The following is a 57,671-nucleotide window of genomic DNA, read 5'->3' as shown; positions in this document are numbered from 1 at the left end:
ACCCGCAGCGCGAGGGGGCCCTTGCCGGGCTTGGGCAGTCCGTCGGGGAGGCGGTCCTTCCAGTGCAGCCAGCCGGCCCGGGCGAGGTGGGTGACGAGATGGAGGCCGGCGTCCGTCTCCAGGTCGAGGAACTTGCCGTACCGGCGCACCGCGGTGACCTCGTGCCCCTCGACCGCGGTGACGGGAGGGTCGTACGTCTTCAGGACGCTGATGGCGACCGGCAGGACGCGCACGATCTCATGACCGACGACGTGCTCCGTCAGGAAGTCCTTCAGCGCTTCGACCTCGGGAAGTTCCGGCATGGGTCCAGGGTGCCACGGGAGGTCAGTCGCGCTCGCGCACGACGAACTCGCACCACACGCACTTGCCGCCGCCGCGCGCCTCCACGCCCCACACGTCGGCGAGCAGGTCCACCAGGAGCAGCCCGCGTCCGGAGACGCCGTTCTCACCGGCCTCGCGGCGGCGCGGCAGGGCGCTGGAGGAGTCCTCGACCTCGACGCGCAGCCGCCGGCCGCCGCCGGTGAGGACCCGCAGGGTGACGATCGCGGCGCCCTCGGTGTGCATGAGGGCGTTGGTGATCAGTTCGTCGGCGATGAGTTCGATCTCGTCGGCGCGGTCGCGGGCGCCCCAGGCGCGCACGGCGGCCCGGATCATGTGCCGGGCCGCGGTGAGGGCCTCGGGGTCGCCGGGCGCGACATGCTGCTGGAGCCGTCCGCCGGTCTGCGGGGTGTCGAGTCCGCGCCGGCGCAGCAGGAGGAGCGCCACGTCGTCGTCCCCGCCGCGCTCCTCGGCGACGTCGATGAGCTGGTCGGCGAGTTTGCGGACGTCGTCGGGGCCGGCGGTGATGAGGGCGGCGAGGCCCCGCATGCCGTCGTCGAGGTCGGCGCCGGGCTGTTCGACGAGGCCGTCGGTGCACAGCAGCAGCGTGTGGCCGGGGTCGAGTTCGATGGTGCCGACCGGGTACTCGAGGCTGCCGAACTCGGCGGACAGCCCGAGCGGCAGCCCGCCGGGCACGTGGACGCGACGGCAGCTGCCGTCGGCGGCGCGCAGCAGGGGGTCGATGTGCCCGGCGCGGACCAGCTGGACGACGCCGGTGGACAGGTCGGCCTCGGCGTACAGGCAGGTGGCGAAGCGGTCGGTGTCGAGTTCGTGGAGGAAGACGGAGGCGCGGGCCATGACGGTGGCCGGGGTGTGGCCCTCGGCGGCGTAGGCCTTGAGGACGATGCGGAGCTGGCCCATGACGGCGGCGGCGTGCGTGTCGTGGCCCTGGACGTCGCCGATGACGGCGCCGACCCGGCCGCCGGGCAGTGGGATCAGGTCGTACCAGTCGCCGCCGATGTCCCGGCCGAGGGTGCCGCCGATGGTGGCGGCGCGGTAGCGGACGGCGACGTCGGCGCCGGGCACGCTGGGGATGGTGCGGGGCAGCATGGCCTGCTGGAGGCCCTGGGCGATGTCCTTCTCCTGCTCGTAGAACATCGCGCGCTGCAGGCTCTGGGCGATGCTGCTGCCGAGGGCGACGAGGATGTTGCGCTCCTCCTGGGTGAACCCCTCGCGGTTGCTGTAGAGCAGCCCCATGGCGCCGATCGGGCGGGCCTGGACGATCAGCGGGAGGTAGGCCGCCGAGGTGATCCTGAGGTCGGTGATGTGCGGCCACAGCACGGGGTAGCCGGCCGCGAACTCGTCCGCCGACTCGATGAAGCGGGGGGTGAGGGTGCTCACGACCTCGCTCATCGGGTACGGCTCGTCGATCCGGGTGACCAGGGTGCCGGGGACGAAGCTGCCCTCGGGGCCCTCGGCGACCAGCCGGATCCGCCCGGCCTCGACCAGGCCCATGACGAGGCTGGTGGCGCCGAGGTGGGTGAGGCCCTGGGTGTCCTTGAGGACGTCGATGACGTCCTGCACGGTCCGGGCGTGGGCGAGGGCGGCCGTGGTGAGCTGGACGACGTTGGTCTGCTCGCGGCGGGCGTCGTCGAGGGCGGCCGCCTCGTCGCGGGCGGCGAGGTCGCTCAGCTCGTCGGTGGCGTCGCGGACGATGCCGACGATCCGGCGGGGGCGGCCGGTGCCGTCGCGGCGGATGTAGCCCTGGGTGTGGGACCAGCGCAGGGTGCCGTCGCGCAGCCGCATCCGGAAGTAGGCGCCGTAGTTCTCGCTGCCGTCCTTGATGGCCTGGGAGACCAGCTCGTCCAGCCGGATGCCCTCGTTCGGCGGCACCCGGACCGCGAGGGAGGCGGGGTCGCCGTCGTATTCGTCGGGCCGCAGATCGAAGATCTCGTGGGCCCGGGCGTCCATGTGGAACAGCCCCGAGTCCAGGTCCCAGTCGAAGCTGCCCATGCGGTTGAGCGCCAGGATCGGATCCGGGTGGGCGGGCCAGTCGTCCGGGAGTGACAGGGCGCTCGCTCCCCGATCAACCATGGGGCCACCTTGCCAGGATTCGTCCGATTCTTCGACCGGGGACCGTACGGTGTCTCAGTCGAGGGCGACGCCGTCGACCAGCTCGGTGGTGTCGGACTCGTCGGGTCCGTCCGGGACCAGACCGCCGCCGTCGGGCAGGTCCGGGATCTCGGGGACGGTCTCGGGCCCGAGGTCCTCGGAGAGGTCCTGCCCCTCGGTCGCCGGGAGGACGACCCCGGTGTCCGGCGGGGTGCCGTTCTCCTCCGCGCCACTGCGGCCGGCCACGAGGAGCACCGCCGACAGGGCGCAGGCGGTGAGGGTCGCAACGGGTACTCGCACCTCTGCCTCCCGAAGGATCCGGATCATTCGTCCCCCATTGTCTGCTTCACTCACGTGGGTGACGCAAACGGAGGGACGGATCACGCCCCGTCACGATGGTCGGAACGAACGCGAAGGAGCGCACCGCCGTGGACTGGTTCACCGCCCCCGACTACTGGCTGAGCCGGCTGCTGTTCCAGCGGGCGCTGGCCGCTGTGTACCTGGTCGCGTTCCTGACGGCGGCCCTGCAGTTCCGTGCGCTGCTGGGCGAGCGCGGGATGCTGCCGGTCCCCCGTTACGTCGAGCGGGTGCCGTTCCGGGCGGCGCCCAGTCTGTTCCAGTGGCGTTACTCCGACCGGCTGTTCGCGGGCTGCGCCTGGGCGGGGTGCGCGGTGTCGGGGGCGCTGCTGGCGGGGCTCGACGGGCTGCTCCCGCTCTGGGCGGGGATGCTGCTGTGGCTGGTGCCGTGGGCGCTGTATCTGTCGATCGTGAACGTCGGCCAGACCTGGTACTCCTTCGGCTGGGAGTCGCTGCTGCTGGAGACCGGTTTCCTCGCGGTGTTCCTCGGCAACGACGAGGTGGACCCGCCGGTCGTGGTGCTCTTCCTGGTGCGCTGGCTGCTGTTCCGGGTGGAGTTCGGGGCGGGGCTGATCAAGATGCGGGGCGACGCCTGCTGGCGGAAGCTGACCTGCCTCTACCACCACCATGAGACCCAGCCGATGCCCGGCCCGCTGAGCTGGTTCTTCCACCGTCTGCCCCGGCCGCTGCACAAGGTGGAGGCCGCAGCCAACCACGTCACCCAACTCGTGGTGCCGTTCCTGCTGTTCACGCCCCAGCCGGTGGCCACGGCCGCCGCCGCCCTGATGATCCTGACCCAGCTGTGGCTGATCCTGTCGGGCAACTTCTCCTGGCTGAACTGGATCACGGTGGTCCTGGCCGTACCCGCGCTGGCCCTGCCCTCGGACCACCGGCGGCTGGCCGGCCCGCCGCTCTGGTACGAGGTGGTGGTCCTCGCCGCGGCGGCGCTGATCGTCGTCCTGAGCTACCACCCGGTGGTCAACATGCTCTCCCGCCGCCAGGTGATGAACCGCTCCTTCGACCCGCTGCACCTGGTCAACACCTACGGCGCGTTCGGCAGCGTCAGCCGGATCCGCTACGAGGTGGTGGTCGAGGGCACACGGGACGACGTACCGCGTGCGGACTCCGAGTGGCGGGAGTACGAGTTCAAGGGCAAGCCCGGCGATCCCCGGTACTGGCCGCGCCAGTTCGCCCCCTACCATCTGCGGCTGGACTGGCTGATGTGGTTCGCGGCGCTCTCCCCGGCGTACGCCGGACCGTGGTTCGGCGCGCTGGTGGAACGGCTGCTGGCGGAGGACCGCGACACGCTGAGACTGCTGCGCCGCTCGCCCTTCCCTCCCGGCGAGCCGCCGCGGTACGTCCGCGCCCGTCTCTTCCGCTACCGGTACACCACCTGGCGGGAGTTGCGGGAGACGGGCGCATGCTGGGACCGGACGTATGTGCGGGAGTATCTGCCGCCGACCCGGCTGGCGGCGGCTCAGAGGTCGTAGACGCGCCGGGCGGTCCTCTCGAGGAGCTGTCCGCGTTCGGCGGGGCTCACCAGCTCGGTCGTGACGGCGACGACCTCCTCGTACGGGGCCGCGAGTGTGCAGACCGGCCAGTCGGAGCCGAACATCAGCCGGTCCGGGCCGAAGGCGTCGAGGACGGTGTCGGCGTACGGGCGCAGGTCGTCCGCGGTCCGGTGGGCGGGGTCGGCCTCGGTGAGCAGGCCGGAGAGCTTGCAGACGGTGTTGGGCAGGGCGGCGAGGGCGCGGACGTCGGAGGCCCAGGGTTCCAGGGCGCCGGAGGCGACGGGGGGTTTGCCGAGGTGGTCGAGGACGAAGGTGAGCTGTGGCAGGGCGGCGGCGGCCCGCACACAGGCGGGCAGCTGGTGCGGAAGGACGACCAGGTCGTAGACCAGGCTCGCCGCTGCCACGGCGGCCAGGCCCCGCTGGACGTCCGGGCGCAGCAGCCAGCCGGGGTCGGGTTCGCCCTGGACCTGGTGCCGGATGCCCTTGAGATACCGGCCGCCGGGCAGGGCGCGCAGCCGGGCGAGTTCGCCGACGACGTCCGGGCGGGTGAGGTCGGTCCAGCCGACGACGCCCGCGATCAGCTCGTGCGCGGCGGCGAGGGCGAGGAACTCGGGGGTCTCCTCGGCCACGGTGACGGTCTGGACGAGGACCGTGCGGTCGACGCCGGCCGCGCGGGCCCCGGGTTCCAGGTCCGCGAGCGTGTAGTCGCGGCGCAGCGGGCTGCCCGCCTCGATCCAGTCCTGGTCCCGTACGGACAGGTCCCACACGTGGTGATGGGCGTCCACGGTCACGGCAGCTCCCATACGACGGGCAGGCCGGCGTCGGCGCCCTGGCCGGAGTAGTCGTGGACCACGTCGAGGAGGTCGGCCATCCGGGCCTGCCAGGCCACGTTGACCGGCAGCTGCTCCAGCTCGGCGAGGAGACGGGCGTAGTCCTCGCACTCCAGGAGGTGGAAGAGGTCGGTGCCGCTGCGCCAGATGGTCCAGGAAGAGGCGCCGGCGGCGCGGATGGCGTCGGTCAGCTCCTTCGGCACCTCGCGGTGGGCGGCCTCGTAGGCGTCGATCCGGTCGGCGCGGACCGTGGTGTGCAGGGCGACCCTCATGACGGCTCCCTCATGTCGGCTCCTCCGGCGGCAGCAGTCCGGTGTCCCTCAGCTCCTGCCAGAAGGCGGCGGGCACCGGGGTGGCGAACTGTTCGGCGCAGTCGTCGGCCTCCGCCGCCGAGCGGGCGCCGACGAGGACGCTGGCGACCGCCGGGTGGGCGGCGCAGTGGGCGAGGGCCGCGGCGCGCAGGGTGATGCCGTGCCGGTCGGCCACGGCCTTCATCCGCAGCGCCTTGTCGAGCAACTCGGGCGGCGCCGGGGCGTAGTTGTACGTGGCCGCGGGGCCGGGGTCGGCGAGCAGCCCGGAGTTGAAGGCGCCGCCGACGACGACGGACACGCCCCGTTCGACGGCCGCGGGCAGCAGCTCGGCGGCGGCGCGCTGGTCGAGCAGGGTGTGCCGGCCCGCGCAGAGCACCACGTCGACGTCCGTCTCGCGGACGAACCGGGTGAGCATCTCGGCCTGGTTCATACCGGCGCCGATGGCCCCCACCACGCCCTCGGAGCGCAGCTTCTCCAGCGCGGGGTAACCCTCGCGGAAGGCCTGTTCGGCGTGGTCGTCGGGGTCGTGCAGATAGACGACGTCGACGCGGTCGAGGCCGAGGCGTTCGAGGGAGGCGTCCAGGGAGCGCCGTACGCCGTCGGCGCTGAAGTCCCAGACGCGGCGGTGGGTGGCGGGCACGGCGAAACCGTGGGCGAGGTCGTCGCCGCCGTCCGGGGAGGGCTCCAGCAGGCGGCCCACCTTGGTCGAGACCGTGTACGCGGAGCGCGGGTGCTCGCGCAGGGCCGCGCCGAGGCGGCGTTCGGACAGGCCCAGTCCGTAGTGCGGTGCGGTGTCGAAGTAGCGCACACCGTGGCGCCAGGCCGCGGCGACGGTGTCGTACGCCTGTTCCTCGGTGACCTCGGTGAAGAGGCCCGCGAGGGGTGCGGCGCCGAGTGCCAGGCCGGTGACCTGGACGGGGCTGCGGCCGAGGGCGTTCATCGGGTCGCCGCCGGGCGCAGTCGCAGGCCCTGCATGCCGCCGTCCACGGCGAGGGAGGTGCCGGTGGTGGCGCCGGAGAGGGGGCTCGCGAGGTAGGCGATGGCCCCGGCGACCTCGGCGGCGCTGACCAGGCGGCCGGTGGGCTGGCGGGCCTCCAGGGCGGCGCGTTCGGCGGCCGGGTCGTCGGCCGCGTCCAGCAGCCGGCCGATCCACGGGGTGTCGGCGGTGCCGGGGTTGACGCAGTTGACCCGGATGCCCTCGCGGAGGTGGTCGGCGGCCATGGCGAGGGTGAGCGAGAGGACGGCCCCCTTGGTGGCGCTGTAGAGCGCCCGTTGGGGCAGCCCGGCGGTGGCGGCGATGGAGCAGGTGTTGACGATCGCGGCGTGTTCCGACTGCCGGAGGTGGGGCAGGGCGGCGCGGGCCACCCGGACCATGCCGATCACGTTGACGTCGAGGACGCGGTGCCATTCGGCGTCGTCGTTGTCCTCGACGGTGCCCTGGGCGCCGATCCCCGCGTTGTTGACCAGGACGTCCAGGCCGCCGAGCTCGGCGACGGCCGCCGCGACCGCCGCGCGCACGGAGGTGTCGTCGGTGACGTCGGCGCGGTGGGCGAGGAGGGGCTTGTCGACGCCGGAGGGGTCCAGGTCGAGGACGGCGACCCGGGCGCCGCGCTCGGCCAGCAGCTCGGCGGTGGCCCGGCCGATGCCGGACGCGCCGCCGGTCACCAGGGCGCTCAGCCCTTCGAAGTCGCTCACGCCACGCTCTCCTTCCGTCCTGCGGGACCCTCGTCGGCGGGGTCCCGGCCCGCGAGGTCGGCGGCCCAGAAGGTGCCGCCCGGATAGATGTACCGCGCCATGGACTCGGGCCGCATGGCCGCCGAGAAGCCGGGTGCGGTGGGTGCCGTGTAGTGACCGTCGCGGATCACCACCGGGTCGAGGAAGTGGTCGTGCAGATGGTCGACGTACTCGATGACGCGGTCCTCGGTGGTGCCGGTGAGGGCGACGTAGTCGAACATCGACAGGTGCTGGACGAGTTCGCACAGGCCGACGCCGCCCGCGTGCGGGCAGACGGGGACGCCGAACTTGGCGGCGAGCAGCAGGATCGCGAGGTTCTCGTTGACGCCGCCGACGCGGGCGGCGTCGAGCTGGAGGACGTCGAGGGCGCCCGTCTGGAGGAGCTGTTTGAAGACGACGCGGTTCTGGACGTGCTCACCGGTGGCCACCTTGACCGGGGCGACGGCCCGGCGGACGGCGGCGTGGCCGAGGATGTCGTCGGGGCTGGTGGGTTCCTCGATCCAGTAGGGGTCGAACTCGGCGAGGGCGCGGGTCCAGCGGATCGCCTCGTCGACGTCCCAGCGCTGGTTGGCGTCGATCGCGAGCCGGATGCCGGGGCCGACGGCGGCGCGGGCGGCACGGCAGCGCCGTACGTCGTCGGCGAGGTCGGCTCCGACCTTCAGCTTGATCTGCCGGAAGCCGTCGGCGACGGCCCGGACGGCGAGCCGGGTCAGCTTCTCGTCGTCGTAGCCGAGCCAGCCGGCGGAGGTGGTGTAGGCGGGGTAGCCGCGTTCCAGCAGGTGCGCGGTGCGCCCGGCGGCGCCTTCCCTGCCGCGCACCAGCAGGGCGAGGGCCTCGTCGGGGGTGAGGGCGTCGGTGAGGTAGCGGAAGTCGATCTGGCTCACGAGCCAGGCGGGGTCGGCCTCGGCGAGGAGCCGCCACAGCGGCTTGTCGGCGCGTTTGGCGGCGAGGTCCCAGGCGGCGTTGACGACCGCGCCGATCGCCATGTGCATCACGCCCTTCTCGGGGCCGAGCCAGCGCAGCTGGCTGTCGCCGATCAGGTCGCGGCTGAGGGTGCCGGGGTCGGCGCAGAGCTCGTCGACGGACCGGCCGACCACGTGTCCGCGCAGGGCCTCGATGGCGGCGACCTGCACCTCGTTGCCCCGGCCGATGGTGAAGGTGAAGCCGTGCCCCTCGTGGCCGTCGGCGGCGTCGGTGCGCAGCACGACATAGGCGGCCGAGTAGTCGGGGTCCGGGTTCATCGCGTCGGAGCCGTCGAGCTCGCGCGAGGTGGGGAAGCGGATGTCGTGGGTCTCGACCGCGGTGACGCGGGCGGTGGTCGGCGGCGCCATCGGCCGGCTCCTCATCTGGCGTGCTCACTGCGACAGCATCTGATGTGCTTCGTGCGACAGCCGCATATTTATCAGACCACTTCGCTCCCGCAACAGCCCCCGACCGGGTTCAAGCGGCGGTATTGACCCAAGTGGTCCGACCACATCGGTGGCTAGACTGCGCGCACCGGCGAGGAGGAGAGAGCACGTGGAAGAGCCGCGGCAGGGCGGGAGCGCCGCCCCCAAGGGCACGGTGACGCAGCGCGCCATCGAGCGGATCAAGGCGATGATCGGCGAGGGGCTGCTGGAGCCGGGCCAGCGGCTGCCGACCGAGCGTGATCTCGCGGCCCAGCTGGGCATCTCCCGCAGTTCGATGCGGGAGGCGATCCGGGCGCTGACGGTCCTCGGGGTGCTGGAGGCGCGGCACGGCTCGGGGATCTACGTCACCCAGCTCCAGGCCGGTGATCTGCTGGAGACGTTCGGGGTGGTCGCCGATCTCTCGCGCGGGCCGCGTCTGGTGGAGCTGCTGGAGGTGCGGCGGATCCTGGAGTCGACGGCGACCGCGCTGGCCGCCGCCCGGATCACCCCCGCGCAACTGGCAGCGGTGGAAGGTCACTTGACGGCGATGAACGCCACCGAGGACCCGGAGGAGATCCTCGCGCACGATCTCGCCTTCCACCGGGCGATCGCCGAGGCCGCGGGCAACGAGACGATGGCGGCGATCCTGGAGGGCCTGTCCTCGCGGACGTTCCGGGCCCGGGTCTGGCGCGGCTACCGCGAGGAGGGCGCGTTCGACCGCACCCGGCGCGAGCACGCCGCGATCCACCGAGCCCTCGCCGCGCACGATCCGGAGGCGGCCCGCGCGGCGGCGGCCGCGCATGTCGGCGAGGTGGAGGAGTGGCTCCGGGCGCAGGTGGGTTCCTGACCGATTCCCCGGCGGCCTCTCGACGCGGGCCGCCCGGCCGGGCATGGTTTCTCCCTACGTACTCACCAGTAGCACCAAGGAGTCGCCGTGACCACCTGGGTCGGCCGGACCGCCGTCGAGATCGCCGCCGCCGTGCGGGAGAAGCGGGTCACCCCGCGGGAGGTGGTGGCGGAGCACCTCGCGCGGATCGAACGCCTCGACGGCCGGATCGGGGCGTTCCGGGTGGTGCGGGCCGAGGCCGCCCTGGCCGAGGCCGACGAGGTGGCGGCCCGCCCGGAGGCGGCCGAACTGCCGCTGGCGGGGGTGCCGGTGGCGATAAAGGACAATCTGCCGGTGCGGGGCGAGTCGACGCGGGTCGGCTCGGCCGCGACCCCGGACACCGCGGCCGACGCCGACCATGTGACCGTGGCCCGGCTGCGGGAGGCCGGTGCGGTGGTCGTGGGCCTGACGAACGTGCCGGAGCTGTGTGTCTTCGGCACCACCGAGGGCGTGCACGGCACGGCCCGCAACCCCTGGGACACCTCACGCACGGCGGGCGGCTCGTCCGGTGGCAGCGCCGCCGCGGTGGCCGCCGCGATGGTGCCGATCGCGCTCGGCAACGACGGCATGGGCTCACTGCGGATACCCGCCGCCAACTGCGGTCTGGTGACCATCAAGCCGGGGCACGGGGTGGTGCCGGCGGGCATCGGCGACGGTGACTGGTTCGGGATGTCGGAGAACGGCCCGCTGGCCACGACGGTCGAGGACGCCCGGCTGATGCTGTCGGTCCTGGCGGACGACACGGGGGCCGTACGGCAGGACGGCGAGCCCGGCGCGCTGCGGATCGCGGTGTCGGTGCGCAGCCCGCTCGCCGGGGTCACGGTGAGCGCCCCGTACGCGGGCGCGGCGCGGGACGCGGCCGGGGTGCTGATGAAGGCGGGCCATCAGGTACGGCGGGCCGACCCGAGCTTCCCGCTGTCGCTGGGCGTGACCTCGCTGGCCCACTGGACGGCGGGCACGGCGGTGGACGCGGCGAATCTGGACGCCCGGCTGCTGACCCGCCGCACCCGGGTGCACGCCGCGCTCGGCCGGCGCTTTGTGAACGGGGTGCGGGGCGGCTCGGCGCGGGAGGAGCTGCGCCGGCGCCTGGAGCCGTTCTTCGAGGAGTACGACGTCCTGCTCACGCCGGCCCTGGCGCGGCGTTCGCCGAGGTCGGAGCCCTGGCACGAGCGGGGCTGGTTGCGCAATGTGCTGGTCAACACGAACTACTCGCCGCTCACGCCGCCGTGGAACCTGACCGGGTGGCCCGCGATGGCGGTGCCGTTCGGTGTGCTGCCGTCGGGGGCGCCGGCCGCCGTACAGCTGGTGGGGCGGCCGGGTTCCGAGGCGGAACTGCTGCGGGTCGCGGAGCAGTTGGAGGGGCTGCGTCCGTGGCGGCGGACGGCGCCGCTCGACTGAGCGCGCGCGGCGCTGCGGCCGCATGGGCGTGGCCCGCGCAGGGCCGTACCCATGCGGTCGAAGGATCGCGAGGGGTGGGCCGGGCGGCTCAGTCCACGCTGGGCAGGATGTGGTCCTCGGCGAGGTCGTCCTCGTAGCCGGCCAGGCGGATCGGGGCGGAGCGCGCCCACACGTCGAGGCTGCCGATCTCCCCGGGCCTGCGGCCGGCGCGCTCCGTGCGTTCCTTGGGGCGTTGATCGCGATTCGTCTTCTCCGGTGTCACCGCGCACTCCTTTTGTGTCGGGTCACCCTCGGGGCGTGCCGGCCACTCTGCGGTCCGGCGCTGAACGCTCCCTGGGGTCGGGCTGGAGTCGGTGGCGACGCGGTGGTGCCGGTGACTCCTAGGAGAGCTGGCCGTGGTGAACCGGCTTGTCCCAGACGGACGGTGGGTGTGGGTGGCACTCCGTCCTGCTGTCCGTCCGATACAGCCTAACCAAATGAGCGGGGTGCCGCTCGATAGCGCTGAAAATTTGGGGTAACCATGGCGTGTCACCCACGGGTCCGCATAGGTGAATTGAACACTTTTCGATGGTTTCGCACCTGTCGAGTTCACCCGTCCGGCGTATATCGCTCCATCCGGGCGACCCTCGCCGCGTCGTTCAAGTGCCGTTCGCCCGGTCGCAAGCCCGCCATGATCTGCTGAGGTACCGAACGGCTGTCTCGCGGGAGGACCGACGCGCATGGAGCTGCGCAGCGTCGAGGAGCTGATGGACCTGCTGTACGCGTGCCGGGGTGTGGCCGAGTCCCCGGGCGGTCCGGCCCATGGGGTCGACCTGCACGACCACGCGCTGCAGACGGCCGCGCTGCTGCGCCGAAGTCGCCCCGCGGACAAGGAACTCCAGCTGACCGGCCTGGTCCACCCCATCGGCCACCTCCTGCGCCCCGCCGACCCCGCCGGCCGCGCCGAGCGCACGGCGGAGGCCGTCCGCCCCCTGCTCGGCCCCCGCGTGGCCCATCTGCTCCGGCTGCACCCCTGGCGCGGCGGCGACGACGACCTGGCCCGCCTCCACCAGGCCGACGAGGACGGCCGCTCCCCCGACGTCGACGCGGGGGTCCTGGAGGACTGGCGCACGGTCCTGGAACTGATCGCGGCCCGCAACTCCCCTCTCGGGGCTGTCGATTGAGCGCACGCCGTGAGACCGTACCCCGATGACCTCGTCGCACGGCTTGCACGGCAGGGCCGCCGTCGTCACGGGCGCCACCCGGGGCATCGGCCGGGCGGTGGCACGCGCTCTGGCGGAGGCGGGGGCGCATGTGTGCGTGAGCGCCCGGAACCCCGGCGAGGTCGGCGACACCGCCCGTGAGGTGGGCGGCGTGGGCCTCGCGGGAAGCGTCGCGGACCCCGGACACCCGGAGGCGCTCACCGACCTGTGCCTGCGCACGTTCGGCCGCCTGGACGTCCTGGTCAACAACGCGGCGACGAACCAGCCGTACGGCCCCCTCATGGACGCCGACCCGGCCCTCTGGCGCGAGGCCTTCACCGTCAACGTCGAGGCTCCGTTACGACTCGTGCAGTGCGCCTGGCACGGCTGGATGCGCGAGCACGGCGGAACCGTGATCAACATCTGCACGGAGGGCGCGGGCCACGTGGGCCCCGGCGTCGGCGCCTACGGCACCAGCAAGGCGGCCCTCCTCCACCTCACCCAACAGCTGGCGGGTGAACTCGGCCCGGCGGTCCGGGTCAACTCGATCTCCCCGGGCCTGGTACGGACGGAGATGGCACGGTTCGTGTGGGAACCGAAGGAGGGGGCCATCGCAGCGGATCTCCCCCTGGGCCGAATCGGCGAGCCGGAGGACGTGGCGCAGGCCGTCCTGTGGCTGTGTTCGGATGCGGCTCAGTGGATCACCGGCGCCGACCTCCTGGTGGACGGCGGCACCCGGGTAAGGGCGGCACGCAGCGCAACCTGAAGGGGCGCGGGGCTGTGACATATGCGGCTCCGCCGCGTGGGCGCGACCAGCCCCCACGCACCCGCACCCGCAGAACTCACCACTTACCCGGCGAATAATCCTTCAGGAAGACCCCGTACACATCCTCGCCGGCCTCACCCCGCACCACCGGGTCGTACACCCGGGCCGCCCCGTCGACGAGATCCAACGGCGCGTGGAACCCCTCCTCCGCCAGCCGCAGCTTGTCGAAGTGCGGCCGCTCGTCGGTGATCCACCCGGTGTCGACGGAGGTCATCAGGATCCCGTCGGTCTGGAACATCTCCTGCGCGCTGGTCCGCGTGACCATGTTCATCGCGGCCTTGGCGGCATTGGTGTTCGGGTGCCCCGCGCCCTTGTAGCCACGGCCGAAGACCCCCTCCATCGCGGACACGTTCACGACGTACGACCGCCCGCTCGCCGCCCGCCGGGCCGCCTCGGCCATCGCCGGCCGCAGCTTGCTGATCAGGATGAACGGCGAGGTGTAGTTGCACAGCTGGGTCTCCAGCAGCTCCACCGGGGAGATCTGCTCGATGGTCTGCACCCAGGTGTTGCTGTCGACGACGTCGGGGACGAGTCCGCCCGCGTCGATGGCGGTGCCGTCCAGGTGCCGGGCGACGCTGGCGTTGCCCGCGACCAGGGCGAGGTCGGCGACCTTCTGCGCGTCCAGACCGCTGGTGCCGAGGGGCAGCGCGGCCAGCCCGTCGACCGCGCCGGAGTTGAAGGCGCCGATGACGTGGTGGGCGGGCAGCTCACCGGCGGGCAGCGGGGCGCTCTCGCCGTCGACCAGCGCGGCGTAGGCCGTGGGCAGGCGCCGTACGGTCTGCGTGGCGTTGTTGACCAGGACGTCCAGCGGACCCGCCTCGGCGACCTGCTCGGCGAGGGCCACGGCCTGCGCCGGGTCGCGCAGGTCGATGCCGACGACCTCCAGCCGGTGGATCCAGTCGGCGGAGTCGTCCATGGCCTTGAAGCGGCGGATGGCGTCCTTGGGGAAGCGCGTGGTGATGGTGGTGTGCGCGCCGTCGCGCAGCAGCCGGAGCGCGATGTACATGCCGATCTTGGCGCGGCCGCCGGTGAGCAGGGCCCGCTTGCCGGTGAGGTCGGCGCGGGCGTCGCGCTTGTCACGGTTCAGCCGGGCGCAGTCCGGACAGAGCTGGTGGTAGAAGTAGTCGACCTCGACGTACCGGGTCTTGCAGGTGTAGCAGGAGCGCGGGCGCTGGAGTATCCCGGCGATCCGGCCCGCCTCGGTGACGGACGACGGCAGGATGCCCTCGGTCTCGTCGTCGATGCGCTGCGCGGAGCCGGTCGCGGTGGCCTCGGTGACCGCCTTGTCGTGGGCCGTCTTGGAGGCCCGGCGCTCCTGGCGGCGGCGCTGCTTCACCGTGCGGTAGACGCCGGCGGTGGCCCGGCGCACGGCGATCGCGTCCGGGTGGTCGACCTCCAGCTTGTCGAGTTCCTCGAGCACACCGAGGCAGACGGCCAGCCGCTCGGGGTCGATGCCGGGGCCGTAGGCCATCTCCTCGGTGGCGGCCGAGCCGTCCTCTGTCACCGTCATCGCGCTGCTGTTCCCTGCTGAGAAGTGCGGCGCTCCGACCGCGCCCGCTTTCGAACGGGGAAGTCTACGGAGCGCCGGGCCTCTCCTCCAAACCCGTTCCGTCAGGAACCGCAGGCCGTGATGAGTGTCTCCACCTCGGCGGTCAGCGCGTGCGCGAACCGGTCGAGGTCGGGGACCGCCTCACCGTCGGCGACCAGGCCGTAGTGGACCCGGCCGCGGTACGTCGAGACGGCGACCGCCAACGACTGGCCGCGGGCCAGCGGGGCGTACGGGAACACCTCGGTGACCGGGTTGCCGCCCAGCTTCAGACCGAGGCTGGGCAGCGGGACGCTGGTGACGAGGATGTCGAACCAGAGCCGGGCGGCCTGGCTGACCAGGGGGCCGCCGAGCCGGTGGCCGAGCGCCGGGACATGGTCGGCGAGCAGGGCGACGGCGCCCGCGCCCCGGCCGGGTCCGGCGTCCTTGTTGGCGTCCATGGCGGTGCGGACCTGGGCGAGCCGGCCGAGCGGGTCGGGGTCGTCGACCGGAAGCCGTATCAGGTACCCGGAGAGCCGGTTGCCCTGCGGGTGCGCGGTGCGCGGGCGGCGCTTGGAGACGGGGATCAGCGCCCGGGGGCGTACGCCCTCGCTGCCGTCGCCGCGCTCGTCCAGCCAGCTGCGCAGGGCGCCGGCCACCACGGCGATCAGGACGTCGTTGACGGTGCCGCCGACGACCTTGCGGACACGGTGCACGTCGTCGAGGTCGAGGACCACCCCGGCGGTGCGGCGGGTGCCGGTGGGCGCGGCGGCGAGCGCCGGGGTGGACCGTACGCCCAGCCTCGACACGGCGACGGAGGCGCCGATGTCGAGGGCGCGCCCCACGTCGGAGACGGCGCCGCGCAGCAGCCCGGGGAGTCTGCGCACGTCGGGGATCAGGCCCCGGGCGGGCTCGGCGGGGCGGGGCCGGGCCGCGGGGACGTCCATGGGGTCCAGGACGGCGGCGGCGAGCGTGAGGGCGCGCAGTCCGTCGGCGAGGGCGTGGTGGAACTTGAACAGCACGGCGAAGGACAGGCCGTCCTCGCCCGGCAGGACGTGCGCCTCCCAGGGCGGGCGGTCGCGCTCCAGGGGGCGTTCCATGAGCCGGCCGGCCGCGGTCTGGAAGTCGGCCGTGGAGGCGTGCAGCCGGACGTGCCGGAGGGGATCGAAGTCCGGGTCGGTCTCGCGCACGGCACCGCCTATGGCGAGCGGGCGGCGCAGGTCGAGCGGCAGGACGGGGTCGAAGGGCCGCCACACGTCCCGGATCCGCATGCGCAGCCCGGGGACGGCCGCCGCCCGGGCCGCGAGCAGGTCGGCCGCGTGGGCGCCGGCGGTGGGCGACTCCGCGGTGAAGACCCCGAGGGCGCCGAGGTGCATCGGGTGCTCGGGGGACTCGATGTTCCAGAACGCCAGGTCGAGCGGTGCCAGGAGATCATCAGCAGACAAGGGCTTGCCTCGCGTCGACGACGGGTGAGGCAGCAGTCAACCCCTTGGAGGTGATTACGGTCAAGCATGTTCAGGCTACGCACAGTTAACAGGTGATTAAGTTCATGACACCTGCTGTCCCTTCCCGAGTCCGATGACCCCGTTCTCGGACACGGTGTACAGCTCTCCGTCGCGCTCGGGGTTGACCCCGATGGTCGCGCCCGGCGGGACCTCCACGTTCTTGTCCAGGACCGCGCCGCGCACCACCGCGCCCCGGCCGATGTGGACGTTGTCGTGCAGGATCGAGCCCTGGACGACCGCGCCCGGGTCGACCCGGACACCCGGCGAGAGCACGGACCGGGTGACCTGGCCGCGGATCAGGCAGCCCGCACTGATGATCGACTCGCTGGCCATGCCGCCGGCGTTGAAGCGGGCCGGGGAGAGCTGGTTGGAGTGGGTGTAGATGGGCCAGCTGCGGTTGTAGAGGTTGAAGGCGGGGCGCTCGGCGATCAGGTCCATATGGGCGTCGTAGTACGCGTCGAGCGTGCCGACGTCGCGCCAGTAGCCCTGGTCGCGGGTGGTCTCGCCGGGGACGTGGTTGGCGCTGAAGTCGTACAGCTGGGCCTCGCCCCGCCGGGTGAGCTGGGGCAGGATCGAGCCGCCCATGTCGTGCACGGAGTCCTCCTCCTCGGCGTCCCGCTGGAGCGCCTCGATGAGGGCCTTGGTGGTGAAGAGGTAGTTGCCCATCGAGGCGAACACGGTCTCGGGGTCGTCCCGGAGGCCGGGCGGGTCGGCGGGCTTCTCCAGGAAGTTCTCGATCGTCTGGCCGTCCGAGCCGGGGGTGATCACCCCGAAGGAGGACGACTCGCTGCGCGGCACCCGGATCCCGGCCACCGTGGCCCCGGCGCCGCTGTCGATGTGCTGGGTGAGCATCTGGCGGGGGTCCATGCGGTAGACGTGGTCGGCGCCGAAGACCGCGACGTACTCGGGCCGCTCGTCGTAGACCAGGTTCAGCGACTGCAGGATCGCGTCGGCGCTGCCCAGGTACCAGCGCTTGCCGAGGCGCTGCTGGGCGGGCACCGGGGTGACGTAGTTGCCGAGCAGGCTGGACATCCGCCAGGTGGTGGTGATGTGCCGGTCCAGCGAGTGCGACTTGTACTGCGTGAGCACGCAGATGCGCAGGATGTCGGCGTTGACGAGGTTGGACAGCACGAAGTCGACGAGCCGGTAGGTGCCGCCGAACGTGACGGCCGGTTTGGCACGGTCCGCGGTCAGGGGCATCAGGCGCTTGCCCTCGCCGCCCGCCAGCACGATGCCGAGCACAGAAGGTCCACCACGACGCATTGGCCGCTCCCCTCACCCTGGTTGGAACCCATGGATGCCCCGCCGCGGGGCCCGCTACGCCTGTTTGACGATCTCCTCGTACAGCCGGACGGTCCGCCGGGCCACCGCGTCCCAGCCGAACTCGTCCACCGCGCGTTCCCGCCCGGCTTCACCCATCCGGCGCCCGGCACCCGGATCCCCGAGGACCGCGTCCAGCGCCCGGGCGAGCCCGGCCTCGAACACGGCGTCCTCCTCGTCGACCGGTACGAGGAGGCCGGTCACCCCGTCCTCGACGACCTCCGGTATCCCGCCGACCCGGGAGGCGACCACGGGGGTGCCGCAGGCCATCGCCTCCAGATTGACGATGCCGAGGGGCTCGTACACGGAAGGGCAGACGAACACGGCCGCGTGGGTGAGGAGTTGGATCACCTCGGGGCGCGGGAGCATACGCGGGATCCAGTGCACGCCGTCGCGGGCGCGGCCCAGTTCGGCGAACAGGTCGCGGAACTCCTGTTCTATCTCCGGGGTGTCGGGTGCGCCCGCGCAGAGCACGACCTGGGCGGCGGGGTCGATGTCCCGTACCGCGCGCAGGAGATGGGGCACGCCCTTCTGGCGGGTGATGCGGCCGACGAACAGCACGTAGGGGCGGTCCGGGTCCAGGCCGATCCTGGCCAGGGCGTCGGTGCCGTGATCCGGGCGGTACAGGCCGGTGTCGATGCCGTTGTGCACGACGTGCACCCGCTCCGGGGCGAGCGCGGGATAGCAGGTGAGGATGTCCTCGCGCATCGCGGCCGATACGGCGACCACCGCGTCGGCGGCCTCCAGCGCGGTCCGCTCGGCCCAGCTCGACAGGGCGTAGCCGCCGCCGAGTTGCTCGGCCTTCCAGGGGCGCAGGGGCTCCAGCGAGTGCGCGGTCACCACGTGCGGGACGCCGTACAGCTCCTTGGCGAGATGACCGGCGAGGTTGGCGTACCAGGTGTGGGAGTGGACGAGTTCACGGCCTTCCAGGGCGGCGGCCATGGCGAGGTCCACGGAGAAGGTGCGCAGCGCGTCGTTGGCGTCGTCGAGCACGGACCAGGGGCGGTGGCGCTGGACGCCCTCCGCGCGCTCCCTCAGGGAGCTCTCGCCCCAGCAGTGCACGTCGAGGTCGACGAGCCGCTGCAACTCCCGGGCGAGGAACTCGACATGGACGCCCGCGCCGCCGTACACGTCCGGGGGGTACTCCCGGGTCAGCAGTCCCACACGCACCCGGAACCCCCCATTCTCAACGGCTGGTTCCCCTCATGGTCACCCAGACGGGGCGCGCGGGGAAGAGCGCGGGGGTCGTGTGAAGCAACAGTCGCCGCACACTCCGCCGCCGGGCACCCGGTAGTAGAGACAGCAACTGCGGCGGCGGAAGGCGGTGCCGGCCGGGGTGTCGGTGCGGACGCCGGTGTCCGCGAGGAGGGGGTGGGTGAACAGGTCGGCGGTGAGGGCACGCGCGCGTGCGGCGGTCCCGGGCCGGCCCTGTGTGCGCGCCCAGTGCTCCAGCTGCCGGGCGGCTCCGGCCAGGGCGGAGGCGGCGTTGCCCCGCAGCAGGCCGGGCGCGACGGGGTGGTGGGCGCGCAGGGCCGCCGACAGCGGGGCGAGATGACCGTCCAGTACGGCGGCGGCGAGGGTCGCGGCGTCGCCGGGCAGGGCCCTGACCTCGGTCAGCCACAGGTCGTCGGGGGCGCTGCCGTCCGGGTCCCAGCGGATGAGCCGCGGATCCAGGTCGGGGATCGCGCCGTACAGCGCGGCACAGCCCAGGGCCGCCGACCACAGCCGGGCGGCGAGCCCCTGCTGGGCCACGGAGGCCCCGATCCGCTCCTCGGGGGCCCGCAGCGCCCGGCTCACCTTGCGGACACGGAAAGTCAGGGGATTTCCGTAAACATCCGACGACTCGTTCGCGTAGGTCCGTGCGAGGGTCGGCAGCGGGCGGGGCGGTTCTCCGGCCACGCGTAGGAGGAAGAAGCCGCCGAGCGGGCGCAGCGCGGCGAGTTGGGGGTCGAGGTCCACGAAGTGCAGTAGTACCAAGGGGCTCGGGGGCCGCGATCAGGGGGATCCCCGATGCGTCACCCGTCTGAGGGAGGACCGTGGTCCCTTCGTACTCCATCGGCAGTAGGACTCATTGAGTGCTCAGGTACGACGACGGGAACAGATCGACAAGGCATCGTGTTGGGTATGAAAGCCGACCGTTCGCCGCGCCGGGTCCCGGGCCCCGGCCTCACGCAGAGGAGCAGCTCATGAGCGCCCTCGCGTTGTCCGTGGTCCTGTCGCTGGTCTCCGCCGTGGCGTACGCGTCCGGCGCGATCGTGCAGGAGCAGGTCGCGGTGTCCTCGCCGGACGGGGAGTACGCGCCGCTGCGCCGCCCCGGCTGGTGGGCGGCGGTCGTGCTGAACGGCCTCGGCGGGCTGCTGCACGTGGTGGCGCTGGCCTACGGTCCGCTGAGCCTGGTGCAGCCGCTGGGCGCGCTGACCATCGTGTTCGCGCTGCCGATGGCCGCGCTGTTCGTCGGCCGCAGGGCCGGGGCGACGGCCTGGCGGGGCGCGATCATGGCGACGGTGGGTCTGGCCGGTCTGCTGTCCCTGGTCGGCGCCTCCGACGCGCAGTCGCTGAGCACCCCGCAGCGGGTGAGCGTGGCCGTGGTCACCGCCGGTGCGGTGGCGGCCCTGATGGTGGCCGGGCGGGCCGCGCACCGGCATCCGGCCGTGCGCAGCATGCTGCTGGCGACCGCGTCCGGCATAGCCTTCGGCATGTCGTCCGTCTTCACCAAGACCGTCGCGGTCGACTGGACCGACGGCGTGTCGACGGCCGATGTGCCCTCCCTGGCCGTGATCGGCGTGCTGGCCACGGCCGGCATGCTGCTGTCGCAGGCCTCCTACCGGGGCGCGGGCCTGGCGGCGCCGCTGGCCACGCTGACCGTGGTCAACCCGGTGGTGGCCGCCGCGGTCGGCATCACGATGTTCGGCGAGACGTTCCGGTACGGCACGACGGGCACCGTGCTCGCCCTGGGCTGTGGAGTGGTGGCGGCGGGCGGGCTCATCCTGCTGACCACCGAGCGTCTTCAAGGAGGATCCGCTGTGGCCGGGGCTGTGGCCGCACCGGCGGAAGTCGCAGCACCGGCGCAGGCCGCAGCACCGGCGGAACCGGCTCTGATCGCGGGGGACGCGGTGGCGGCGCCGCTCATGGCGGGACTGCCGGAGGATCTGCTGGCGGCCGTGGAGATGCGGGAGGGCATGCGGCAGGAGCGGCGGGAGAAGCCGCTCGTGCCGGTCCAGGCCGGGGAGCCCCTCGACGACCTGGACAGCCTGGACGGCCTCGCCGACCTCGACGAGGCGCCGGACCAGGACCGGGCCGACCGGCCGGTGGTGTTCCTCCAGAGCCCGCTCTGGAGCGCGACGTACATCCCGATGCCGGCCGTCGACCGGCATCGGGTCCGCGTCAAATCCTGACGCCGCCGGCCCGCAGATAGGCCAGCGGGTCGACATCCGAACCGAAACCGGGCCCCGTCCGCACCTCGAAGTGCAGATGCGGGCCCGTGCTGTTGCCGGTGGAGCCGGAGCGCCCGATGCGCTGGCCGCCGCCCACCGACTGCCCGTCCCGCACCGAGATCGCGGACAGGTGCGCGTACTGGGTGTAGCGGCCGTCGGCGTGCCGGATGACCACCTGGTAGCCGAAGGAGCCGCCCCAGCCCGCGCTGACGACCTTGCCCGAGGCGACCGCCTTCACGGAGGTGCCGGTGGGGACGGGGAAGTCGACGCCGGTGTGGTAGCCCTTCGACCAGGAGGAGCCGGTCGCGTGGTACGGGGTCCCGGTGGCCGCGGCGACGGGGGCGACCAGGGAATGGCCGGTCTGCGCCTTGTCGTCGGTGTCGGATTCCTGCTCGGTGCGGGATCTGGACGTGCTCGGACTCGTCGTGGGGGCGGAGGTCCCCGCCGGGGCGCGCAGTTTCAGCCGCTGGCCCGGCAGGATCAGGTCGGGATCGGCGCCGATGGTGGTCCGGTTCGCGGCGTAGAGCCGCCGCCAGCCGCCCTTGACGTCCTCGGTGTCGGCGATGCCGGAGAGGGTGTCGCCGCGGACGACGGTGTACATCTCGGCGGTACCGGCCCGGGACTGGGGGGTGGCCTGGGGCTGTACGTCCTTCAGCGAGGTCTTGGCCGACTTGCCCGACTTGGCCGCCGTGGTGCCGGAGGTGCCGTTCGGGTGGATGTCGGGGGTGTCGCCGCCCCGGGTCAGTCCGGCGCGCACCGAGCACACCGGCCAGGCGCCCGGCCCCTGGCCTTCGAGGACCTTCTCCGCGACGGCGATCTGCTGGTCCCTGGTGGCCAGGTCCGCGCGCTGGGCGTACCGCTTGCCGCCGTACGCCTCCCAGGTCGACTGGGTGAACTGCAGGCCGCCGTAGAAGCCGTTGCCGGTGTTGATGTGCCAGTTGTTGCTGGACTCGCAGGCGGCGACCTTGTTCCAGGTGTCCACGTCGGCCGCCTGGGCCGCGCCGGCTCCGATGAGCGGTATCGCCATACCGGCGCCGCCCGCGGTGACCGTGAGTGAGGCCCGGTTGATCCTGTTCGGCTGGTACCGGCGGTGCCGGCCGCGTACGGCCATGGAGTTCCCCCTCGACAAGCGTCAGGAGGGGCAAAAGTACGGGCCGTTCACAGCCCGTGACAAGACCGCAATCAGCCGCTCCCGGTGCACCCATGGACGCGGGAAACCCGTAAGGATGGCCTAGGACGAAACAGACGGGCACCACCCCTAGGAGCCAGCCCTATGAGCACTACAGCGCAGATCGGTGTGACGGGACTCGCGGTCATGGGCCGCAATCTCGCCCGCAACTTCGCGCGCAACGGTTACACGGTGGCGCTGCACAACCGGACGGTGGCGCGCACCCACGCGCTGGTGGAGGAGTTCGGGCACGAGGGCGCGTTCGTGGCGGCGGAGACCGCCAAGGACTTCGTGGCGGCGCTGGAGCGGCCCCGCCGCCTGGTGATCATGGTGAAGGCCGGGGAGCCGACCGACGCGGTGATCCGGGAGTTCGCCCCGCTCCTCGAACCCGGCGACATGATCATCGACGGCGGCAACGCGCACTTCGCGGACACCCGGCGCCGGGAGCGCGAACTGCGCGAGCAGGGCCTCCACTTCGTGGGCACGGGCATCTCCGGCGGCGAGGAGGGCGCGCTGCACGGGCCGAGCATCATGCCGGGCGGCTCCACGGAGTCGTACGGCTCGCTCGGCCCCATGCTGGAGAAGATCTCCGCGAAGGCGGCGGACGGCGCGCCCTGTGTCACACACGTCGGGCCGGACGGCGCCGGGCACTTCGTGAAGATGGTCCACAACGGCATCGAGTACGCCGACATGCAGCTGATCGGCGAGGCGTACCAGCTGCTGCGGGACGTCGCCGGGTACGCGCCGGCGCAGATCGCGGAGATCTTCCGGACCTGGAACCGGGGCCGGCTGGACTCGTATCTGATCGAGATCACGGCCGAGGTGCTGTCCCATGTGGACGCGGCGACCGGGAAGCCGTTCGTGGACGTGGTCGTGGACCAGGCGGAGCAGAAAGGCACGGGCCGCTGGACGGTCCAGATCGCCCTCGACCTGGGGGTGCCGGTGTCGGGGATCGCGGAGGCGGTCTTCGCGCGGTCGCTGTCCGGGCACGCGGCGCTGCGGGAGGCCTCGCGGGGGCTGACCGGACCGAAGGCGGCGCCGCTGGGCGAGGCGGAGGCGGCGGCGTTCGCGGACCGGGTGGAGCAGGCGCTGTACGCCTCGAAGATCGTGTCGTACACGCAGGGGTTCCACGAGATCGCGGCCGGCGGCGACGAGTACGGCTGGGACATCGACCTCGGCGCGGTCTCCGCGATCTGGCGGGGCGGGTGCATCATCCGGGCGGCGTTCCTCGACCGGATCCGGGCGGCGTACGACGCGCGGGCGGATCTGCCGAGTCTGCTGTCGGACGAGACGTTCGCCGCGGAGATCGGTGCGGCGCAGGACGACTGGCGCGAGGTGATGGTGGCGGCGGTGCGGCAGGGGGTGCCGACGCCCGGGTTCGCTGCGGCGCTCGCGTATTACGACGCGTTGCGGGCCGAGCGGTTGCCTGCGGCGCTTACGCAGGGGCAGCGGGACTTCTTCGGGGCGCACACGTATCGGAGGGTGGATCGGGAGGGGGCGTTCCACACGTTGTGGGGTGGGGACCGGTCGGAGGCTGGGGCGTAGCGCCTGGTCAGGAGTGCGGGTGGGTGGGGGCTGGTCGCGCAGTTACCCACGCCCCCGGCTGGGTTGCGGTGGGCGGTGTTCGGAACGTGCCGCCCACCCGCTGCTACGTCAGCGGCGGGCCCGGTTCCGGGTTGGGGACTGGTTCCGGGCCCGGGGGGATCGGTGACGGTGAGGGCTCCGGGGGTGGGCCCGGCATCGGGGGCGGCTGGGGGGCCGGTGGGGGTTCGGGGGTCGGCACCGGGGTGGGGTACGGGTCCGGAGGGCCCGGTGTCGGGGTCGGCGGGGCGGGGTCGGGTGGGGTGGTCATCGTGTCCTCCGGCCAGTCGTGTCGCTTGGCTCTGGACTACTCCCCCGCGTACCCGGCGCCGCCCCGGACACTCACCCGGGTGGGCCCCGGTCGGCGGTCAGAAACGGCCGGGATGGGCGCGCAGCCAGTCCTTGGCCGCGGCCAGCAGGGCGGGGTCGGCCGGCGGGGCCTCCTCCGGGTGGCGGGCGGCCCACTTCACGACGTACGGGCAGAGAGGCGCGACCGGGACGCCCTCACGCGCGGCGATGCCGTACAGCTCGCGTGCGAGGGAACCCGCGATGCCCTGGCCCTCGTGGGCCGGCTCCACGATGGTGTGCACCGGGACGAGGGCGGGGGCGGGCGACTCCAGGACGAAGTACTCGATACGGCCCACGACCTCGCCCGCCCCGCCGAGGGCTTCGAGACGGCCCGCCGCCCGGTCGTCGCGGATCTCGATGTCGCTCATGGGCACTCCCGGTGCGATGGGGGGGCGGACGGTCCGGCCGACGCGTCGCTCAGACGGAGACCGCCTGCGGGCTGCGCCGCTGGTCGGAGCCCGGTACCGGCTCCGAGGCGTCGGCCCCGAGGGCCACGATCCGGTTGTCGCCGTCCACGTGCACGACCCGCGGCTTCAGCGCCCTCGCCTCGGCGTCGGTGACCTGAGCGTAACTGATGATGATCACCAGATCTCCGGGGTGGACGAGATGGGCGGCGGCACCGTTGATCCCGACCACGCCCGAGCCTCGCTCACCCTCGATGACGTAGGTCTCCAGCCGGGCGCCGTTGGTGATGTCGACGATGTGGACGAGCTCACCGGGCAGCAGATCGGCGGCGTCCAGCAGATCGGCGTCGATGGTCACGGATCCCACGTAGTGCAGGTCGGCCTGGGTGACGGTGGCGCGGTGGATCTTGGACTTGAACAGAGTACGCAGCACTTTGGACTCCTGGGGGACGGCTCCCTGCCTGCTTTGTACAGGTCAAGGGCGGTCTCGACCTTACACCGACACCCCCGTGAGATGTTTGTGAGGAACATCGCTCCGGTCAGGCGAGACGGCTTCCTACCTGGGCTTCCCCTTCGCTCAGGCATCTGTTGGGGACGATCGCCCCAGAACTCGCGGGGACTCATGCTGACCGGATGCTGACTTACCTGACGAGCTATCAGATGTGTGGGAAACCTCTCTGCACAAGGACGACGTCTGCCCACGCACCACCAAACTGTCGGGCACCGACATCGCTCCGGTGCACGGGACACGGCCCCTTTGGCCATCAGCCGGTCGACGCTCGACCGCTCCGGAAGTCGGCTCGCTGGTTGCCGCCCGCCCGAGGCCCCTCGGCAGCGTGGAACTCGCGAGCGACGGCTTCCCGCCCGGCGGCTTCGCGAGCAGGAGGCGTGGTAGGAGACCGACCCCGGCCGGTGGCGCACGGGCCCCCTTCGGCGCGGGGAGCGGAAGCGTGTACGGGCCCGGTGCCGACGTTGCTGCAAGCGAGCAGGACTGAGCGCCTGGGATGCGAACGTCTATTCCATGATCCGCAGGACCCACCAGCATGCGGCCAGTGCGCGACGCGATGGCGCGGAGCAGCAGGATCTCCCCCGGCGTGGTCATCCTGGAACTGGACGACAGCTGACGCCCTGCAAGCCAACTCTCGAAGAGGACCACGAACCAGGGCTCGTTGCTCGCGCTGAAGCGCGAGAATCGTCGCATGGTTCGCTCGTTCTTCCGCAACTCTGTCTCCGACCGCGAGGATGCAGGGCGCCTGCGCAGTCAAGCAGCTGAGGCCAAGCACACCGCCGCAATGCAGGCAGCCGGATACGAGCCGCTGGAGCCCTATCCCGGGAGCGGGCAACCGTGGCGGTCCCGGCACCTGGCGTGCGGAAGCATCGTCTCCCCGCGACCGGCGTACCTCAGCGCCGGCAGGGTCGGGTGCACGGAGTGCGCGAAAGAAAGTCGCCGGGCGATTTTCCAGGAGCGCGCCGGCGGGGCCGAGCGGGCCGAGGCGGACATGCGGTCGGTCGGTCTGGAGCCGCTGGAGCCGTACCTCAACAGCCAGACACCGTGGCGCTGTCGCTGTACCGCGTGCGGGGCCGTCGGCACACCCCGACTGTCAGCAGTCCGGAACCTGATCAAGGAGGGGACGGCGTCTGGCTGCGCCACGTGCAATCGCAGGGTCCGCGGCCGGCGGCAGCGCGAGGCCAACGCCGAAAAAGCGGAGGCCATGATGCGCGAGGCAAGGTACGAGCCGCTGGAGCCGTACGTGTCCGCCGCCGCACCGTGGAGCTGCCGCCATGCGACGTGCGGCGAGGTGGTCCGGGTGAAGGCGTCGAGCGTCCGCAGCGGCTACGACCCGTGTCCGGTCTGCCGGGCGGAGGGGTACAAGCAGCGGGCTGCTGCCCGCCGTACCGATGCGGCTGAGGCCACCGCTCTGATGCGGGCGCACGGCTTCGAGCCGCTAGAGCCGTATCCCGGCTCTTCGGTGGGCTGGCACTGCCGCTGCACCACGTGTGGGAAGGAGTCGAAGCCCGTGTACTCCGGCGTCAAGGGCCGCGGGTACGGCTGCGGACACTGCGCGGGAAGCGCGCCGCTCGACCCTACGGCGTGCGCGGCCGAGATGCGGGCGGCCGGGTTCGAGCCGCTGGAGCCTTACCCCGGGAGTGACAAGCGGTGGCTGTGCCGCTGCCCGGCGGGGCACGAAGTGCACCTTCGGCTGACCGGTGTCCGTACCGGCAAGGGTTGCCGAATGTGCGCTACCCACGGCATCGACCTGACCGGGCCGGCGAAGCTCTACGTGATCACTCACCGGGAGTGGAACGCGGTCAAGGTCGGCATCGGCGCCTGCACCGGCTACACCTCCCGTCTCCTGCAGCACGAGCGTCAGGGGTGGAAGCTGTACCGGGCCGGCGACTATGCGACCGGGGCTGCCGCCTACGACGTCGAGCAGGCCGTCTTGGACCGCCTGCGGAGCGCCAAGCTGTGCCCGTTCCTCACCAAGGAGGTCATGCCGAACGGGTGGAGCGAGACCTGCTCCACTGACCGCGTCAGCGCCGGCGAGGTGTGGGCCATGGTCGAGGAGGAGACCCGCCGCTCACCCGGCGCCTACGCTCCGAGGGCGGGTGCCCGGCCCCGGGCCGCCTTCATGTTCGACGCGGAGGCTGCCGCCGAGGAGATGCGCGCCCGCGGGTACGAGCCGCTCGTGTCCTACCCAGGGCGTACGAATGCGACCTGGCCTTCTCGGTGCACCACGTGCGGGCACGAGGGCCGGCCCACCTTCAACGCCGTACACAACGGGGGCCAGGGCTGCCGCGTCTGCCGGACCAGAGCGGCCCAGGCCAAACGTGCCGCCGCGACCGCCCCCAAGGCGGTTGAAGTGATGCGCGCGGCCAGGTTCGAACCGCTGGAGCCCTACCGCACCAGTCAGACCCCCTGGCACTGCCGCTGCACCACATGCGGCCGCGAGAGCACCCCCACCTACTCCAACGTCAACAACGGAGGGAGTCGCTGCCGTTTCTGCTCCTCTAAGTCATCGAACGCCGAGCAAGCTGAGGCCGAGATGCGCGCGGCCGGGTTCCAGCCGTTGGAGCCCTACCCGGGCCGGGCCACGGACCCATGGCACTGCCGCTGCTCCTGTGGGAACAAGGTCATGACGCGTCTGTCCTTCGTCCGGTCAGGAACGACGGGGTGTAAGAAGTGCCCTCGGGCCGGCGGTCGAACTGATCCGGCGAAGGCTGCTGCCGAGGTCCGCCAGGCTGGGTTCGAGCCCCTGGAGACCTACCCTGGCAAAACCACCGACCGGTGGCGCTGCCGCTGTGCGTGCGGGGCCGAAGCCACGGTGACCTTGACCAACCTCCGACGAGGCCGAACCCGGTGCGGGACCTGCTCCAGGGACGGCACCACACCTGCGACCGGCACACCACCTGGATCGGAAGCCTCCACACAGACACCAACGACAATCTGTGGGACACCGCGCCAGGCCAGCTGACTCTCCCCTACAGCAGGGCGGGACCGTTCATGGCAACGCGCGGATCACCCGGCCTTGTCGGCATCTCCGGCCTGGGCCACGGGAGACCCCCGAGCTCGCCTTCGATGACGCGCCCCTCCCCGATGGGCTCGGGCCGGATGCCGAGCAGCAGGAACGCGCGCAGCGGAAGGGCATGACCGCCGACGAACTCCAGGCGCGCTACCGCATGCGATGGATCCCGGACTGACCGACAGCTACCCTCTCCCCGCCCGCAGATGCGCTCCGGCAGTTCGGGCTGACCTGGGCGGCGACCGCCGCCAGCGCGATGCGATGCTCCCCCAACGACGTGGTCACCTGGCACGGTAGCTGGGCGTCGAAACCCAGTGGACGTAGCCACGTGCGGGGGCAGTGGCCACCCGCGGCGTGCGGCAAGATGCTCTCACGTGGCGATTTCCGCTGCCGCGTTCGTTCAGTCAAGGGGGCAGCAGTGTCCGGTGGCGGGGCCACGCATGCGTTCGACTGGTTCAGCATCCGTTCGTGGGCCGGCAGTCAGGACCGTGCCTTCGAGGAGCTGTGCTTTCAGCTGCGGGGCGCTGCCCCGCCTGGATGGGTCACGGTCAAGACCGCTGCGCCCGACGGGGGTGTGGAGTGGTATGACAAGGCCACTGATGGGCGGTGCCACGGCCACCAGGTCAAATTCGTCCATGACGTCCAGCGGCTATTGCCCCTCGCTGGCGAGAGCGTCGCAGCTGTGGGCCGTAACCGAGGAGTGCGGAACGTCGTCCGACTGACGTTCTGGGTCCCCTTCGACCTGCCTGACCCGGCACACAAGGTCAAGGGTAAGCCGGTACGGGGGGCCAGACAGCGCTGGAACGACGAGGTCGCCAAGTGGAAGCGCGAGTTGCCTGGCGTTGGGGACATCGACATCGACCTATTGGATGGTGGCCACCTGCTGGAGCGCTTGTTGGAACCGGGCAACGAAGGGCGTCAGTGGTTCTTCTTCGAGCAGCGTGCGCTGGGCTTGGAGTGGCTGCGTGAGCGACAGCGAGTTGCAGAGAACATAGCCCACGACCGCTACACGCCCCAGCATCATGTGGCGTTGCCGATCGCGTCAGTCATTGACGGCTGCGCCTTGTCGTCGACGTTCCGGGCGCGCCTGGAAGCGTGTGCGCAGGATCTCGTGGACGCCATGCCTGGAGTGCCCTCGCTGGCACGAGTCCTACCTGCCGGGCTGAATGAAGCGGGCAGAGCACCATTCAACGAGCTGTACGCACAGATGTCCGACGGGGTTGCCAAGGCGACCGAAGGTGCCCTTGAGTTGCTCTCGGTAGCGCGCGAGGTTGGCCCGGGGTGGATGCCGGCCTCGGCAATGGCCGCTGCGGCTGCGCAGGTGGCCCGACTTCTGTCAAAGGCTCAGGAGGCGGGCCGCCAGATGCAGGATGTGTCCAACGAGGCAGCACATTCGGCGACAACGAAGCGGCCGCCAAATGGGAGATGGACCAAGAGGTCCTGGAGGCAGTACTAACGGTCGCCACCCAGCCCGGCCACCGCCTCAACGCCGACGAGCTGCATCGCAACCTGCTCAGCCACTCCCCCGCCGACCGCGACGCCTGGTGGGGCATCGACACCTACTCGATGCTGAACGAGACCTCGGCCCTGCACCGGTTGCTGCGCTGGGCGGAGCAGCTTCCCACTCCGGACCGCGTTCGCCCTCTACCGGCCCCCGCCACCACGTGGGTGCGGCGGCCGGGCGCCTTCATGACGGCCACAGGTTCAACGCAGGAGCCACCCGAGGAAGTCGCGCGGCTCGCCGCCGTCACCCTGGTGTGGACGTTCACCTCCCCCAACCGCTTTCTGCGCGACCGCGCCACCAAGGCAGCCATCCAGCTCCTCCTGGGATATCCCGATGTGCTGGTCGGGCTGCTCGACCAGTTCCTCGACCAGGACGCCGCGTTGGTGGACGACCCCTACCTCTTCGAAAGGCTCGTTCTGGCCGCCTACGGCGTTCTGGCCCGAACCGATGCATCGCGCAGTCAGCCCGAACTGCTGGCCCGCGTTGCACGCCGGGTCCTCGACAGTGCCTACGGCAATGCAGCTGGGGCGGCTCACGCCTCGCGCAACGCCCTGCTGTGCGACGCCGCCACCCGAATCGTCAGAATGGCACATCAAACAGGGCGTGTCAGCGACGAGGAAGAAGCACGCACCCACCATCCCCATGCGTGCCCGGAGGTTGGGGAAGCCCCGGATGAGAACACTCTTGATGCCCGCTACCCCATTCGCGGAGAGGCCGGGGAGCGCCTTTGGGCGAGCCTCAGGTCCTCCTTCTCGGGACTGGCGGACTTCACCAACTACGAGGTGCGCCCCGCAGTCGACCATTTCAGCGATCTACCTCTCACCACTCCCCGTCCTCCGCAGCCCGACTCCGCACCGCTTGTACACAAGGCTGTTGCCCTGTTCCGGGACAGCTTGCCTGCAGCCGTCCGAGACGTCCTGGCATCGGACGAAAGCATCAGAACGCTCCTGAAGAACAGCTGGCGGCAGCAGCAAGTCCTCAACGAGGGGCAGCAGCAATTGCTCGCCGCGTGTACGCCAGCCCCGACCCGCGAACAGCTACTTGCCGCAGCCACTGTCGACAAGGAGTGGGCCAGCCGCTGGGTCCTCGACAACGCCGCCCGCCGCGGCTGGACGCCTGAGAGGTTCGGTGCCATCGACGACATCTACGGTCAGGGCCGCGGCGGGCGGGAAGACCACAAGGCAGAACGCTTCGGAAAGAAGTACTCCTGGCTGGGTCTTCATGAACTGGTCGAACGCCTCGCCAACCATCGACACATGAAACACGGACCGACGCGCCAGTTCACCTACTATCCAGGCGCTGCGGCACTGTACCTGACCGACATCGATCCCACGCTCCTGCCGGCCCCTCGTCCCCTGTCCGAACCGGTCGACGCCGTCCCGGCATCCGACGCGGACACCCGTCACGACACCTTCCGCCCGACTGTCCTCGACAATCAGTGGAACCCGCCCGCTCCCTCGCTGCCCGAACGTGACCGACTCGAAGAGTGGATTGAAGGCACCGAAGAGCTGCCAGACCTCGCACAACTGGGCAGCCGTACCCTGGACGGAGCTGTCTGGGTCGTACTCAACGAGTACGTCTCCGATCACGCCGCCGGGAAAGACTGGACCGGCCAGGCAGAACAGTGGCACATCGTGCACAGTTGGCTCGTCGAGGACGCCCAGCACGAACAGGTCATGGAGTTCCTGAGTTCGCGCAGTCTCATGGGCCGCTGGATGCCGGAACCCCCCGCCTGGCATGCCGTCTACCTGGGCGAGCTTCCCCTGCTCGAACACGACACGGATGACGGCAACACGCTCTCCCACACCGACTACTCAATCGGCGACTCCGAACCACCCGCCACACTCACCGGCGGCCCCATTACGAGCGACGCCGACAGCGGCTCTCCCACAGTTGTCGATCCCAGCAATCTGGACGACGAGGAGATTCTCGACCTTCTGGAGCAGTTCAAGGGCCGCCGCACGAAGACAGCCCTCACTGACGAGGACCGGCTTGCCAATCTGCACAAGCTGGCCGCCCAGTGGTCCAAACCTTTACCGGTCCCCGCGTCCCCAGCAAGGCTCGCCCGCACCACCGACGGCTCCCCCCTCAGGGCCTACCCAGCCTTCCAGGAGTACTCATGGAGCAGCAGCGGTCACGACTGCTCCATGGAAGCCCCTGCCGGCTTGGCCCTCCCCTGCACGCGGCTCATGAACGGAGCCGGTCTATACCGCGACCCCGACAACGGCAACTGGCATACCTCGGAAGGCCAACTGGTCGTGAGGGCCCTGCGAGGCACCAGGCCCACCGGAACGATCAACACACTCCTGGTCCGGCGGGACTGGCTTACTGAGCGTCTCGAGCAGCTACAGATGCGGATTGTGCTGGGCATGTTTGGCGAACGTCAGCCCCGCAGCAGTGACCACCTGCGCACCTGGCGTGAGTACAGCCAGACCGCGCTCCTTACCCTAGATACAGGCGGGCTCGCAGCGTCCCGGCTCCTCTCCGAGGTTCGGCGGAACCCGGGGCTCTGACTCCCGCGTACGGCCGCTGCCCGGGGTGTGCCATACCGCAGCCCGGTTTCACCGTGAGCCCACTGCGGGGTATCGCTCGGCTGCCCTGCACATCCGCCGTGCAGGGCAGCCACCCACCGTGGTGGGCTCCGGGTTGGAACCTACTGGCTACACCGCATGCTCTCGCTGCAACGGCGGTAGAGGGGATGGACACGATGACCGCCTCTCAGGCGTTCTCGTCATGGATCCGCGCACCCAGATCCTCCGCCCACTCCAGCGCCCACGCCTTGAGTTCTTCGATCTGCCGGGAGGTGAGCCCGTAAGCGGTGTAGTCCTCATCCTCGTACCAGTCCGCGCCGATAAGCCGGTCCCTAAGGTCTTCAAGGCTGAACTCGTCGTGGGCGCGACGGCGGCCCAGGGATTCGAGGTCGGCGGTGGAGCGGTGGCGGGAGGCTGCCTGGACGTCGATGAGGTCACGGACGGTGCCGCGGTCGGCGAGGGCACGGACCTTGGTGCCGATCACGTCGTCGAGGGAAAGAACGGGGCCGTAGGGGGTCTGAGCGGGAGGGGCCCAGAACGCCTCCTTGAGGACGTCGACCTCGCACTCCTCGCCGGTGTCCGGATCGGTTACGAGGAAACGGCCGCTGAGCGGATCGGTCTGGACGTGCGTGGTCTGCCATCCGCGCGCGCTGAGACCTGCTGTGAGTGAGGCGACGATCTCCTGCATCGGAGCGGGGTTCTCGGTGGCGACGTCGAGGTCGCGGCTGAAGCGTTCGACCAGGCCGTGGGCCTGCACGGCGTATCCGCCGGTGAGGACCAGAGGGTAGGGGGAGCCGAGGTCGAGGATGTCGGCGAGGAGACGCTCGTGGAGCGGAGTGAGCTTCACGCGGCGGTCGTGTCGGCCGGAGCGGTGCGGAGCAGCTCAGGGAAGGCGTCCTCCCAGACCTCGCGGATGTAGGGACTGACCAAGCGCCGCAGGACAAACCACTGCTCGGTGAGCAGCCGGTGGTGCAGGAGGGCCACCAGGTCCTCACTCAGTCCTTCGGCGAGGACAGTCCGGTAGAGCGTCATGCGGGACTTCGGACGGTCCAGGCTGTAGCTCGTCCGCCCGGACCAGACGATGTGGAGCGGCAGGTCCACGTTGCCCTCGACGGGGCCGGCCAGCTCCTGCAAACGCTCGGGCAGTCGGCTGCGGTAGCGGTCCCGCAGCACCTCGGCGCGGGGAGCGGTGATCGTCGGGTCCATGCATCCAGTATCGCTGCTGGGAGGCGGCGGCATGGCGGATACGGGGCTCTTCTGTCGTACGTACGGGTCGGGCGCCGCCCGCCCCTCCCTCGGACGCTCATCATGGCCTAACGTACAGCCCCAGGTGGCGTAGCAACCGGCTGCCCTGCCGACCTAGGACCAGCCCCGCTCGCGGGCGCGGGTGATCGTGGCACAGCAGGTCACGCGGAGGACCGCCGCGATGGAGTCGGCTGCGGCTTCCGTCTCGGCGTCGGGAATGACGACGGTCCCGAGGAGGCCCATGGCGCCGGCGCAGTGGACGAGAAGGCACCCGGCGGGCGACGGTCAGGGCATCCCGCTCGCGGTGTCGCTGACCGGCGGTAACCGTGGGCGACGTCACCCGGTTGCCGCCTCTGCTCGACAAGATCCCGCGGGTAGCGGGACCGGTCGGCCGCCCGCGCCGACGGCCTGATGCCCTGCTCGCGGACCGCGGCTACGACCATGACAAGTACCGCAGTCTTGTGCGGGCTCTCGGCATCACACCGGTGATCGCCGAGCGGGGCGAGGACCACGGCAGTGGCCTGGACGTCTTCCAGTGGGTGGTCGAGCGCACGATCGCCTCCCTTTTCGGCACGACTTCCAGATAGTCCGTTTCTCCGGTCCTCCCTGCCGCGCATGTCGCGTTCCCATGTCGGAGAAGGAAACGGGAAACAGCATCGATCGTCTTGTCCGCCCCGGCCAGACTGCCGCACGCTACGTGCAGCGCCGACTCGGCCGATGGCGGGAGGGGTTGGAGGTTTCCGTGCCACAGCCGTCCACCGGGTTCGGCGAGGAGTTGAGGAAGCGGCGTCTGGAAGCAGGGCTCAGCCTCACTGCCCTGTCGGGCTCCGTGCACTACAGCAAGGCGCAGTTGAGCAAGGTGGAGCGGGGCCTGAAGGCCCCCAGCCGCGACCTCGCCCGCCTGTGTGACGCCGCCCTCGGGGCCGGCGGGGCCCTGCTGTCCCTGCTCGTACCAGAGACCACCGACCCGCCCGTCGATCCGGCGCCGGGCTTTGTCCACGAGGAGGACTGGATGATGCAATTGTCGCCGGACGGCCCGAACACCTTCCAGCCCTTGAGTCGACGGGATGCCCTGGGCGCCGGTGCCGCTTCGCTGATGGCGTGGCGGTCGGACAGCGCGGGCCCGGCCTCGCCGGCCGCGGGCGCGGAAATGGTGGAAGCCTCCCGCTCGCTGTTCACCCACTACCGCAGACTCGGCCAGACGGTGGCGCCCGGTCTACTCCTGCCCGTTCTGATCGCACAGACCCACACCCTGCGGGAACTGTCCGCCCACTGTGACAGCGGCACCCGTCGCCACATGCTGGCCCTTGGCTCCCGGTACGCCGAATACGTCGGCTGGCTGGTGCAGGAGACCGGGGACGAGCGGGCAGCTCTGTGGTGGACGCAGCGCGCGGTCGATCTGGCGGCCGCCGGCGGCGACCGGGCACTGGCGGGTTACGCGCTGGTCCGCCGGGCCCTAATCACGCTGTACCGGGACGACGCCGAGCAGACAGTCGCTCTGGCCCGTCGCGCACAGAGCAGGGCCCTGCCCCCGCGGATACGCGGGCTCGCTGCACAGCGCGAAGCCCAGGGCCACGCCCTGGCGGGTGACCGCCGGTCCTGTCTGGACGCGCTGGACCGCGCGCGTGCGCTTCTTTCTCTCCAGGACGAAGGGACTGACGAGCCGGTGATCGGCACCATGCACCTTCCCGATCCGGTCGGCATGGTCACCGGTTGGTGCCTGGTCGATCTCGGGCAGCCGCGGGAGGCAAGCGAGGAACTGGACCGACAACTCGCCCTGGTCGGCGGGGACGCGGTTCGCACCCAGGTCAGGTACGGCGTCCGCCGCGCACTCGCCTACGCGTCGGCCGGCGAGATCGACCACGCCTGCGACCTGGCGGCGCCTCTGCTCGACGGAGTGGAGGCCGTGGGTTCCGCCACGGTCACGACCGACCTGAGACGGCTCGCCCGCGCCCTGGCGCGCCACGCGAACCATTCCTCCGTACGCCGGCTGGGACCGCGACTCGGCACGTTGTCGCGCCCCTCCACCATCTGAAGGAGTCACTGGCATGCCCCACGTGTTCATCAACTACCGCACCGGCGACGGCGAGCGGACCGCGGCCCTCCTCGACCAGGAGCTGTCACGTCGCTTCGGCCAGGACCGCGTTTTCCGCGCGTCCAGGTCCATCAACCCAGGGGACGCCTACCCCGAGGTTCTCCTGACCGCGTTACGCCACAGCTGCGTGCTGCTGGCCGTCGTAGGACCGGACTGGACGAACTTCCGCAGTCGGTTGCAAGATCCCGACGACTGGGTGCGCAAGGAGATCGAGGCCGCGTTCGAGTGCGGGCTCATCGTCGTTCCCGTGCTGGACGGCCGCAAGACCGACCGGCTGAACAAAGCGGCCATGCCCCCCGAGCTGGCGCGGCTCGCCGATCTGCAGTCCGTACCGTTCGACAGCACTCACGACACCGAGGCCGGCGTCCGGCGTATCGGTGATCTGGTCGCCGAGCTGGTGCCCGAGCTGCGGGACCTGATCGAGCCCGGCGAGCCGTCGCCGGCGTCGACCAGCGTGCACAACTCGATCGGGGACGTGAGTGGAACGTCCGTCCAAGCGGGCGACTTCAGCGGTGACGTCGGCGGCACGATCGTGAAGAACTCCCACGGCACGGTCCACACGGGCAGCGGCAGCATTTACAACAACTCACGCCATGTGTCGGGCGACCGCTACATCTCGGGCACCGGGACGACCTACACCGAGGGCGACCACCACGGGGACGTCCACCAGCGGTTCGGGGAGACGGAGCGGCCCCAGGACGACCGACGGTGAGCAGAGAACACACCACCCGGGTCGAGAGCACGCGGGGCGTCACCCACACGGGCGACGGCCACATCTACGTCAACCTCGGCTCCGCTGCCGACGAACCCCGAAAGCCGGTCTTCCGGCAGCTTCCCGATGATCAACTGCGCTGGATCCGAAGGGTGTTAGTCGCTCCGGTCAACATGGGAAGGGCACGCAACACACTTGAGGAGACGGGCACCGTCATCCTCGACGGTGCTCCCGGCAGCGGTCGCTCGGCCACGGCTCGCGTACTGTTGCGCGAACACCACCTTCCCGACGGTGCCTTCCGCGAGCTCCTGCCCGCCGAGCGGGACGAGCTGCCGCTGTACGACGACCCGGCTTTCGTCGACCCGGGCGACCGGCTGCTGCTCGACCTGTCCACCGCGGAGGCCGGTCTGTGGCATGCGGCCCGGGGCGGCCTTCCCGCCCTGCGCCAGACGGTGCGCGAGCGGCGGGCCCATCTCGTCGTCGTCATGCCGCACGAAGGGGCCCTCGATCCCGACCTGCAGCACTTCCGTGTCGAGATCGGACCGCCAGCTTTCCCCATGGAGGTTCTCAGACGACACCTGCGCGCCCACGGCGTGCCGTGCGAGCAGTTTCTCCGGAACGACGTCACTGTCGACGAGTTCCTGAGCGAACGCAAACCCATGCGGGAGATCGCCGACTTCGCCGACCGCATACGCCGTGCCCGCGAAACGGCCGGTCCCGGCGAGGGATTCCCCGAGTGGTGCGCGGCCGCGAAACGTGCGCGCGCCGGGCGCCGCGCCGAAGTCGCCGACCGCGTCGCCGGTTTGCCCGACGCCTCCCAACGCGCCCTGATGGTCGCCGTGTCCATGCTCCACGGCGCGCACGCCGACGTCGTCCACCCGGCGGCCGCACTTCTGCTGAGCACGGTCGGGGCCCCCGAGGAGGAGACTCCGCTCCTCCAGCGCAAGGACCTCGCCCAGCGGCTGTCGGAGATCTCGGCCCGCCCCGGGCCGGACGGTCGCGTGCGGTTCACCGAGCTGGACTACGACTCCGCCGTCCGCGCCCATTTCTGGGACCACATGCCCGACCTGCGGCCGCACCTCGGCGCGTGGGCCGCGCGGGTCGTCGAGTCGAGCGACCCGCATCTCGTGCCGGACGTCCGCGACGGACTGGTGGCCCGGCTGGCGGGTGAGTATCTGCGAACCGGGCGGCCCGACGCGCTCGCCGCGCTCGCCGAACGGTGGAGCGCACAGGGAGCGGGCAGAGCCCGGTCGGAGGCCGCGGTCCAGGCGCTCACCTGCGGTCTCGCGGACCCCACCCATGGCAGGGACTTCCGTGAGCGGATCTACCAGTGGTGCGCGTACCGCCGGCTGACCGGTGAGTTCGCCCAGGTGCTGGTCCAGGTCTGCGCCGACGTCCTCGCGCTGGACCATCCGGACCACGCCCTAATCCGGCTGCACCATCTCGCCCGGCGTGAGCGCGGCACGGCCCATGCGCTGCAGGCCCTGTGCGACCTGGTGGCCGGCAGCCGACGGCTACGCCGAAGGCTGCTCGACCGGCTGGCACGCGGCGACCTCGCACCGACCGACCTGGCCATCTTTCTGCGCGTCAGCGATCCGGAGCCGCTCACGGACCGCTCCGTCACCACTCGCGCTCTGGTCGACGAGGACGGGGTACGACGCTCGCTGATCACGTGCTGGCGTGCCGTGCTGACCCACGCGGTGTCGCGGCCGGAAGGCCGACCCGTGGCACCACGGGCAGAGATACAGAGCTGGCTGCACTGGACGGCCGAGGGCGCCGGTGACCGGGGGGAGGTCCTCCTCGACCTGCTGGTCGCTGCCGCCGACCGATGCGGGGAGGACCGGGGCGCGGCGTTCGCCGCGTTGTACGCGTCCGCACGCCAGGCGGAGTTCGCTTCTCCGGGCGTCGGCGCCCACTCCACTGAGACGACCGACCTGTTGCTCCACAAGATCGGCGTGGCACAGAACCTCGGTCCTGCCGCCCCGTCGGCACCGGCCAGAAGGGGGCGATCATGACGACCGCACGCAAGACGACGACCGTGTTCCTCACTGTTATGTGCGGCCTGCTGCTGACCATCGTCGGCCTGGTGCAGCGATGGCCCGGCTGGACCTGGCTGGCGCTGGCCGCGCTTCTTCTCGTGCTGCCCGCGGTGACCTTCCGGGTGGCCTCGCAGCGCCGCGGCCCGGTGCCGGTCAGCTTCGAGGAGCAGCTCACGGCTGCCCCGGTGGAGCGAACTGAGTACCGCGTCAACCGAGTCGCGCTCCCGAGCCTCTGGGACGACTACCACTTCGTCTTCTCGGCGACCGTACGGTGGTGCTTCGCCGACGGTCCGGGGCGCGGCACGGTCGTCAACCCGGCCGGCCTCGCCGTCGACGCGGTCCTCAGCCGGGCCCGCGCGATTGCCGAGAAGCGGGAACCCGGCCACGCCTCGCTCCTTCAGCACGAACTCGGTGGCGCCCTCAGCCGCATGTGCCCGGATTCCACGGGCCACCTCCGGGCGATGGCGGAGGACATCAACCTCACGTTGCCCGACGAGGACCAGGAGCGTCTGGATCGGCTCGCCGGCGTGCGCAAGGACGAGGCGGTCTGGGAGCACCAGCGCAAGTACGAGCAGAGCAAGCGCCGGTATCTGGGCGAGGACGCCCTCAAGGACACCGGCAGCGCCGTCGTGTGGTGGCTCACCAGGAACGACGAGCACGTGGCGAAGACCGTGGCCGACCTCCCCTTGCTGGCGCAGCTGACCTCCGCTGCCAACGACACCGACATCCCCGAGCGCCTGCTCGAGATGCTGCCGAACCGGCCAGGAGGACCCTGGACGCCGGACATCGGCACGGAGTCTGCCGATCTCCCAGGCCGTGAGCCCTCGGCTGCAGACCACCTGTCGGGGTTCTTCGAAGCTATGGGCTTCACGGAGGACGACGACCGGCGGGCGATGCTGGCCCGACAGTTCTCGCAGCTCATCGAGCAGCACAACCGCCACGAGACAGCGGAGGACCTCCTACGTCGATTCGATCCGCCGAGACCTCCCGCTCCCGAGACCGGAGCGGAACCGGCGCCCGACCCCGGGCCGCCGGCCGACACGGTCTGACCGTCGACCGGGACATTTCATCCCTGCGCATCCAGGAGGACGCGATGGACGCAGAACTGGCCGCGATGGCGGCATCGGGGGCCACCACCCTGGTCTCCCTCATGGTCACCGATTCCTGGACTCACGCCCGCGCACTGATGGGCCGGTTCCTGGCACGTGCGGGCGCGGACACCGTCGCGATCACCCGCCTGGACGACGCGCGTGCGCGGCTGCTCCTCACGGGCACCGCGGCGAACGAGCGCGCCGCGTCCGGCATCGCGGCCGAGTGGCAGACTCGTCTCTGCGGGCTGGTGGAAGCCGGGGCGCTCACAGGCGAGGAACTGAGTGCTCTCGGGGCGTCGCTGCGCCGACTGGCGGCCGCCGCAGCGGGCCGCCCAGCAACGGTGCACAACACCGTCTCCGGCGGCACCCAGCACGGCCCGATCGTCCAGGCCGGCACCGTCACCGGCCTGGCCTTCCCGCCGGATCCGTCCCCGCGCCGGGAATAGGGCTGAAGACCGGACCGGGTGTCCTGTCGACGCCGGGCTCCCGATCTCTTACGCCGCCTGCCATATTTCACTGGTGGTCGGTCCGCGAACGGACGGGCCCCGCTGGACCCCTACCATCGCCGAAGGCTGCGTTCGCACATCAGGCGCACCCCCAAAGCGTCACAGGACCCCGGACCGCATGAGGCGTCGACCGCCTCACCGGGCCAGCGCAACCCATCTCTTCCATCGGCTCCGTGTAGTAGCTGCTCGGACCACGCAGTAGATAGCCCCCTTCGTGGTGCCGTGCTTCTCCTCGTACCGCTCCATCGCCTCACGCACGGAGCGCGGCAGGGGAACCTCCCGGAACTCCCCCGCCTTGCGATGCTTCAGCTTCACCGGCCTGTGCGTGTTGGAGTGGATCTGCTCGTGCACCCGGTAGACATCGCCCGCCACGACATTGTTGATGTTCACCGCCCGGGCTTCCCCGTTGCGCAAGCCACAGCCCACCATCATCACGATCTCTAGCGCAAGGAAATTGTCAGCGGCTTGCAGTGCCTTCTTCACCTAGCGAGCGCGGGGATGACCGCCTTCTCCCGGACGTATTCCGGTTCCTGGACGCCCTTCACAAGGTCGTCCGCCATAGCACCCTTGCCATATGCGTCCCGGAGGACCGCCTTGAGGACGCGGAAGATGTTCACCTGGTTTCCGCGCCCCACCCCGTCCGTCTCCAACTCGTCCATGAAGCGCTCGACCACGATGGGCGTAACCGAGTTCAGTTTCCGCGATCCGAGACGAGTAATGATGTGCACGTTGATGGAGCTGTCCACGTGCCATCCCGTCGAGGGCTCCGTCATCTTGCGCTGACGAGGCCGCCACTGCTTCGCGTATTCCGCGATCGTCTGCTGACCGAGTTCGCGGCGCACCTCGGCAACGGATGGCGCCGTTGTCTTCTTCTCCGCGTGGATCTGCGTGAGACGCTCGATAGCGTCGTCCTGCGTGTCGTAGTCGGCCTCTTCACGCTGCTTGCCGAGAGAGTCCCGGAACCGAATCGTGTACGGGTGCGGGCAGCGGGTCGGTCTGGAACAACCGCACTCCTTGAAGAACTACCCCATCCCACGAGCGAGCTGTCGAGCCACGCATCAAGCCTTCCGAGCAGGACCATGGGCGGCGCAGCAGGCCCTGCCGTAGGTGCAGGTCAGCATGCCGGACACCGTCCGGTCTGATGCTGACCTTTTGCTGACCTGGAGGCCGCTATCAAGCCTCTGACCTGCAGAAATACCCAGACGCTAGATCTTGGACTTGAACATGGTCCGGAACATGGAGAGACTCCCGATCTGTCTGCTCCCTGCCTGCTTTGTGCAGGTCAAGGGCGGTCTTCACCTTACAGGGCACGTCGGATTCGAAGACTGTGAGGAACATCGCGGTGTTCAGGGCTGTGTTTCTCCGGCGCGGACCAGACCGCTTTCGTAGGCGATGACGACGAGTTGGGCGCGGTCGCGGGCGCCGAGTTTGGTCATGGCGCGGTTGGCGTGGGTCTTGACGGTGACGGGCGTGACGAAGAGCCGTTCGGCGATCTCGGCGTTGGACAGGCCGGTGGCCACGAGGGACATCACCTCGCGCTCCCGCGGGGTGAGCGTGGCCAGGCGGCCGGAGTCGGCGAGCACACCCGGGGACGGCTGGGCGAGGAACCGGGCGATCAGTCTCTTGGTCGCGCCGGGAGAGAGCAGCGCCTCGTCCGCCGCGACGAGCCGGATGGCGTCCAGGAGCTGGGCGGGTTCGATGCCCTTGCCGAGGAAGCCGCTCGCGCCGGCCCGGAGTGCTTCCACGACGAACTCGTCGACCTCGAAGGTGGTGAGGACGAGTACTTTCACTCCGGCCAGGTCCTCGTCCCGGCCGATGAGCCGGGTGGCCTCGATGCCGTCGACCCCGGGCATGCGGATGTCCATCACCACGACGTCGGCCTGCTCCGACCGGGCCAGTCGTACGGCTTCGCGGCCGTCGGACGCCTCCGCGACGACTTCCATGTCCGGTTGCGCGTCGATGAGGAGCCGGAAGGTGCCCCGCAGCAGAGCCTGGTCGTCGGCGAGCAGGACGCGAATCGTCATGGGCGGCGGTCTCCTCATGGGTGTGTCAGACGGTGGTGGGGGCGAGGGAGAGCGGCAGTTCGGCGACGACCCGGAAGCCTCCTTCGCGCCGGGGGCCGGCTGCGACGGTTCCTCCGACGGCGGTGGCGCGCTCGCGCATGCCGATCAGGCCGTGGCCGGTGCCGGTCCCCTTGGCCGTGTGGGGCGGACCGTCGTCCGTGACGGTGACACGCAGGGTCGTGGCACCGTAGTCCAGGCTCACCTCGGCGTGTGCCGCGGAGGCGTGTTTGTGGGTGTTGGTGAGGGCCTCCTGGATGATGCGGTAGGCCGTCAGTTCGGTGGAGGGCGCAAGCAGCCGGCGTGCACCTGTGCTGAGCACCGTCACGGACATACCGCCGCCGCGCACGCTGCTGATCAGAGTGTCCAGGTCGGCCAGGCCGGGGATGGGGGCCCGGGAGTCGGGTGCGTCGTCGGGCTGGCGCAACAGGCCGACGGTGGTCCGCAGTTCGTCGAGGGCGGCACGGCTGTTGTCCTTGATGTGGGCCAGGGCCTCGTACGCCCGGCCGGGGTCGGTGCGCATGAGGTGGTGGGCCACCCCCGCCTGGGCGTTGACCAGCGTGATGTGGTGGGCGACCACGTCGTGGAGCTCACGGGCGATGCGCACGCGTTCCTCGGTGACGCGGCGCCGCGCCTCCTCCTCCCGGGTCCGCTCGGCGCTTTCCGCGCGTGCTTCGACCTGTGCGAGGTGCCGGCGGCGGCTGCGGACGGCGTCGCCCAGGCCGGTGGCCGCGATCGCGAAGTCGAACCGCAGCAGACTGTTTCCCACGAGGAGCGGCTCGTGGTGGGTGGCGGCGTAGACCCCCGTGATCGCGACGGAGGCGGTGACGCCGGTGATCCAGGCGGTGCGTCGGCTGCTGAGGGTGGCGAGCGTGTACAGGGCGACGAGGCTCGCCGCCGGGGTCGAGGCGCGGTCCGGGTCCAGGGCCGTGCCCGCCAGATCGATCGCCAGGGTGAGCACCGTGACGGGCAGCGGCCGGCGGCTCCGGAACACGAGGGGGACGCAGGCCAGCGCCGTCCAGGCCACTCCCGCCGCCCGGGGCGCGTGCCAGCCGGACCTGCCCGCGGCCGTCGCGGCCAGGGCGATGACGATCAGCACGACCGCGGGGACCGCGTCCCTGATCCGTTCGTGGCGGGCCAGCCACCGCCTCATCACTGTCACCTGCATTTCCTCAATGTACGAAGCGCGGGCCGACGACGGGCCGGATCCACCGCGGCCGGCCGCCGGTCCGCATGTGCGCCGGGTCTCAGTCGGCCAGTCCGGCGGGCTGCGGCTCCCGTGCCGGGTGCTGCGGCCGCTCGGGCTCGTCCGGCGGTCCCTCCAGGGACACCCGCGGCAGTGCCCTCTCCAGCCGGCGCGGCAGCCACCAGTTCGCGCGGCCGCACAGGTGCATGAGCGCGGGGACGACGACCATCCTGATCAGCAGCGCGTCCAGGGCGACGGCGACGGCGAGGCTCACGCCGAACTCGGAGATCACCCGCATACCACCGAAGACGAACGAGCCGAAGACGCAGAACATGATGGTGGCGGCGACCGCGATCACCTTGCCGGTCTCGGCCTGGCCGACCCGGACGGCCCGCCGGCTGTCGCCGGTGTGCGCCCACTCCTCGCGCATCCGGCTGACCAGGAAGACCTGGTAGTCCATGGAGAGGCCGAACATGATGCCGACGACCAGGATCGGCACGAACGACTCGATCGGTCCGGCGGCGCCGAGGCCGAGGAGCGAGGCGCCGTAGCCGTACTGGAAGACGACGACGATCGCGCCGAAGGCCACGCCGATGCTCAGGATGTTCAGTACGGCGCCCACGGCGGGGATGAGCAGGCTGCGGAAGGCGACGGTCAGCAGCAGGAAGCCGAGCGCGGCGATCACCAGCACGAACAGCGGGAGCTTGCCCATCAGGACCGACGCGAAGTCGTCGTTGCTCGCGGTGAGGCCGCCGACGTAGACCTTCATCGACGTGCCCTGCTCGGCCGGCGGAATCACCTTGTCCCGCAGGTGGTGGATCAGGTCGGAGGTGGCCGCCGACTGCGGGGAGGTCGTGGGGACGACGGAGATCACACCGACCGTCTGCCCCGGCCGCATGGGCGCGGCGCTCGCACCGGCGACGCCGTCGACCTGCTTCAGAGCGGTGACCAGCTTGGCCTCGGCCGCCCTGTCGGCGGCGGTGGGGGCCTGGACGGCCAGGACCAGCGGGCCGTTGAAGCCGGGCCCGAAACCGTCCGCGATCATGTCGTACGCCTGCCGGTTGGTCGAGGTCGTGGGCAGGTTGCCGTCGTCGGAGGCACCGAGGCGCAGCGTCAGGGTCGGCAGCGCGAGCGCGGCCAGGACAGCCAGGGCGAGCAGGCCGAGGGCCCGGGGACGGGCCTGGACCCGCTCTGCCCACCGGCCCCACCAGCCGGTCCCGCTCGCGCCGCCGACGGGCGCGCGGCGTTCCCTGCGGCCGAGGACCCGGGACCCGATCATGCCGAGCATCGCCGGCAGCAGGGTGATGGCCGCGAGCACGGTCAGGACGACGGTGACGGCCGCGCCGATGGCCATGCCGTTGATGATGCCGACGTTCAGGGTGAGCATGCCGAGCAGCGCGACGACGACGGTCAGTCCGGCGAACACCACAGCCCGGCCGGAGGTGTTGAGGGCCTTCGCAAGCGACTCGGCCACGCCCATGCCCGCCTTGAGGTTGGCGCGGTGCCGGTTGACGATGAACAGGGCGTAGTCGATGCCCACGCCGAGGCCGATCAGTGAACCAAGGGTCAGCGTGGTGCTGGACAGCGAGATGACGTGGCTGAGCAGGATCACCGCGACCGCGGAGGTGCCGACGCCGACGATCGCCGTGACGATGGGCAGCACCGCCACCCACACCGCGCGGAAGACCAGCAGCAGCACGGCGAAGGCGAGCGCGATGCCCATCGCGTCGGCGACCGGGTTCGGTTCGGGGTTGACGGTGAACGCCTGTCCGTTCAGGGCGATGTGCAGGCGTGCCGACTCCGGCGCGGTGGCGAGTTCTTCGACGTGCTCGATCTGGCTGTCCGCGACGTCGCGGACGAAGGCGACCGTGGCGTAGGCCGTCCTGCCGTCCGCACTGACCTGTGCCTTGCCGCTGGACGTGTAAGGGCTGGTGACGCCTGCGACCCCCGGCGCGTGGGCGATCCGCTCCAGCGTGCCGGTCATCGCGCGCTCGGCTGCGGGCTCGGTGACCTTGCCGTCCCCCAGCTGCCAGACGACCCGGCCGCTCTTGCCCGCCGCGCTGTTCGAGGCGTGCTGGAGCAGGGCGGTGGCCTTGGCCGAATCGGTGTTCTGCGACGTCGGGCTGTTGCCGAACGCGCTGCCGACCGAACCGACCCCGGCCCCCAGCCCGATCAGCAGACCCACCCAGACCAGGACGACAGCGAGCCGGTGCCGGTGGCACCAGCGGGCGAGAGGGGACATCGACGAGCCTTTCCAGGGACACACGACATGAGCGGGCCGACGATCCTGGCCCGCTCTCACGCTCGCATTCCCGGGATCTCACGGCGTCGGGCGTCCGCAGACACTTCCCGCTACTGCGATCGCAGCAGACGAGGGACCTGTCCCCCAGTGCCTGAACCAGGCCGAGCCGACCGGCGCGGGGACCTGGCACTCATCGACGGTGCCGGCGTCGCCCCCGTCGCCCCGGAGAGGAGCTTCTCCGGGGCGACGGCGCGTTGCGGGTGGTCCCGGTGTGATCAGGAGTAGGACGCGGGCTGGAGATGGAGGTGACCGTCCAGGACGGTCGTCATGGTTCCCGCCGGCTGGTAGGAGCCCTGGAGGGAGGAGAGCGGAGAGATCGTGTAGCCGTCCGGCTCGCTGGTGGTCTTGGTGCCGGTGTGTGCTCCCGTGACACGGAGACGCTCGTGGAAGGTCACGGGGCTGGAGGGCGTGCCGGCGTTCTCGACGCTCTCGGTGCCGGTGAGGAAGGTCTTCCCGTCGTCGCTGTAGCCGGTGTAGGTGACGGAGATCCGGGTGAGGCCGGTGCGGTCCGCGTTCTCGACGAGGTCGACGGCGGCCTGGCCGGCGAACCGGCCGTCGAGCGTGTAGTGCCCGGCGGGCAGATGTGGTCGCTGGGGGTCCGGGTCGCCGGGGTGGTACGGCGTACCCCACGGAACCGCGTCGGACACCGGTCGGACGGGAGGGAGACGGTGGGGCTTGCGGCTGGTGAGGCGGGCCAGCATGAGGCGGGAGGTACGGCCGCCGGGCTCGCTGGACGGCGGGCAGGCGGCCTGGTCGAAGGGGGGTCCGCAGTCGGCCGGGGAGGAGTAGGTCTGGCCGTAGACGATCCGCGTGCCGTCGGGCGACCAGTACGAGTCGGCCCGGGCGGCCCAGACGGGGTCGTCGGCGGTGCTGCCGGGCCCGGTGGCGGAGGTGGTGCAGGGGCCGGTGGTGCAGGCGTTGATCTGCTGGTCGTGGCGGCCGCCGCGGTCGACGAGATAGGGCTGGAAGAGCCGCCGTGTGCGGATGTTGTAGCCGGCGGACGCGGCGCCGCCGATCGGGAGCATGTCGATGAGCGGAGGCACGCCCGGGAGTCCGGCGATGAAGGAGAAGCGGTCCTGGTAGCGGACGTCCATCGTGACCGTCCAGTCGGCGTCGGGCGAGCTGGTGGCCGGGTCGCTGTAGCCGGGGTCGGCGTCCAGTCTGCGCGAGGTGCCGGTGGTGAGGCCGGTGGCGAAGTGATCCAGGTTCGCGGAGCGGGCGTTGCCGATCCCGATCAGGGACTGCCCGTCGCCGGTGAAGTTCTTGAACTCACCGACCGCGGCCTGTTGGTCGTAGCGCAGGCGGGTGGGATCGCGCGGGTCCACGCGGAAGAAGTGTCCGTTCAGGGCCGGGTCGGTGTTGTAGAGCCCGGTGACCTTGACGATGTCGTAGCGGGGCACCTGCGGGGTGCCGGAGGAGGGGGCCGGGTCGAAGCGCAGACGGCCGAAGTAGGCGAACTCGTCGAAGGTGTCGCCGGGCTTGGCCGGCCGGATGACCTTGTTCCAGCCGACGTGGACGTTGTCGGGATGGAGCTTGAGCCCCACGATGCCGCCGCCCGGGCCCGAGCCGTCGGGTGTGATGTTCCAGCGCACGGGATGGATGTGCGTGGCGGCCGGGGTGCAGCGCGGGTCGGTGAGGAGGTAGGGGGAGCAGTCGATGACGCTGGTGCCCGTCAGAACCCGCCTGCCGTCGCGGAACGGCTGGGCGTAGTTGAAGGTGCCGGAGACACCGGCCCGGTTGGCGGCCGGGACCCCGCAGGTCACGCACTTCCAGGGGGTGCCGTTCGGGAACATGCCGCCGTCGGTCCTGATCAGGGTGAGCTGGTTGCCGCTGTAGACGCTGCGCGGATCCGGTGCGGCGGGCGCTCCGGCGTAGGCGAACGACGCGGTGACGGTGCGGCTGCCGGGCAGGAAACCGCCCGCGGCCACGCTGCTGACGCACCCCGTGGGGCTGGTGCACGACCCGGCGCTGTTGGACGGCGCGGTGGGTGGCACCGGCAGCTCGCTGAGGGCGATCGGCTCGGGTTTCGGCGCGGGCGGCAGGTGTCCGGGCTCCACGGCCGGTGGCCGGGACTCCGGTGCCCGTGAGGCGGCCGACGCTCCCGGTATCGCGCCCAGCCACGCCGCCGCGACCATGAGCAGGGCGGTCGCGAGGCGACAGTGCCGGGTGAGCGGACGTCTGGTTCTTCCGGTCGGCATGGTGACTCCTTTCTGGGGGGGCGGAAGTGGCTCAGGTCCCGTTGGCGGGCTGGGTGTAGGTCTGTGAACCGACCGTCGTGGTGAGGGTGCCGGTCGCCCGGAAGACGGTCTGCCAGAGGTCGATCGTCAGGTGGAAGCCGTCCGTACCGGTCTTCTTGGTGGCCGGCACCTTGCCGTTCCGGCCGGTCCTCACCAGGTCCGAGTACCAGTCGAGGGTGGTCAGGGTGGTGCTGGTGCTGGTGCGTGTCACGCTCTCGGAGCCGTCGAGGAAGCCGGCGCCGCCGACGTCCGAGTAGCGCTTGTAGCGCAGGGACACGGTCTTCACGGCGGTCTTCGCGTCGTCCCAGACGATGTCGACTCGGGCGCTGCCGGACGCCTTCCCGCGCAGGAGGTACGTGCCCTGCGGCGGGTAGGGCCGTTCCGGGGCCGCGGTGCCCGGGACGTACGGCGTGCCCCAGGGCACCGTGTCGGACACCCGCTTGACAACAAGCGGATGCACCGGCTTGCGCTCCACCAGCCGGGCGATCATCAGCCGGGTGCGGCGGGCGCCCGGCTCGGTGGACACCGGGCACGGCAGCGGGTTCGCTCCGCCGCAGGAGGGGGCCGAGACCTGCCGCTCGTGGTAGACGACGGCCGTGCCGTCCGGCGACCAGCGCGGATCGGCGCCGGCGTTCCAGTCGGGGGAGGTTTTCGCGTAGTTGAGCTGCCGGCCCTGGTACGCGCCGCGGTCGCCGTGGCGGTCGATCAGATACGGCTGGAAGAAGCGCCGCTGGCCGTTGTTGCGCACGGAGGAGACCACGGAGGTGGACAGCAGGTCCGTGATCGCGGGGATACCGGTCATGCCGGAAACGAAGGTCATGCGGTCGTAGCCGCGTGTGTCCAGCGCCACGATCCACCGGCCGTCCGGGGAGGCGTCCACGGGATCGGTGTAACCGGGGTTCGCCGTCATCCGGCGGACCCTGCCCGTGCGCAGGTCGACGGCCATCAGGTCGATGTTGGACGACTCGACCGGATAGCCGACGTAGAAGGCTTCTCTGCCGTCCTTGGAGAAGCCGCGGAACTCACCGACCCCGGGCAGCGAGGGATCGAACACCAGCTTCGAGGGATCGCGCGGGTCGACGTGCACCGGCTGCGCGGTGGGTGAGGCGTCGAAAAGACGCGTCACCTTCTCCAGCTCGTACCGGGGAGCGAGCGGCTCACCGGCCGTCGGGGCGGGGTCGAAACGCAGACGGCCGAAGTAGCCGTACTGATCGAGGCGCCCGCCGGTGACGGAGACGCTGTTGAAGCCGAGGTGCACCTGGTCCGGATGCAGGCGCAGCTCCCGGACGGGGGTGCCCGGCCCCGAGCCGTCGGCCGACGTGTTCCAGCGGATCGGGTACACGTGGACGCGGGCGGGTGTGCAGGCCGGTGAGGCGAGCCGGTAGGGGCCGCAGTCGACGACGTTCGTGCCGTACAGCACCCGCCTGCCGTCGGCGAACGGCTGGGGGTAGCTGGTGTCGTCGGTCATGCCCTGCCGGTTGGCGACCGGTGTGCCGCAGGTCAGGCACTTCCAGGCGTCGCCGCCCGGGAAGGTCATGCCGTCGGTCTTGACCAGGACCAGCTGAGTCCCGCTGTAGACGCCGGCCGGGTCGGGTGCGTCGGGGGCGCCGGCGAAGGTCACACGGGCGGTGACGGTATGGCCGTCCGGAAGGAATCCCCCGCCCTGCAGGGCTCTCCAATCGGCCGAAATGCAGCCGGTGCCACGCGGGTTGACGGTTCGGGAACAGGACCCGGCCTCGTTCGAGGGTGCGGTCGGCGGCAGTGGCAGCTCCGCGACCCGGATCCGCTCGGGAGCCGGTGGGCGGGGCAGGGACGGGGTGGCCGCGGCCGGCGGCAGCAAGGCCGTCGAGCCCACCAGGGCCAGCAGGGCGACAAGTCCTCTGATTTTCATGTGCATGACAAGCATGACAACCTTCCGATCGGTCCTCCTGCTGCATGTGAGGAGATTCGCCGATGTCCGAACTCCTCCAGCGCTGCCCACGCTGACACGGCTCCGGCCGCTCGTCGTCAGCCAGTCGCAGACATCCGCGCCTGCTGCGATCGCAGTAGGCAACCGGCTGCGGACGCGTCGTCACGCTTCGCCCGGAGGCGGTCCCGAGCCGAGTCCTGAGGACAAGTCCCTCTCCCGGTAGGAGCAGTTCACCGGGTGAGCATGACGTCTGTGATCGAAGCCGTTCCCCGCCCGACCGGGCCGGATGCAACAATGCGGCGCCCGGAACACACGACACTCCGACCCACCACAGGGGCACGGACACCAAGGGAAACGGGGCCGTCATGACAGCGGCCATGTGCCCGCTGTGCAGCGACGACGAGGACATCGAAGTCGTTCGCGCCCTCGACGGCGGACGCCGGACGGTGAAGCATCGCTGCGGCTATGAATGGGAACACCGGGAGCCCGCTCCCCCGGGGAAGAACCCGACACACACCTTCGACGCGCTGAAGTCCCGCTTCCCGAAACCCGAGGACGTCGACCCCCGCCGGCTGGAACGCGCGGCCCGGCTCAAGGCGCAGTACCTCACCAACAGGCCGGACTTCGACCCCGAAGTGGCAGCCTACTGGGCGAGGTACCAGAAGATCTTCTCGCCCGAAGGTCTGCGGACCTCCGACCCCAGGGCCCTCAAGGACTTCGCCAACTCCGACATCGGAGCCCACCCCGGCAACCAGGCCACCTTCAACTCCGCCTGGAACGCCCTGGGCGACACGGCGGCCGCCGAATCGACGCGTCGGACGATCGACCACCTCCTCCACGGTCCTGAGGACGTACCCCTCGAAGACCGGCTGCAGCAACTGCTCACCGACGCCCAGCCGTTCGCCATGACGGGCTTCAAGGAGGCCCTCCTCACGAGGGTTCTCTGCGTGGTGCAGCCGGAGCGGTTCCTGTCGATCCTCAAGTACACGACACCGGCGGGCGGCAAGCCGGCTCATCCTGTGGAGCAACGACCTCCTGCACACCCTCGTCGGCGACGGGGTTCGCCAACCTTGCGGGCGCCCGTTTCCGGCGCGGCAGATGCGGTCCGCCACCCTTGCTGCAGGAAGTTGATCGATATGTGCCCGGGGTCCTTGGGTATCAAAGCGTAAGCGCACCTCGTCCGCCCACGAAAACGAAGCGGACCTGTCTCGGCACGCGCAGAATACGGGGGATACGCAGTGGCCGATGAGAAGAGCGGTGAGAGACACCTGCTCCGGATGACCGTCATCATGACCGTCATCACCGCCATAGCCGGCCTCGTGGGCGCCGTCATCGGCAACCTCGAAGGGGTGTCCGGCGTGGTGAAGGGATGGCTGGGCGAAGGTCCGCCCACGTCCGTCACGTACTACGTCTACTACACCAACACCGGGAAGACCGACGAGAAGTCGCTCTACGTGAAAGTGCACCTGCCGAACGGGGTCGAATACGTCAACGGCAGCACCGACTACTGGGACGGCGACGACTGGGCCAAGCGGGAGGACGACAACATCGTCACCAGCGGTCTGCCCCTGAAGGGAGTCAAGGCGTCCTACCTGCGCCTGACCGTCGACGTGTCCCACAACAAGGACGGCGTGTGCGGGCCGTCCAACGTGAGTGTCCTGCTGGTCGGAGACGTTGTCCCGACCAGCAGGGAAAAGCAGGGGAAGGGCACGGCACAGCTGGAACTGTACGCACAGTGCAGCTGATCGCCGCACGCGGACCGCTGCACGGTGCAGAAGGTGGCCGAAGCAGGGGGCACCAACGGCTGCTGCTGCGCAGCGACGGCGCTCATGCCTGCCGGCGGCGGCGGTCGGTGTCGAACTGCGCCCAGGCGCGGTCCCACTGCGTCCCGCGCCGTCCCCCCAGCCACACCTGGAAGGACCCCCAGCCGGTCACCACCAGCAGGCCCAGTCCTGTCCCGGTGGCCGCGCCGACCGCCACTCCGTGGGACCTGGCCCGGGCCGGGGTGGGCGGTGCGGGTCGAGGCCGGCCCGCGTCGTCGAGCCACACCGTGACGGGCGAGCCCGCCTCGCTGCCCGCGGCCACGGAAGCCTCACCGGTCCGGAGGGAACCGTCGGACGTCATCCACCGCACGGTCGCCCGCACCTCACCGTCCGCCGTACCGGAGAGCCGTGACGGTGTCGCGGGGGGCGCGTTCCCGACGAGGCGCGCGGCAGTACGGTGCAGGCCACGCGCCTGGTCGAGAGCGGAGCGCTCGGCGATTCCGGCCGTCACCACGCCCACCGCCGGCGCCACGAGCAGCAGCAGCGTCGCCGACGCCACCCCGACCCACACCTCGGCGACGTCGGAGCGTCGTCTGAGCGGGTTGTGCCGCCAGCGCCGGAGCGGCACACCGCCAACTCGTTTCAGCATGTGCGTTTCCCTCCGTGCACGGCGGACCGAGAGGGCGAAAGCGATCAAGCGGAGGGCCGGGTCGCACAACTCCTCCGCAGAGAAGACAGCGCGGGGCCCGTCTCTGTGACATGCGCATCGCGTCCGTGCCCTCGAGACTTCCAGCGCATCGCACCAGCGACGACCGCACACTCGGCGTCCGCGGTGAGGACCCTTTCCAGGTTCGTGAAGTCACCGGACCGCGCCGCCGTGGAGAACGCCTGGACGAGCCGCCGATGTGCGGCCGGGTCCACGGGCTGTCTGCGGCGGTTCCGGTCCTCGAGGCGCTCCTGGGCACGTACGACCTGCTGCCGCGCATTGACGACGCTGAGGCACAGCACCTCGGAGATCCGGCTGTACGAGTAGCCGAAACCCTCCCGCAGGACGTACGCGGCGCGTTGCCTCGGGGTCAGTGTCTCCATCAGCAGGAGAACCGCTCGCTCGACCGCGTCCTGTCGTTCGGCCACCGCCTCCGGGGTCGCGCCGGTGTCCACGGAATCCGGGAGCCAGCCGCTGGCGCAGGATTCCCGGCGTCTCCAGGCGGACTGGACGACATTGATGGCCAGCCGGACGGTGGTCGTCCTGAGCAGCGCCGGCGGATTCGAGACGACCGTACGGTCCGTGCCCTGCCAGCGAAGCCAGGTTTCCTGGAGGACGTCTTCGGCCTCGCCCGTGTTCCCGACGATTCGGCCGGCGATCCTGAGCAGTCCGGGCCTGGCACGGACGAACACCGACGCCGCGTCGTCCAGGTCGGCGACCGCCCGGTCGGCCGTCGTACCCGCCGTCCTTCGGCCTTGCCCGGCTTCGGCCAGATGTGTGTCCACGACCGACTCCTCCGCTCCGTGGTTCCGCGGTCTGCTGGCTGCCGACACCAACGTCGCGCCCGGGGGGTGCCGAGCGCGCCCTTGGAATGCCGTGGGCGACTGCGTGGTCGTGCCGTGGTGGACGGGCCGCTCGCAGGCTAGCCCCGTGGAGGGGAAGGCGGCCGAGGCTCGTACCGTGAGGCGATCGAGCGGTTGGGCAAGGGATCCGGATGGAACCTCCGTAAACCCGCCGCCGCGCGGGACGCGGCCGTCACGCCCCGACAGGGCGACATGACCCGGCTCCAGGTCCGGCTCCAGGTTCGGTCTCGCTTGAGACCGTATCGAACGACCGGCCCCCTGTAGCGTGGCCCCATGACCGCCGATGTCCCTCCCCGCGCCACCCCCGCGCGGGTGACCGATCGCCCCGGAGACGCCTCGCCCTTCGCGCTCGGACTGCTGCTGCGCCGGGCGCACTGGCGCGCGGCCGCGGTGATGGAGGAGGCGCTTCGGCCGCTCGGCATCGAGCTGCGCCATTTCGCCGTGCTGATCGTGCTGGTCGACCGTGGTCCCACGGTGCAGCGGGACCTGGTGGCGGCGACGGGGTCGGACAAGGCGGGCATCATGCGGGTCGTGGACGACCTGGAGCGCAAGGGGCTGGCCGTGCGCAGGACCGTTCCCGGGGACCGGCGGGTGCGGGCGGTGGAGATCACGCCCCGGGGCGTCGAGCTGTTCGACACGGCTCATGTGGCGGCGGAGCCGCTGGCCGGGCGGCTGGTCGCCGAACTGGCGCCCGGCGAGCCCGAGCGCCTGAGGGATCTGCTGACCCGGTTCGCCCATCCCACGGACGACGAGGCATAGGCGCGCCTGCCCGACGGATCCTCACCACGCGGGCCCGCCGCATCCCGTACGACCTCCCCCAGGGGCCCCGTGCCCGCCCGAGTCACGCGGCGAGGCGCTCCGCGAGCCCCTTGGCCTTGGCGGTCGCCTCCTCGAAGGCGCGCTCGCGGGAGGCCTCGTAGAGGGGGATCAGTTCGGACATGGCCGGGTTGCCGGTGGCCATGGTGAGTTCGGGGACGATGAAGTCGAGGTCCAGGCCGAGGGTGTCCCTGAGGACGGCCTCCAGGTAGTTCTGTACGAACTCGAAGCCCTCGCGCGGGGTGCCCGGCGCGTAGGAGCCGCCGCGGCTGGCGACGACGATGACCGGGGTGCCCTGGGCGGAGGGGCTCTCGCCGGCCGTACGGCCGAACAGGATCACGCTGTCCAACCACGCCTTGAGGGTCGACGGGATCGAGAAGTTGTGCATGGGCGCGCCGATCAGGACGGCGTCCGCCTGCTCCAGTTCCTCGATGAGCCGCACGCGCGCGGCGAACGCCGCGGTCTGCTCCGGGGTGTGCTCGGACGGGGCGGTGTTGCCGGCGGACCAGGCGGCGGCGGTGATGTGCGGGACGGGGTCGGTGGCGAGGTCGCGGTGGATCACCGTGCCCTGCGGGTGCTGCTCCTCCCATGCCTCGCGGAAGACGCCTGCGATCGAACGGGACGAGGACGCGTCACCGGGAAGCACGGACGAGTCGATGTGCAGCAGCGTGGCCATGGGATTTCTCCAAGGTGCGGCGCCCGAGGCGGGAGGCCACGGGCGGAAGACGTGCATACAGCAATAGTTAAACGCGAGACAGTATCGAATGATACCATCGCGACTGCAACGAAGCGGGAACACGTCGAGGAGATGGAGGAGGTGGGCGGTCTTGGACGTCTACGAGGCGGTCACGAGCCGGCGGGCGGTACGCGGATTCACCGACCGGCCCGTCCCGCGGGAGGCACTGGAGCGCGTGCTCACCGCCGCGGCCCGGGCGCCGTCCGCGTCGAACCTCCAGCCGTGGCACGCCTACGTGCTGACCGGCGCCCCACTGGCCGACCTCAAGAAGCGGGCCGGTGAACGCGTCGCCACGGGCGAGCCCTGGGACGAGCCGGAGTACGAGCAGTACCCGCCGCACCTGAAGTCCCCGTACCGCGAACGCCGATCCGCCTTCGGTGAGCAGCGCTACGGCGCACTCGGCATCCCGCGCGAGGACCTGGAGGCGCGCCAGCGGGCCGCTTCCGCGAACTGGGAATGCTTCGGCGCGCCCGTCGGCCTGTTCTGCTACATCGACCGCGCCATGGGCCCGGCCCAGTGGTCCGACGTCGGCATGTATCTGCAGACCGTCATGCTGCTGCTGCGCGCCGAAGGGCTGCACAGTTGCCCACAGATGGCATGGGCGAAGTACCACAGGACCGTCGCGGAGGTCCTGTCGCCCCCGGACGACCTCATCCTCTTCTGCGGCATGTCCATCGGGTTCGAGGACGTCACGGTGGACCACCCTCGTACGGGCCGGGCGCCGCTCGACGAGACGGTCGCCTTCCCCGACGGCCGCTGAGATCGCGGGCCGCCGCCTGGGCGGGTGCAGTGATCCAGATGCGTATTACCATACCGAGCGAGGTGTCCTGACAGGGGAGCTGCCATGGCGGGGAGCGGTGCGGGAGCCGGACTCCTCGGGAGGCGGCACGAGTGCCAGGCGCTCGACGACCTCCTCGCAGGCCTCAGAACCGGGCGCAGTGGAGTCGTGGTCCTGCGCGGTGAGGCAGGGATCGGGAAGACCGAGCTCCTGAGATACCTGCGCGATCGTGCCACTGGATGCCGCACCCTCAAGGTGGACGGCGTCCAGTCCGAGATGGAGCTCTCCTACGCCGGCCTGCACCAGTTGTGCGCCCCGCTGCTGGCCGGCCTCGACGGTCTTCCCGGCCCCCAGCGCGACGCACTCGGCACCGCGTTCGGTCTGCGCGCCGGCGCCGCGCCCGACCGGTTCCTCGTGGGCCTGGCCACCTTGAGCCTCCTCGCGGACACCGGCGGCGACCAGCCACTGGTCTGCCTCGTCGACGACGCGCAATGGCTCGATCGCGCGTCGGCCCTGACCCTGGAGTTCGTCGCCCGCCGGCTGCTCGCGGAATCGGTCGTGCTCGTCTTCGCCGTCCGCGAGCCCAGCGGGAGCGAGGCTCTCGGCAGCCTGCCCGCGCTGCCCGTCACGGGGCTGACCGACGCCGACTCCCGCACCCTCCTCGACTCGGTCGTCACCGGGCCGCTCGACCAACGGGTGCGCGACCGCATCATCGCCGAGTCCCGCGGCAACCCACTCGCCCTGCTGGAACTGCCGCACGGGTTGAGCTCGGCGGACCTCGCCGGCGGCTTCGGACGTCCTGACGCATGGCCGTTGTCCAGCCGCATCGAGCAGGGATTCCTCCACCGCGTCCAGTCCCTCCCGGCCGAGACGCAACGCCTGCTGTTCACGGCGGCCGCCGAGCCCGTGGGCGACGTGACGTTGCTGAGGCGAGCGGCCGAGCGGCTGAGGATCGACGTCGACGCCGCCGCGTCGCACGCCGACGCGGCGGAGCTGATCACCCTGGGCACCCGGGTGCGGTTCCGGCACCCGCTGGTGCGCTCGGCGGTCTACCGCGCGGCGAGCCCGAACGACCGGCGCGAGGTGCACCGGGCGCTGGCCGACGCGACCGACGCCCGGCTCGATCCCGATCGTCGGGCCTGGCATCTGGCCGCCGCGACCTCGGGAGCCGACGAGGCCGTGGCCGCCGAACTGGAGCGCTCCGCGGGCCGGGCACAGGCCCGCGGCGGCATCGCGGCCGCGGCCGCCTTCCTGCAACGCGCGGCCGCGCTCACACGGGATCCCGCCCGCCGTACGCAGCGCGCGGTGGCCGCGGCACGGGCGAAGCTCCAGGCCGGGGCGTTCGAGCCGGCGGCCACTCTCCTCGCCACGGCGGAGGCCGGACCCCTCGACGAACTGGGACGCGCCCGCATCGATGTCCTGCGCGCCGAGATCGCGTTCACCCAGAACCGCGGCAGTGAGGCCCCCGCACTGCTCCTCGCCGCGGCCGAACGGTTCGGGCGGCTCGACGCCACACTCTCCCGTGAGACCTACCTGAACGCCGTCGCGGCGGCGATATTCGCAGGCCGCCTGGCCCGCGGCCCGGGCCTGCGGGAGGTGGGCAGGGCCGCCCGCGGCGCACCGCCGCCGCCGCAGCCGCGGGTGCCCGATCTGCTGCTGGACGCCGTCGCCGTGCGACTCACCGACGGTTACGCGGCCTCGGCGCCGATGATGGAGCGCGTCCTCGCGGCGTTCTGCGACGAGGCGCTCCCCTACCAGGAGGCGCTGCGCTGGAACTGGCTCGCATCGGTCCTCGCCGCGGACCTGTGGGACGACGAGCGCTGGCACCTCGTCGCGACCCGGCACGTGACGATCACCCGTGAGGCGGGCGCGCTCAGCGCGCTCCCCGATGCGCTCGACTCCCTCGCCCATATGCACCTCATCGCCGGGGAACCGGCGGCCGCCGCGGCCTTGATCGAGGAGGTCGGGACGGTATGCGCGGCGACGGGGAGCACCCCGGCGCGCGTCGGGCCGCTCGGCCTGGCGGTCTGGCGGGGTCGCGAGCGCGAGGCCCGCGCGCTGATCGACGCGATCATGAGCGAGGCCGTGCCGCGCGGCCAGGGGGCCGCCGTCACCGTCGCACACTGGTACCACGCGGTGCTCTGCAACGGCCTCGGCCGGCACGCGGACGCCCTGGCCGCGGCCCGGGAGGCCGCCGCCCACCGACAGGAGTTCGCCTCACCGCAATGGGGCCTGGTCGAACTGGTCGAGGCGGCCGCACGGAGCGGCTCACCCGGGCCGGCTGCCGACGCGCTCGAGCAGCTCTCGGAGACGACCCGGGCCAGCGGCACGGACTGGGCACTCGGCGTGGAAGCGCGCTCGCGTGCCCTGCTGAGCGAGGGCGACGCCGCGGAGCGGTTCTACCGCGAGGCGATCGAGCGGCTCGACCGCACCAGGGTCCGCGTGGAACTCGCCCGCGCCCAGCTCCTGTACGGCGAGTGGCTGCGCCGGGAGAACCGCCGCGTCGACGCCCGTGCCCCGCTGGGTGTCGCGTACGAGATGTTCAGCCGGACCGGGGCCGAGGCGTTCGCCGAACGCGCGCGAAAGGAGCTGCAGGCCACGGGAGCGAGGGTCCGCAGCCACGCCGTCACGACGCACACCGCGCTCACTTCCCAGGAAGCGCAGATCGCCCGCCTCGCCGGCGCGGGGCTCACCAATCCGGAGATCGGCGCCCAGTTGTTCCTCAGCCCCCACACCGTCGAATGGCATCTGCGCAAGGTGTTCTCGAAGCTGGGCATCTCCTCCCGCAGGGAGCTCCGCGCTCTACGGCTGGAAGGCGAGGCGACGTCCGCCTAGGGCTTGTCGTTTGGATCATGCCGCGCGTCGCGGGGTGTGGCACGCGCGTCTGCGGCGTTGTCGTCGGTTGACGACTCCCCCACTCTCGGCTGCGCTCGA

At 71.3% G+C, this 57,671-nt stretch carries 50 protein-coding genes and 1 pseudogene (1 of these 51 running past the window's edge); 21 read left to right on the top strand and 30 right to left on the bottom strand.

The annotated features are described in order from the left end of the window. The 3 genes in view from ABZ464_RS33055 to ABZ464_RS33045 are tightly spaced (at most 54 nt apart) and all read right to left on the bottom strand, a layout consistent with a single transcriptional unit that may run on beyond the window. On the bottom strand, positions 1-302 hold the 5' portion of the coding sequence (locus tag ABZ464_RS33055; RefSeq protein ID WP_359283090.1) for a DNA-formamidopyrimidine glycosylase family protein. 562 nt of this gene lie to the left of the window's left edge; only the first 302 of its 864 coding nucleotides appear in the window; it begins with the start codon at positions 300-302; its stop codon lies off the left edge, out of view. 22 nt (positions 303-324) lie between these two features. After that, on the bottom strand, positions 325-2,412 hold the full coding sequence (locus ABZ464_RS33050; protein WP_359283087.1) for a SpoIIE family protein phosphatase: 2,088 nt from the start codon (positions 2,410-2,412) through the stop codon (positions 325-327). A 54-nt stretch (positions 2,413-2,466) separates the two neighbouring features. After that, positions 2,467-2,730, bottom strand: a complete 264-nt coding sequence (locus tag ABZ464_RS33045; protein WP_359283084.1) for a hypothetical protein — start codon at positions 2,728-2,730, stop codon at positions 2,467-2,469. A gap of 128 nt (positions 2,731-2,858) precedes the next feature. Here ABZ464_RS33045 and ABZ464_RS33040 point away from each other — a divergent pair, with 128 nt between their 5' ends. After that, the gene (locus tag ABZ464_RS33040; RefSeq protein ID WP_359283238.1) at positions 2,859-4,277 is read left to right on the top strand and encodes a lipase maturation factor family protein; all 1,419 of its coding nucleotides are present in this window, start codon (positions 2,859-2,861) and stop codon (positions 4,275-4,277) included. On the opposite strand, the gene ABZ464_RS33035 is transcribed toward ABZ464_RS33040, so the two are convergent. The 5 genes from ABZ464_RS33035 to ABZ464_RS33015 are packed head-to-tail and all read right to left on the bottom strand — an operon-like array spanning position 4,265 to position 8,504. Continuing rightward, positions 4,265-5,089, bottom strand: a complete 825-nt coding sequence (locus ABZ464_RS33035) for an amidohydrolase family protein (protein WP_359283082.1) — start codon at positions 5,087-5,089, stop codon at positions 4,265-4,267. The two genes, ABZ464_RS33040 and ABZ464_RS33035, sit on opposite strands and share 13 nt — an antisense overlap. Continuing rightward, positions 5,086-5,400: an L-rhamnose mutarotase gene (locus ABZ464_RS33030; RefSeq protein WP_359283079.1), complete on the bottom strand. Its 315-nt coding sequence runs from the start codon at positions 5,398-5,400 to the stop codon at positions 5,086-5,088. Before ABZ464_RS33030 ends, ABZ464_RS33035 begins: the two co-directional genes overlap by 4 nt. A 10-nt stretch (positions 5,401-5,410) precedes the next feature. Further along, a complete protein-coding gene (locus tag ABZ464_RS33025) occupies positions 5,411-6,379 on the bottom strand; it encodes an aldo/keto reductase (protein ID WP_359283077.1) in 969 nt (322 codons plus the stop codon). Further along, complete coding sequence (locus ABZ464_RS33020) at positions 6,376-7,134, bottom strand: SDR family oxidoreductase (RefSeq protein ID WP_359283074.1); 759 nt, start codon at positions 7,132-7,134, stop codon at positions 6,376-6,378. Before ABZ464_RS33020 ends, ABZ464_RS33025 begins: the two co-directional genes overlap by 4 nt. Next, the gene (locus ABZ464_RS33015; RefSeq protein ID WP_359283071.1) at positions 7,131-8,504 is read right to left on the bottom strand and encodes an enolase C-terminal domain-like protein; all 1,374 of its coding nucleotides are present in this window, start codon (positions 8,502-8,504) and stop codon (positions 7,131-7,133) included. The genes ABZ464_RS33020 and ABZ464_RS33015 overlap by 4 nt, the downstream gene beginning before the upstream one ends. Positions 8,505-8,691: 187 nt before the next feature. Between ABZ464_RS33015 and ABZ464_RS33010 the strand changes: the two genes are divergently transcribed. Further along, positions 8,692-9,408, top strand: coding sequence for a FadR/GntR family transcriptional regulator (locus tag ABZ464_RS33010; RefSeq protein WP_359283069.1), 717 nt, complete (start codon positions 8,692-8,694; stop codon positions 9,406-9,408). 87 nt (positions 9,409-9,495) lie between these two features. Further along, a complete protein-coding gene (locus ABZ464_RS33005; protein ID WP_359283066.1) occupies positions 9,496-10,845 on the top strand; it encodes an amidase family protein in 1,350 nt (449 codons plus the stop codon). Positions 10,846-10,933: 88 nt separating this feature from the next. Here the strand turns inward: ABZ464_RS33005 and ABZ464_RS33000 are convergent, their stop codons facing one another. After that, a complete protein-coding gene (locus tag ABZ464_RS33000; RefSeq protein ID WP_107122162.1) occupies positions 10,934-11,107 on the bottom strand; it encodes a hypothetical protein in 174 nt (57 codons plus the stop codon). Positions 11,108-11,564: 457 nt separating this feature from the next. On the opposite strand from ABZ464_RS33000, the gene ABZ464_RS32995 reads away from it, so the two are divergent. Further along, the gene (locus ABZ464_RS32995; protein WP_359283063.1) at positions 11,565-12,008 is read left to right on the top strand and encodes a hypothetical protein; all 444 of its coding nucleotides are present in this window, start codon (positions 11,565-11,567) and stop codon (positions 12,006-12,008) included. Between the two features lie 25 nt (positions 12,009-12,033). Then, complete coding sequence (locus tag ABZ464_RS32990; protein WP_359283061.1) at positions 12,034-12,792, top strand: SDR family oxidoreductase; 759 nt, start codon at positions 12,034-12,036, stop codon at positions 12,790-12,792. 76 nt (positions 12,793-12,868) lie between these two features. Here ABZ464_RS32990 and ABZ464_RS32985 read toward each other — a convergent pair whose 3' ends face one another. The 5 genes from ABZ464_RS32985 to ABZ464_RS32965 all read right to left on the bottom strand — a co-directional run bounded on the left by ABZ464_RS32985 (position 12,869) and on the right by ABZ464_RS32965 (position 19,161). Beyond that, positions 12,869-14,362: an SDR family NAD(P)-dependent oxidoreductase gene (locus tag ABZ464_RS32985; RefSeq protein ID WP_359283059.1), complete on the bottom strand. Its 1,494-nt coding sequence runs from the start codon at positions 14,360-14,362 to the stop codon at positions 12,869-12,871. A 101-nt stretch (positions 14,363-14,463) separates the two neighbouring features. Beyond that, entirely contained in the window at positions 14,464-15,822 is a 1,359-nt protein-coding gene (locus ABZ464_RS32980) for a wax ester/triacylglycerol synthase family O-acyltransferase (protein ID WP_359283056.1), read from the bottom strand. 102 nt (positions 15,823-15,924) lie between these two features. Further along, entirely contained in the window at positions 15,925-17,145 is a 1,221-nt protein-coding gene (gene glgC, locus ABZ464_RS32975; RefSeq protein ID WP_359283054.1) for a glucose-1-phosphate adenylyltransferase, read from the bottom strand. 54 nt (positions 17,146-17,199) lie between these two features. Continuing rightward, entirely contained in the window at positions 17,200-18,372 is a 1,173-nt protein-coding gene (gene glgA, locus ABZ464_RS32970; RefSeq protein WP_359283051.1) for a glycogen synthase, read from the bottom strand. Positions 18,373-18,411: 39 nt separating this feature from the next. Next, a complete protein-coding gene (locus ABZ464_RS32965) occupies positions 18,412-19,161 on the bottom strand; it encodes a (2Fe-2S)-binding protein (RefSeq protein WP_359283049.1) in 750 nt (249 codons plus the stop codon). A 227-nt stretch (positions 19,162-19,388) separates the two neighbouring features. On the opposite strand from ABZ464_RS32965, the gene ABZ464_RS32960 reads away from it, so the two are divergent. After that, positions 19,389-20,597, top strand: a complete 1,209-nt coding sequence (locus tag ABZ464_RS32960) for a DMT family transporter (RefSeq protein WP_359283047.1) — start codon at positions 19,389-19,391, stop codon at positions 20,595-20,597. Here the strand turns inward: ABZ464_RS32960 and ABZ464_RS32955 are convergent. Continuing rightward, the gene (locus ABZ464_RS32955) at positions 20,587-21,747 is read right to left on the bottom strand and encodes a transglycosylase family protein (RefSeq protein WP_359283045.1); all 1,161 of its coding nucleotides are present in this window, start codon (positions 21,745-21,747) and stop codon (positions 20,587-20,589) included. The two genes, ABZ464_RS32960 and ABZ464_RS32955, sit on opposite strands and share 11 nt — an antisense overlap. A 162-nt stretch (positions 21,748-21,909) precedes the next feature. Here ABZ464_RS32955 and gndA point away from each other — a divergent pair, with 162 nt between their 5' ends. Further along, positions 21,910-23,349, top strand: coding sequence for an NADP-dependent phosphogluconate dehydrogenase (gene gndA, locus ABZ464_RS32950; protein WP_359283043.1), 1,440 nt, complete (start codon positions 21,910-21,912; stop codon positions 23,347-23,349). A 404-nt stretch (positions 23,350-23,753) separates the two neighbouring features. Here the strand turns inward: gndA and ABZ464_RS32945 are convergent, their stop codons facing one another. Together ABZ464_RS32945 and panD are read right to left on the bottom strand one after the other, a co-directional pair. After that, on the bottom strand, positions 23,754-24,101 hold the full coding sequence (locus ABZ464_RS32945; protein WP_359283041.1) for a GNAT family N-acetyltransferase: 348 nt from the start codon (positions 24,099-24,101) through the stop codon (positions 23,754-23,756). A gap of 49 nt (positions 24,102-24,150) precedes the next feature. After that, the gene (gene panD, locus ABZ464_RS32940) at positions 24,151-24,570 is read right to left on the bottom strand and encodes an aspartate 1-decarboxylase (RefSeq protein ID WP_359283039.1); all 420 of its coding nucleotides are present in this window, start codon (positions 24,568-24,570) and stop codon (positions 24,151-24,153) included. 736 nt (positions 24,571-25,306) lie between these two features. On the opposite strand from panD, the gene ABZ464_RS32935 reads away from it, so the two are divergent. From ABZ464_RS32935 to ABZ464_RS32925, 3 genes are all read left to right on the top strand, one after another. Next, positions 25,307-27,610: a hypothetical protein gene (locus tag ABZ464_RS32935; protein WP_359283037.1), complete on the top strand. Its 2,304-nt coding sequence runs from the start codon at positions 25,307-25,309 to the stop codon at positions 27,608-27,610. 466 nt (positions 27,611-28,076) lie between these two features. Continuing rightward, on the top strand, positions 28,077-29,114 hold the full coding sequence (locus ABZ464_RS32930; RefSeq protein WP_359283034.1) for a hypothetical protein: 1,038 nt from the start codon (positions 28,077-28,079) through the stop codon (positions 29,112-29,114). Beyond that, positions 29,084-31,675 carry a hypothetical protein gene (locus ABZ464_RS32925; RefSeq protein WP_359283032.1) on the top strand — a complete coding sequence of 864 codons (2,592 nt, stop codon included), beginning with the start codon at positions 29,084-29,086 and terminating at the stop codon, positions 31,673-31,675. Before ABZ464_RS32930 ends, ABZ464_RS32925 begins: the two co-directional genes overlap by 31 nt. Positions 31,676-31,880: 205 nt before the next feature. Here the strand turns inward: ABZ464_RS32925 and ABZ464_RS32920 are convergent, their stop codons facing one another. From ABZ464_RS32920 to ABZ464_RS32910, 3 genes are all read right to left on the bottom strand, one after another. Beyond that, positions 31,881-32,540 carry a nucleotidyl transferase AbiEii/AbiGii toxin family protein gene (locus ABZ464_RS32920; protein WP_359283030.1) on the bottom strand — a complete coding sequence of 220 codons (660 nt, stop codon included), beginning with the start codon at positions 32,538-32,540 and terminating at the stop codon, positions 31,881-31,883. Continuing rightward, positions 32,537-32,899 (bottom strand): hypothetical protein, encoded by a 363-nt coding sequence (locus ABZ464_RS32915; protein ID WP_359283028.1) that lies wholly within the window; start codon positions 32,897-32,899, stop codon positions 32,537-32,539. The genes ABZ464_RS32920 and ABZ464_RS32915 overlap by 4 nt, the downstream gene beginning before the upstream one ends. 153 nt (positions 32,900-33,052) lie before the next feature. Further along, positions 33,053-33,181, bottom strand: coding sequence for a hypothetical protein (locus ABZ464_RS32910; RefSeq protein ID WP_281261912.1), 129 nt, complete (start codon positions 33,179-33,181; stop codon positions 33,053-33,055). Between the two features lie 46 nt (positions 33,182-33,227). Here ABZ464_RS32910 and ABZ464_RS32905 point away from each other — a divergent pair. The 6 genes and pseudogenes from ABZ464_RS32905 to ABZ464_RS32880 all read left to right on the top strand — a co-directional run. Then, positions 33,228-33,504, top strand: a pseudogene (locus tag ABZ464_RS32905) (transposase); the annotation flags it as partial. Positions 33,505-33,680: 176 nt separating this feature from the next. Next, complete coding sequence (locus ABZ464_RS32900; protein WP_359283025.1) at positions 33,681-34,973, top strand: helix-turn-helix transcriptional regulator; 1,293 nt, start codon at positions 33,681-33,683, stop codon at positions 34,971-34,973. A 13-nt stretch (positions 34,974-34,986) separates the two neighbouring features. Beyond that, positions 34,987-35,745 (top strand): toll/interleukin-1 receptor domain-containing protein, encoded by a 759-nt coding sequence (locus tag ABZ464_RS32895; RefSeq protein WP_359283023.1) that lies wholly within the window; start codon positions 34,987-34,989, stop codon positions 35,743-35,745. Continuing rightward, positions 35,742-37,760, top strand: coding sequence for a hypothetical protein (locus ABZ464_RS32890; RefSeq protein ID WP_359283021.1), 2,019 nt, complete (start codon positions 35,742-35,744; stop codon positions 37,758-37,760). The genes ABZ464_RS32895 and ABZ464_RS32890 overlap by 4 nt, the downstream gene beginning before the upstream one ends. Beyond that, entirely contained in the window at positions 37,757-38,833 is a 1,077-nt protein-coding gene (locus ABZ464_RS32885; protein ID WP_359283018.1) for a hypothetical protein, read from the top strand. Before ABZ464_RS32890 ends, ABZ464_RS32885 begins: the two co-directional genes overlap by 4 nt. A gap of 44 nt (positions 38,834-38,877) precedes the next feature. Further along, positions 38,878-39,321, top strand: a complete 444-nt coding sequence (locus ABZ464_RS32880) for a hypothetical protein (RefSeq protein ID WP_359283016.1) — start codon at positions 38,878-38,880, stop codon at positions 39,319-39,321. A gap of 195 nt (positions 39,322-39,516) precedes the next feature. Here ABZ464_RS32880 and ABZ464_RS32875 read toward each other — a convergent pair whose 3' ends face one another. The 7 genes from ABZ464_RS32875 to ABZ464_RS32845 form a co-directional block, all read right to left on the bottom strand. Continuing rightward, positions 39,517-39,864: a hypothetical protein gene (locus ABZ464_RS32875; RefSeq protein ID WP_359283013.1), complete on the bottom strand. Its 348-nt coding sequence runs from the start codon at positions 39,862-39,864 to the stop codon at positions 39,517-39,519. Beyond that, positions 39,861-40,223, bottom strand: coding sequence for a hypothetical protein (locus ABZ464_RS32870; RefSeq protein WP_359283011.1), 363 nt, complete (start codon positions 40,221-40,223; stop codon positions 39,861-39,863). The genes ABZ464_RS32875 and ABZ464_RS32870 overlap by 4 nt, the downstream gene beginning before the upstream one ends. 504 nt (positions 40,224-40,727) lie before the next feature. Next, entirely contained in the window at positions 40,728-41,405 is a 678-nt protein-coding gene (locus tag ABZ464_RS32865) for a response regulator transcription factor (protein ID WP_359283010.1), read from the bottom strand. 25 nt (positions 41,406-41,430) lie between these two features. Then, positions 41,431-42,609, bottom strand: a complete 1,179-nt coding sequence (locus tag ABZ464_RS32860; protein WP_359283007.1) for a histidine kinase — start codon at positions 42,607-42,609, stop codon at positions 41,431-41,433. A 79-nt stretch (positions 42,610-42,688) separates the two neighbouring features. After that, complete coding sequence (locus tag ABZ464_RS32855; protein ID WP_359283004.1) at positions 42,689-44,869, bottom strand: MMPL family transporter; 2,181 nt, start codon at positions 44,867-44,869, stop codon at positions 42,689-42,691. A 275-nt stretch (positions 44,870-45,144) separates the two neighbouring features. After that, positions 45,145-47,127: a hypothetical protein gene (locus ABZ464_RS32850; RefSeq protein ID WP_359283001.1), complete on the bottom strand. Its 1,983-nt coding sequence runs from the start codon at positions 47,125-47,127 to the stop codon at positions 45,145-45,147. A gap of 31 nt (positions 47,128-47,158) precedes the next feature. Continuing rightward, the gene (locus tag ABZ464_RS32845; RefSeq protein WP_359282999.1) at positions 47,159-48,787 is read right to left on the bottom strand and encodes a hypothetical protein; all 1,629 of its coding nucleotides are present in this window, start codon (positions 48,785-48,787) and stop codon (positions 47,159-47,161) included. Between the two features lie 653 nt (positions 48,788-49,440). Here ABZ464_RS32845 and ABZ464_RS32840 point away from each other — a divergent pair. Both ABZ464_RS32840 and ABZ464_RS32835 read left to right on the top strand, forming a co-directional pair. After that, positions 49,441-50,244 (top strand): hypothetical protein, encoded by an 804-nt coding sequence (locus tag ABZ464_RS32840; protein ID WP_359282997.1) that lies wholly within the window; start codon positions 49,441-49,443, stop codon positions 50,242-50,244. A 69-nt stretch (positions 50,245-50,313) separates the two neighbouring features. Continuing rightward, a complete protein-coding gene (locus ABZ464_RS32835) occupies positions 50,314-50,820 on the top strand; it encodes a hypothetical protein (RefSeq protein ID WP_359282995.1) in 507 nt (168 codons plus the stop codon). Between the two features lie 82 nt (positions 50,821-50,902). On the opposite strand, the gene ABZ464_RS32830 is transcribed toward ABZ464_RS32835, so the two are convergent. Continuing rightward, positions 50,903-51,487 (bottom strand): hypothetical protein, encoded by a 585-nt coding sequence (locus ABZ464_RS32830; RefSeq protein WP_359282992.1) that lies wholly within the window; start codon positions 51,485-51,487, stop codon positions 50,903-50,905. A 44-nt stretch (positions 51,488-51,531) separates the two neighbouring features. Further along, positions 51,532-52,329, bottom strand: a complete 798-nt coding sequence (locus ABZ464_RS32825; RefSeq protein ID WP_359282989.1) for a sigma factor-like helix-turn-helix DNA-binding protein — start codon at positions 52,327-52,329, stop codon at positions 51,532-51,534. Positions 52,330-52,680: 351 nt separating this feature from the next. Between ABZ464_RS32825 and ABZ464_RS32820 the strand changes: the two genes are divergently transcribed. Next, a complete protein-coding gene (locus ABZ464_RS32820) occupies positions 52,681-53,166 on the top strand; it encodes a MarR family transcriptional regulator (RefSeq protein WP_359282986.1) in 486 nt (161 codons plus the stop codon). Between the two features lie 82 nt (positions 53,167-53,248). Here ABZ464_RS32820 and ABZ464_RS32815 read toward each other — a convergent pair whose 3' ends face one another. Next, positions 53,249-53,899, bottom strand: coding sequence for an NAD(P)H-dependent oxidoreductase (locus ABZ464_RS32815; RefSeq protein ID WP_359282983.1), 651 nt, complete (start codon positions 53,897-53,899; stop codon positions 53,249-53,251). Positions 53,900-54,050: 151 nt separating this feature from the next. Here ABZ464_RS32815 and ABZ464_RS32810 point away from each other — a divergent pair, with 151 nt between their 5' ends. After that, positions 54,051-54,719, top strand: a complete 669-nt coding sequence (locus tag ABZ464_RS32810; protein ID WP_359282980.1) for a nitroreductase — start codon at positions 54,051-54,053, stop codon at positions 54,717-54,719. A gap of 84 nt (positions 54,720-54,803) precedes the next feature. Then, entirely contained in the window at positions 54,804-57,572 is a 2,769-nt protein-coding gene (locus tag ABZ464_RS32805) for an AAA family ATPase (RefSeq protein WP_359282978.1), read from the top strand. The last annotated feature ends 99 nt before the right edge of the window (positions 57,573-57,671 follow it).

Source organism: Streptomyces sp. NPDC005820 (assembly GCF_040630255.1).
Lineage (GTDB): Bacteria > Actinomycetota > Actinomycetes > Streptomycetales > Streptomycetaceae > Streptomyces.
This window is presented reverse-complemented; position numbering and strand designations above follow the sequence as displayed.

Bases quoted from the DNA above. Each gene is read 5' to 3' on its own strand.
- ABZ464_RS32990 (WP_359283061.1), top strand. From the start codon at position 12,034: ATGACCTCGTCGCACGGCTTGCACGGCAGGGCCGCCGTCGTCACGGGC.
- ABZ464_RS32860 (WP_359283007.1), bottom strand. From the start codon at position 42,609: ATGCAGGTGACAGTGATGAGGCGGTGGCTGGCCCGCCACGAACGGATC.
- ABZ464_RS32945 (WP_359283041.1), bottom strand. From the start codon at position 24,101: ATGAGCGACATCGAGATCCGCGACGACCGGGCGGCGGGCCGTCTCGAA.
- ABZ464_RS32805 (WP_359282978.1), top strand. From the start codon at position 54,804: ATGGCGGGGAGCGGTGCGGGAGCCGGACTCCTCGGGAGGCGGCACGAG.
- ABZ464_RS32815 (WP_359282983.1), bottom strand. From the start codon at position 53,899: ATGGCCACGCTGCTGCACATCGACTCGTCCGTGCTTCCCGGTGACGCG.
- ABZ464_RS32850 (WP_359283001.1), bottom strand. From the start codon at position 47,127: ATGCCGACCGGAAGAACCAGACGTCCGCTCACCCGGCACTGTCGCCTC.
- ABZ464_RS32895 (WP_359283023.1), top strand. From the start codon at position 34,987: ATGCCCCACGTGTTCATCAACTACCGCACCGGCGACGGCGAGCGGACC.
- ABZ464_RS32855 (WP_359283004.1), bottom strand. From the start codon at position 44,869: ATGTCCCCTCTCGCCCGCTGGTGCCACCGGCACCGGCTCGCTGTCGTC.
- ABZ464_RS32955 (WP_359283045.1), bottom strand. From the start codon at position 21,747: ATGGCCGTACGCGGCCGGCACCGCCGGTACCAGCCGAACAGGATCAAC.
- ABZ464_RS32830 (WP_359282992.1), bottom strand. From the start codon at position 51,487: ATGCTGAAACGAGTTGGCGGTGTGCCGCTCCGGCGCTGGCGGCACAAC.
- ABZ464_RS32885 (WP_359283018.1), top strand. From the start codon at position 37,757: ATGACGACCGCACGCAAGACGACGACCGTGTTCCTCACTGTTATGTGC.
- ABZ464_RS32925 (WP_359283032.1), top strand. From the start codon at position 29,084: ATGGACCAAGAGGTCCTGGAGGCAGTACTAACGGTCGCCACCCAGCCC.
- ABZ464_RS33015 (WP_359283071.1), bottom strand. From the start codon at position 8,504: ATGGCGCCGCCGACCACCGCCCGCGTCACCGCGGTCGAGACCCACGAC.
- gndA (WP_359283043.1), top strand. From the start codon at position 21,910: ATGAGCACTACAGCGCAGATCGGTGTGACGGGACTCGCGGTCATGGGC.
- ABZ464_RS32820 (WP_359282986.1), top strand. From the start codon at position 52,681: ATGACCGCCGATGTCCCTCCCCGCGCCACCCCCGCGCGGGTGACCGAT.
- ABZ464_RS32865 (WP_359283010.1), bottom strand. From the start codon at position 41,405: ATGACGATTCGCGTCCTGCTCGCCGACGACCAGGCTCTGCTGCGGGGC.
- ABZ464_RS32910 (WP_281261912.1), bottom strand. From the start codon at position 33,181: ATGGGCCTCCTCGGGACCGTCGTCATTCCCGACGCCGAGACGGAAGCC.
- ABZ464_RS32960 (WP_359283047.1), top strand. From the start codon at position 19,389: ATGAGCGCCCTCGCGTTGTCCGTGGTCCTGTCGCTGGTCTCCGCCGTG.
- ABZ464_RS32915 (WP_359283028.1), bottom strand. From the start codon at position 32,899: ATGGACCCGACGATCACCGCTCCCCGCGCCGAGGTGCTGCGGGACCGC.
- ABZ464_RS32840 (WP_359282997.1), top strand. From the start codon at position 49,441: ATGACAGCGGCCATGTGCCCGCTGTGCAGCGACGACGAGGACATCGAA.
- ABZ464_RS33025 (WP_359283077.1), bottom strand. From the start codon at position 6,379: ATGAACGCCCTCGGCCGCAGCCCCGTCCAGGTCACCGGCCTGGCACTC.
- ABZ464_RS33050 (WP_359283087.1), bottom strand. From the start codon at position 2,412: ATGGTTGATCGGGGAGCGAGCGCCCTGTCACTCCCGGACGACTGGCCC.
- ABZ464_RS32880 (WP_359283016.1), top strand. From the start codon at position 38,878: ATGGACGCAGAACTGGCCGCGATGGCGGCATCGGGGGCCACCACCCTG.
- ABZ464_RS32995 (WP_359283063.1), top strand. From the start codon at position 11,565: ATGGAGCTGCGCAGCGTCGAGGAGCTGATGGACCTGCTGTACGCGTGC.
- ABZ464_RS33030 (WP_359283079.1), bottom strand. From the start codon at position 5,400: ATGAGGGTCGCCCTGCACACCACGGTCCGCGCCGACCGGATCGACGCC.
- glgC (WP_359283054.1), bottom strand. From the start codon at position 17,145: ATGCGTCGTGGTGGACCTTCTGTGCTCGGCATCGTGCTGGCGGGCGGC.
- ABZ464_RS32985 (WP_359283059.1), bottom strand. From the start codon at position 14,362: ATGACGGTGACAGAGGACGGCTCGGCCGCCACCGAGGAGATGGCCTAC.